The 57,671-nt window shown below is 38.9% G+C and carries 48 protein-coding genes, 2 pseudogenes and 1 riboswitch (1 of these 51 running past the window's edge); of the genes and pseudogenes, 23 read left to right on the forward strand and 27 right to left on the reverse strand.

What is annotated here, in order from left to right; genetic code table 11:
• The 5 genes and pseudogenes from HX129_RS14270 to HX129_RS14290 all read right to left on the reverse strand — a co-directional run.
• Positions 1-76: pseudogene (locus HX129_RS14270) on the reverse strand (hypothetical protein); the annotation flags it as partial.
• A 92-nt stretch (positions 77-168) separates the two neighbouring features.
• Positions 169-2,304, reverse strand: coding sequence for an elongation factor G (gene fusA / locus HX129_RS14275; protein ID WP_180047889.1), 2,136 nt, complete (start codon positions 2,302-2,304; stop codon positions 169-171).
• Positions 2,305-2,493: 189 nt separating this feature from the next.
• Positions 2,494-2,964: a 30S ribosomal protein S7 gene (gene rpsG / locus HX129_RS14280; RefSeq protein ID WP_004901967.1), complete on the reverse strand. Its 471-nt coding sequence runs from the start codon at positions 2,962-2,964 to the stop codon at positions 2,494-2,496.
• Positions 2,965-3,142: 178 nt separating this feature from the next.
• The gene (gene rpsL, locus HX129_RS14285; protein WP_000246374.1) at positions 3,143-3,517 is read right to left on the reverse strand and encodes a 30S ribosomal protein S12; all 375 of its coding nucleotides are present in this window, start codon (positions 3,515-3,517) and stop codon (positions 3,143-3,145) included.
• Between the two features lie 187 nt (positions 3,518-3,704).
• Positions 3,705-5,150 (reverse strand): EcsC family protein, encoded by a 1,446-nt coding sequence (locus HX129_RS14290; protein ID WP_286434591.1) that lies wholly within the window; start codon positions 5,148-5,150, stop codon positions 3,705-3,707.
• A 232-nt stretch (positions 5,151-5,382) separates the two neighbouring features.
• Here HX129_RS14290 and HX129_RS14295 point away from each other — a divergent pair, with 232 nt between their 5' ends.
• The 7 genes from HX129_RS14295 to hemJ all read left to right on the forward strand — a co-directional run bounded on the left by HX129_RS14295 (position 5,383) and on the right by hemJ (position 18,370).
• Positions 5,383-6,474 (forward strand): ATP-binding protein, encoded by a 1,092-nt coding sequence (locus HX129_RS14295; RefSeq protein ID WP_130074242.1) that lies wholly within the window; start codon positions 5,383-5,385, stop codon positions 6,472-6,474.
• Positions 6,475-6,476: 2 nt separating this feature from the next.
• Positions 6,477-9,017, forward strand: coding sequence for a DUF5682 family protein (locus HX129_RS14300; RefSeq protein WP_286434589.1), 2,541 nt, complete (start codon positions 6,477-6,479; stop codon positions 9,015-9,017).
• Positions 9,014-10,192, forward strand: a complete 1,179-nt coding sequence (locus HX129_RS14305; protein ID WP_286434587.1) for a VWA domain-containing protein — start codon at positions 9,014-9,016, stop codon at positions 10,190-10,192. Before HX129_RS14300 ends, HX129_RS14305 begins: the two co-directional genes overlap by 4 nt.
• Complete coding sequence (locus tag HX129_RS14310; protein WP_286434585.1) at positions 10,189-12,321, forward strand: hypothetical protein; 2,133 nt, start codon at positions 10,189-10,191, stop codon at positions 12,319-12,321. The genes HX129_RS14305 and HX129_RS14310 overlap by 4 nt, the downstream gene beginning before the upstream one ends.
• Before the next feature lie 227 nt (positions 12,322-12,548).
• Complete coding sequence (locus tag HX129_RS14315; RefSeq protein ID WP_286434583.1) at positions 12,549-16,352, forward strand: DUF4132 domain-containing protein; 3,804 nt, start codon at positions 12,549-12,551, stop codon at positions 16,350-16,352.
• Positions 16,353-16,612: 260 nt separating this feature from the next.
• Entirely contained in the window at positions 16,613-17,845 is a 1,233-nt protein-coding gene (locus HX129_RS14320) for a beta-ketoacyl synthase N-terminal-like domain-containing protein (RefSeq protein ID WP_130074237.1), read from the forward strand.
• A gap of 72 nt (positions 17,846-17,917) precedes the next feature.
• On the forward strand, positions 17,918-18,370 hold the full coding sequence (gene hemJ / locus HX129_RS14325; protein WP_130074236.1) for a protoporphyrinogen oxidase HemJ: 453 nt from the start codon (positions 17,918-17,920) through the stop codon (positions 18,368-18,370).
• A 122-nt stretch (positions 18,371-18,492) separates the two neighbouring features.
• On the opposite strand, the gene HX129_RS14330 is transcribed toward hemJ, so the two are convergent.
• The 4 genes from HX129_RS14330 to HX129_RS14345 all read right to left on the reverse strand — a co-directional run bounded on the left by HX129_RS14330 (position 18,493) and on the right by HX129_RS14345 (position 24,111).
• Entirely contained in the window at positions 18,493-19,419 is a 927-nt protein-coding gene (locus tag HX129_RS14330; protein ID WP_286434580.1) for an AEC family transporter, read from the reverse strand.
• A 95-nt stretch (positions 19,420-19,514) separates the two neighbouring features.
• The gene (locus HX129_RS14335) at positions 19,515-20,627 is read right to left on the reverse strand and encodes an NADH:flavin oxidoreductase/NADH oxidase (protein WP_286434578.1); all 1,113 of its coding nucleotides are present in this window, start codon (positions 20,625-20,627) and stop codon (positions 19,515-19,517) included.
• An 11-nt stretch (positions 20,628-20,638) separates the two neighbouring features.
• A complete protein-coding gene (locus tag HX129_RS14340) occupies positions 20,639-22,795 on the reverse strand; it encodes a TonB-dependent receptor domain-containing protein (protein WP_286434576.1) in 2,157 nt (718 codons plus the stop codon).
• Between the two features lie 41 nt (positions 22,796-22,836).
• Positions 22,837-24,111, reverse strand: a complete 1,275-nt coding sequence (locus HX129_RS14345) for a carbohydrate porin (RefSeq protein WP_286434574.1) — start codon at positions 24,109-24,111, stop codon at positions 22,837-22,839.
• 401 nt (positions 24,112-24,512) lie between these two features.
• Here HX129_RS14345 and mutM point away from each other — a divergent pair, with 401 nt between their 5' ends.
• On the forward strand, positions 24,513-25,364 hold the full coding sequence (mutM, locus tag HX129_RS14350) for a bifunctional DNA-formamidopyrimidine glycosylase/DNA-(apurinic or apyrimidinic site) lyase (RefSeq protein WP_130074231.1): 852 nt from the start codon (positions 24,513-24,515) through the stop codon (positions 25,362-25,364).
• Complete coding sequence (locus HX129_RS14355; RefSeq protein ID WP_130074230.1) at positions 25,361-25,645, forward strand: peptidylprolyl isomerase; 285 nt, start codon at positions 25,361-25,363, stop codon at positions 25,643-25,645. The genes mutM and HX129_RS14355 overlap by 4 nt, the downstream gene beginning before the upstream one ends.
• A gap of 18 nt (positions 25,646-25,663) precedes the next feature.
• On the opposite strand, the gene HX129_RS14360 is transcribed toward HX129_RS14355, so the two are convergent.
• The 3 genes from HX129_RS14360 to typA all read right to left on the reverse strand — a co-directional run bounded on the left by HX129_RS14360 (position 25,664) and on the right by typA (position 28,995).
• On the reverse strand, positions 25,664-26,311 hold the full coding sequence (locus HX129_RS14360) for a hypothetical protein (protein ID WP_130074229.1): 648 nt from the start codon (positions 26,309-26,311) through the stop codon (positions 25,664-25,666).
• A gap of 102 nt (positions 26,312-26,413) precedes the next feature.
• Complete coding sequence (gene mscL / locus HX129_RS14365; RefSeq protein ID WP_130074228.1) at positions 26,414-26,839, reverse strand: large conductance mechanosensitive channel protein MscL; 426 nt, start codon at positions 26,837-26,839, stop codon at positions 26,414-26,416.
• Between the two features lie 320 nt (positions 26,840-27,159).
• Positions 27,160-28,995 (reverse strand): translational GTPase TypA, encoded by a 1,836-nt coding sequence (typA, locus tag HX129_RS14370; protein ID WP_130074227.1) that lies wholly within the window; start codon positions 28,993-28,995, stop codon positions 27,160-27,162.
• A 174-nt stretch (positions 28,996-29,169) separates the two neighbouring features.
• On the opposite strand from typA, the gene HX129_RS14375 reads away from it, so the two are divergent.
• From HX129_RS14375 to HX129_RS14395, 5 genes are all read left to right on the forward strand, one after another.
• Positions 29,170-30,543 carry a uracil-xanthine permease family protein gene (locus HX129_RS14375; RefSeq protein WP_130074226.1) on the forward strand — a complete coding sequence of 458 codons (1,374 nt, stop codon included), beginning with the start codon at positions 29,170-29,172 and terminating at the stop codon, positions 30,541-30,543.
• 71 nt (positions 30,544-30,614) lie between these two features.
• Entirely contained in the window at positions 30,615-31,649 is a 1,035-nt protein-coding gene (locus HX129_RS14380; RefSeq protein WP_286434570.1) for a methyltransferase, read from the forward strand.
• Positions 31,649-33,112: an amino acid permease gene (locus tag HX129_RS14385; protein WP_130074224.1), complete on the forward strand. Its 1,464-nt coding sequence runs from the start codon at positions 31,649-31,651 to the stop codon at positions 33,110-33,112. The genes HX129_RS14380 and HX129_RS14385 overlap by 1 nt, the downstream gene beginning before the upstream one ends.
• A gap of 437 nt (positions 33,113-33,549) precedes the next feature.
• Positions 33,550-34,755 carry an RtcB family protein gene (locus tag HX129_RS14390; RefSeq protein ID WP_286434567.1) on the forward strand — a complete coding sequence of 402 codons (1,206 nt, stop codon included), beginning with the start codon at positions 33,550-33,552 and terminating at the stop codon, positions 34,753-34,755.
• Positions 34,756-34,773: 18 nt separating this feature from the next.
• Positions 34,774-34,941 carry a hypothetical protein gene (locus HX129_RS14395; RefSeq protein ID WP_165353077.1) on the forward strand — a complete coding sequence of 56 codons (168 nt, stop codon included), beginning with the start codon at positions 34,774-34,776 and terminating at the stop codon, positions 34,939-34,941.
• An 89-nt stretch (positions 34,942-35,030) separates the two neighbouring features.
• On the opposite strand, the gene HX129_RS14400 is transcribed toward HX129_RS14395, so the two are convergent.
• Together HX129_RS14400 and omp38 are read right to left on the reverse strand one after the other, a co-directional pair.
• Positions 35,031-35,552, reverse strand: a complete 522-nt coding sequence (locus HX129_RS14400; protein ID WP_286434599.1) for a peptidase C39 — start codon at positions 35,550-35,552, stop codon at positions 35,031-35,033.
• A gap of 123 nt (positions 35,553-35,675) precedes the next feature.
• A complete protein-coding gene (gene omp38, locus HX129_RS14405; RefSeq protein ID WP_180046908.1) occupies positions 35,676-36,704 on the reverse strand; it encodes an outer membrane protein Omp38 in 1,029 nt (342 codons plus the stop codon).
• Between the two features lie 377 nt (positions 36,705-37,081).
• Here omp38 and HX129_RS14410 point away from each other — a divergent pair, with 377 nt between their 5' ends.
• Complete coding sequence (locus HX129_RS14410; RefSeq protein WP_286434562.1) at positions 37,082-37,612, forward strand: GspH/FimT family protein; 531 nt, start codon at positions 37,082-37,084, stop codon at positions 37,610-37,612.
• A gap of 117 nt (positions 37,613-37,729) precedes the next feature.
• Positions 37,730-38,905: a thiolase family protein gene (locus HX129_RS14415; protein ID WP_286434560.1), complete on the forward strand. Its 1,176-nt coding sequence runs from the start codon at positions 37,730-37,732 to the stop codon at positions 38,903-38,905.
• Between the two features lie 272 nt (positions 38,906-39,177).
• Here the strand turns inward: HX129_RS14415 and HX129_RS14420 are convergent, their stop codons facing one another.
• The 9 genes from HX129_RS14420 to HX129_RS14460 all read right to left on the reverse strand — a co-directional run bounded on the left by HX129_RS14420 (position 39,178) and on the right by HX129_RS14460 (position 46,866).
• Positions 39,178-39,531 (reverse strand): DMT family transporter, encoded by a 354-nt coding sequence (locus HX129_RS14420; RefSeq protein ID WP_130074250.1) that lies wholly within the window; start codon positions 39,529-39,531, stop codon positions 39,178-39,180.
• 137 nt (positions 39,532-39,668) lie between these two features.
• Entirely contained in the window at positions 39,669-40,655 is a 987-nt protein-coding gene (locus HX129_RS14425; protein ID WP_286434558.1) for a diaminopimelate dehydrogenase, read from the reverse strand.
• Between the two features lie 244 nt (positions 40,656-40,899).
• A complete protein-coding gene (locus HX129_RS14430; RefSeq protein ID WP_130074218.1) occupies positions 40,900-41,385 on the reverse strand; it encodes a DUF934 domain-containing protein in 486 nt (161 codons plus the stop codon).
• The gene (locus tag HX129_RS14435; RefSeq protein ID WP_286434555.1) at positions 41,378-43,021 is read right to left on the reverse strand and encodes a nitrite/sulfite reductase; all 1,644 of its coding nucleotides are present in this window, start codon (positions 43,019-43,021) and stop codon (positions 41,378-41,380) included. The genes HX129_RS14430 and HX129_RS14435 overlap by 8 nt, the downstream gene beginning before the upstream one ends.
• A 241-nt stretch (positions 43,022-43,262) precedes the next feature.
• A complete protein-coding gene (locus HX129_RS14440) occupies positions 43,263-43,772 on the reverse strand; it encodes a DUF1543 domain-containing protein (RefSeq protein WP_286434553.1) in 510 nt (169 codons plus the stop codon).
• A gap of 10 nt (positions 43,773-43,782) precedes the next feature.
• A complete protein-coding gene (locus HX129_RS14445) occupies positions 43,783-44,517 on the reverse strand; it encodes a CPBP family intramembrane glutamic endopeptidase (protein ID WP_286434551.1) in 735 nt (244 codons plus the stop codon).
• Positions 44,518-44,671: 154 nt separating this feature from the next.
• Positions 44,672-45,913: a tryptophan synthase subunit beta gene (gene trpB / locus HX129_RS14450; RefSeq protein WP_130074214.1), complete on the reverse strand. Its 1,242-nt coding sequence runs from the start codon at positions 45,911-45,913 to the stop codon at positions 44,672-44,674.
• Complete coding sequence (locus HX129_RS14455) at positions 45,897-46,538, reverse strand: phosphoribosylanthranilate isomerase (RefSeq protein WP_286434548.1); 642 nt, start codon at positions 46,536-46,538, stop codon at positions 45,897-45,899. The genes trpB and HX129_RS14455 overlap by 17 nt, the downstream gene beginning before the upstream one ends.
• Before the next feature lie 106 nt (positions 46,539-46,644).
• Entirely contained in the window at positions 46,645-46,866 is a 222-nt protein-coding gene (locus tag HX129_RS14460) for a hypothetical protein (protein ID WP_286434546.1), read from the reverse strand.
• A 49-nt stretch (positions 46,867-46,915) separates the two neighbouring features.
• Positions 46,916-47,122: riboswitch (cobalamin riboswitch) on the forward strand.
• Between the two features lie 36 nt (positions 47,123-47,158).
• Between HX129_RS14460 and HX129_RS14465 the strand changes: the two genes are divergently transcribed.
• From HX129_RS14465 to HX129_RS14480, 4 genes and pseudogenes are all read left to right on the forward strand, one after another.
• Positions 47,159-49,003 (forward strand): TonB-dependent receptor plug domain-containing protein, encoded by a 1,845-nt coding sequence (locus HX129_RS14465; RefSeq protein ID WP_286434544.1) that lies wholly within the window; start codon positions 47,159-47,161, stop codon positions 49,001-49,003.
• Positions 49,004-49,102: 99 nt separating this feature from the next.
• A pseudogene (locus HX129_RS14470) lies at positions 49,103-49,680 on the forward strand (cob(I)yrinic acid a,c-diamide adenosyltransferase).
• A 200-nt stretch (positions 49,681-49,880) separates the two neighbouring features.
• Positions 49,881-50,603: a glycerophosphodiester phosphodiesterase gene (locus HX129_RS14475; RefSeq protein WP_180045263.1), complete on the forward strand. Its 723-nt coding sequence runs from the start codon at positions 49,881-49,883 to the stop codon at positions 50,601-50,603.
• Between the two features lie 340 nt (positions 50,604-50,943).
• Positions 50,944-52,107: an acyl-CoA desaturase gene (locus HX129_RS14480; protein WP_286434540.1), complete on the forward strand. Its 1,164-nt coding sequence runs from the start codon at positions 50,944-50,946 to the stop codon at positions 52,105-52,107.
• A gap of 93 nt (positions 52,108-52,200) precedes the next feature.
• On the opposite strand, the gene HX129_RS14485 is transcribed toward HX129_RS14480, so the two are convergent.
• Positions 52,201-52,596 carry a hypothetical protein gene (locus HX129_RS14485; protein WP_286434538.1) on the reverse strand — a complete coding sequence of 132 codons (396 nt, stop codon included), beginning with the start codon at positions 52,594-52,596 and terminating at the stop codon, positions 52,201-52,203.
• Positions 52,597-52,650: 54 nt separating this feature from the next.
• Here HX129_RS14485 and HX129_RS14490 point away from each other — a divergent pair, with 54 nt between their 5' ends.
• The 3 genes from HX129_RS14490 to HX129_RS14500 all read left to right on the forward strand — a co-directional run bounded on the left by HX129_RS14490 (position 52,651) and on the right by HX129_RS14500 (position 55,231).
• Entirely contained in the window at positions 52,651-54,093 is a 1,443-nt protein-coding gene (locus tag HX129_RS14490; RefSeq protein ID WP_286434536.1) for a protein adenylyltransferase SelO, read from the forward strand.
• A gap of 132 nt (positions 54,094-54,225) precedes the next feature.
• On the forward strand, positions 54,226-54,822 hold the full coding sequence (locus tag HX129_RS14495) for a L,D-transpeptidase family protein (RefSeq protein ID WP_130074205.1): 597 nt from the start codon (positions 54,226-54,228) through the stop codon (positions 54,820-54,822).
• A 31-nt stretch (positions 54,823-54,853) separates the two neighbouring features.
• The gene (locus tag HX129_RS14500) at positions 54,854-55,231 is read left to right on the forward strand and encodes an MmcQ/YjbR family DNA-binding protein (protein WP_130074204.1); all 378 of its coding nucleotides are present in this window, start codon (positions 54,854-54,856) and stop codon (positions 55,229-55,231) included.
• A gap of 7 nt (positions 55,232-55,238) precedes the next feature.
• Here the strand turns inward: HX129_RS14500 and HX129_RS14505 are convergent, their stop codons facing one another.
• From HX129_RS14505 to baeS, 3 genes are all read right to left on the reverse strand, one after another.
• The gene (locus HX129_RS14505; RefSeq protein WP_286434534.1) at positions 55,239-55,544 is read right to left on the reverse strand and encodes a hypothetical protein; all 306 of its coding nucleotides are present in this window, start codon (positions 55,542-55,544) and stop codon (positions 55,239-55,241) included.
• Positions 55,545-55,776: 232 nt separating this feature from the next.
• On the reverse strand, positions 55,777-56,463 hold the full coding sequence (locus HX129_RS14510) for a response regulator (RefSeq protein ID WP_111861215.1): 687 nt from the start codon (positions 56,461-56,463) through the stop codon (positions 55,777-55,779).
• Between the two features lie 28 nt (positions 56,464-56,491).
• Positions 56,492-57,671, reverse strand: the 3' portion of a protein-coding gene (gene baeS / locus HX129_RS14515) for a sensor histidine kinase efflux regulator BaeS (protein ID WP_174493626.1). 467 nt of this gene lie beyond the right edge of the window; 1,180 of the gene's 1,647 nt are visible here — the last part of the coding sequence; its start codon lies beyond the right edge, outside the window; its stop codon occupies positions 56,492-56,494.

A 57,671-nucleotide genomic window follows, 5' to 3' on the forward strand; every position in this document is an offset into this window, starting at 1 on the left:
TTTTACCATGGTCAACGTGACCGATTGTGCCCACGTTTACGTGTGGCTTATTACGTTCAAACTTAGCCTTAGCCATGAGTTCTTCCTTTTTAAACTACTCATGTAGGGTCACTACATGAGCACTTGGTTTTTAACTATGTATTAGTTGGGCTTATAGTAATCGAAAGATTACTCGTCGTCACCTTTTTTACCACCATTTTGGAATTTAGAAATGATGCCTTCAGCCACGTTACGTGGAGTCTCTGCATATTTAGCAAATTCCATAGAGTATGTCGCACGACCTTGAGACATAGAACGCATTTGAGTTGCGTAACCGAACATCTCAGCAAGTGGAACTTCTGCACGAATCGCTTTAGTACCACCAGGTAAATCGTCCATACCTTGAACCATACCACGGCGACGGTTTAAGTCACCCATGATATCGCCCATGTAGTCTTCTGGAGTTTCTACTTCTACTTTCATGATTGGTTCAAGAAGGATAGGATCCGCTTTCATGAAACCATCACGGAAGGCATAAGAACCTGCCATTTTGAACGATAATTCGTCAGAGTCGACATCGTGGTAAGAACCGTCGAATAATGTCGCTTTGATGCCTACAACTGGGTAACCAGCAAGGACACCATTCTTCATACGTTCTTGAATACCTTTGTCAACCGCACCAAAGAATTCTTTAGGTACTACACCACCAACAACTTCTTCAGCGAACTCGTAATCTTTACCAGCGTCTTCAGCAAGCGGTTCTAAACGTACGTATACGTGACCGAATTTACCTTTACCACCAGTTTGACGTACGAATTTACCTTCTTGTTCAACCGATTTTTTGATCGTTTCACGATAAGAAACCATTGGTTTACCAATGTTTGCTTCTACACCGAATTCACGTTTCATACGGTCAACAATGATGTCAAGGTGAAGCTCACCCATACCCGCAATAATCGTTTGACCAGATTCTTCATCTGTACGAACGCGGAATGATGGATCTTCTTTTGCCAAACGACCTAAAGCAACTGACATTTTTTCTTGGTCAGCTTTAGTTTTAGGTTCAACTGCAAGTGCAATTACTGGCTCAGGGAACTCCATACGCTCTAGTGTAATTACATGATTTTCATCACATAATGTATCACCAGTTGTTGTATCTTTAAGACCTACACACGCTGCGATATCACCCGCACGAATTTCTTCGATGTCGTGACGATCGTTCGCATGCATCTGTACAATACGACCAATACGCTCACGTTTCATTTTCACTGGGTTATAAACAGGGCTACCTGCTTGAAGAACACCAGAGTAAACACGTACGAACGTTAAGTTACCCACGAATTTGTCGTTCATGATTTTGAACGCAAGTGCAGAGAACGGAGCTTCATCAGACGCTTCACGAGAACCTTCAGTTTCGTCTTTGTCGTCAAGAATACCTTTGATCGCTTCAACGTCGGTTGGTGCAGGTAAGAATTCAATTACAGCATCCAACATACGTTGAACACCTTTGTTTTTGAATGCAGAACCACACATCATTGGCTGAATTTCGTTTGCCAAAGTACGTGTACGTAGACCGCCAACAATCTCTTCTTTAGTAAGATCGCCTTCTTCTAGGTATTTATCCATGAGTTCTTCTGATGCTTCCGCAGCAGCTTCAACCATGTTAGTACGCCATTCTTGCGCTAATTCTACCAATTCAGCTGGGATCTCACCGTATTCAAACTTCATACCTTGAGATGCTTCATCCCAGATAATCGCTTTCATTTCGATCAGGTCAACAACACCTTGGAAGTTTTCTTCTGCACCAATTGGAACAACGATCGGCACTGGGTTTGCGCCCAAGCGAGTTTTCATTTGTTCTACAGCACGGAAGAAGTTCGCACCAGTACGGTCCATTTTGTTTACGAACGCAATACGTGGAACTTTATATTTGTTCGCTTGACGCCATACAGTTTCAGACTGAGGTTGAACACCACCTACCGCACAGTAAACCATGCAAGCACCGTCAAGAACACGCATAGAACGTTCAACTTCGATTGTGAAGTCTACGTGCCCCGGTGTGTCAATTACGTTGATACGGTGTTGATCAAACTGGTTACCCATACCTGACCAGAAGCATGTTACAGCTGCTGAAGTAATGGTAATACCACGTTCTTGCTCTTGTTCCATCCAGTCAGTAGTCGCAGAACCTTCGTGAGTTTCACCAAGTTTGTGGCTTTGACCTGTATAGAACAAAATACGTTCTGAAGTTGTTGTTTTACCCGCATCAATGTGTGCAGAGATACCAATGTTACGGTAACGAGAAATTGGGGTTTGACGAGCCATGATTTCTAGCATTCCTAAATTTTGTTGTTTAAAACAGGACGCATCAATAAGTATTGATGCGTACGGATACTTAATACGGATTTAAGCGCAACTTAAATTCCCGCAAATCCCCCACTTTGGTAGAGGGCGATGTTAAATCGTGCTGCAATTCGCATTAGTATTCTCCTGATAAGGGACTGTTTTAGCCGCTTAGAAGCGGTAGTGAGAGAAGGCTTTGTTGGCTTCAGCCATACGATGCACATCTTCACGTTTTTTGATTGCTGCGCCTTTACCTTCAGCTGCATCAAGCAACTCACCAGCAAGACGTAAAGCCATAGTTTTTTCAGAACGCTTAGCAGCAGCATCTACTAACCAACGCATCGCTAAAGCAGTACGACGGGATGGGCGTACTTCCATAGGAACTTGGTATGTAGCACCACCAACACGGCGTGCTTTTACTTCGACCATTGGACGAACTTTTTCAAGCGTAGCTTCAAAAAATTCAACTGGGTCTACTTTGTTTTTTTCTTGAACGCGGTCTAAAGCACCGTAAACGATACTTTCAGCAATAGATTTTTTACCATCTTGCATTACGTGGTTCATGAATTTAGCGATTGTTTGGCTACTGAACTTCGGATCCGGAAGGATTTCACGAGCAGCAACTACGCGACGTCTTGGCATTTTAAACTACCTATAAATATGACACTTCAGGTTTATCCAGCAGCAGTACAAAGTGTCATGTACTTTTCGCTGGCCTTACTACACGTCGCTTGAATTTCACAAAATAAATGCAGAAATCAGACAAGCGAGACGATAAAGGATTGCAGTTCTATAATCTTAAGATTGAATTCTTAAAGAATTATTTCTTAGGACGTTTAGCACCGTATTTAGAACGAGACTGGTTACGATCTTTCACACCAGCACAGTCTAAAGAACCACGAACGGTATGGTAACGTACACCTGGTAAGTCTTTAACACGACCACCACGGATAAGAACAACACTGTGCTCTTGTAGGTTATGACCTTCACCACCGATGTAGCTAGAAACTTCGAAACCTGAAGTTAAACGCACACGGCAAACTTTACGCATTGCTGAGTTAGGTTTTTTAGGTGTAGTTGTATAAACACGTGTACAAACACCACGACGTTGTGGACAAGCCTTCAACGCAGGAACTTTAGATTTTTCAACTAAAGTTGTGCGACCCTTACGGATCAACTGATTTGTTGTTGCCATATGGCAATTCTCCCGTTAATAAAAAGCCTCAAAAAAAATACCGCTTTTTGAGGGCATGCAATTGTAAGTCAAGATGTAAAAATGGTCAACATTCGACACTTATCAAATATTGACCATCTATGTATTTTTTCAATCTTTTTTAGATGTTTTTTCCAACTCACCTAAAATAAATCTTATGTATGTTATTTTAAACTTTTTTATTGCGGTTAGATTTTGCTGTCGCTTCAACATTTTGCGTCACAGCTTCGTTTTCACTCGACTGATCAATGACTGTTTCTACGTCAACATTTGCCTGTGTATCTTGTGCATCTTTTGTTGCATTTTTTTCATCTGCTTGCGATTTTTCGGTCAATTTTGCTGTTTTTACAACCTCACTCGCTTGTGATTCATCAGTAGAAAGCGAATTTTCTGTGGCAACATGCGCTTTGGCTAAATCTGCAATACTGATTTCTTCCTTACTTTTAAGTTGCTGAGCCTCATCTTTTGTCAATACTTGCACATCTTGAATAACGTCATTTTCTACAGTTTCTTCAATCGCAGGAACGGAAGCTGCATCTTCTTGCTCTGGTGCTTGTAACAATAAACTGGCTTGTGTAAGTAAGATTTCTGACTTTTCAAAAGCAGCTAAAGCACTTATATTTTCTTCAGGATGTTGCGCTTGATATTGTTGCGCCCCTTTAAATACAATTTGTGCTTTTTCAGTCGCATCATCAACCAATTTCCAACTATAATTTGCACTAATTCCCATACATGCTAAGGGTGCAAGTTTAGTCACAATTTTAAATTGGGGTAGATTGTCCAACCAAGACCATTTCCATGTACCATCTTGATTACTTAACCAATTTTTCAATACATCAGATGAGGTGCTTGATCCCACTAATTGTTGAAACTGACTGACATCATGGGTTTGTAAAGTGGTGGAAAATGTTCGTACCGCAATTAACAACGCTTGTTTTTCCGCCACAGAACCTAGATCAATTTTTTTGAAAATAAATTCAACAATCTCATGATCCTCAGGCTTCAACTCAAAGCCATGTGCACGTCCTGTTTGGTAAATACTACGCAAAGCTAGTGCAATCGATGTTGGCACATCAATCGCTGAACCAATCACACCTGTTGCACCTGTCAATGCACCTTGAATAGCAGCAAGGATTTTATTTTGATTTGCTAAAGCTTGGCTAATGCGCTGTGAGCGAGCTGGATCTTGGGTGAGTTCTTTTAAATCTTTGGCACCGACTTCTTTGAGCAGCTTATCAACTGAACTACTCTCTGAAACAAAATCATTCAATTTATCAAAAAAATAGTCTGACATTTTGTCATTTAATTGTGGTGAAATAAATGAAGCTACATTATTGATTTTTGTATAATGTCGTCCTAATAACTGACTCGATACTTTGGGTAAATGTTCGCGCATCATCTGTTGCGGGTTATCATATTGTTTTTTTTCAAACATGCTTTGATTACGGGCTTTGCCTTCCACAACTGAATCTTTTGCAGGGCTTTGATTGAGCTTAGTGACAGAATTAGGCGCAACATGATTTAACATATTTAAACCTGTCGCAGTTATTTTTTTAGCGAGTCCAAATGTATTGGATAACATGCGCTTTGTCTGTTTATTATTAGAATCTGCCATTTGCACTCTACTCCACTCATTTTTATGGGTTTAGCCCAATACTAAGGATTGTGCATGATTATCTCAACTCTAATTGTGTACGTTTGACGAAAAATATAAAAAACCATAATACCGTTACACAAAAATATATACATAAGTCACAATTTGTCGCATTCATGCTAACAATGCTGGCGCTCCCTGTCATGCCTCGTTATGATGAATTATATAACTGAATATCAAGATGATTCACAATATGGATAATAATCGACAATACACCTTAAAGCTCAGTGCTGAACAAAAATATGCTAATGAGTTACAACGCTTAAAAGAAAAAGACCAAAAGCGTAAACCACAAGGTTGGCAACTTTCAGCCTATGCCGTACGGGATTTTATCTTGGGCAACGCTCAGCTCAATATTCAAAAGAAATTTTATGGCGATGATGCTTTGGTTGATCGTGCCTTAGTTACCTTAATGGGCAATCAAGGTCTAATGCTGGTTGGGCAACCGGGTACAGCCAAATCTATGCTGTCAGAACTCTTAAGTGCCGCAATCAGTGGCAACTCTCAACTTACGGTACAAGGAACCGCAGGAACCACCGAAGACCATATTAAATATTCGTGGAATTATGCCCTATTGCTCTCTGAAGGTCCTTCGGATCGTTCCTTAATTCCATCCCCTATTTACTTTGCTATGCAACAAGGAAAATTGGCACGCTTTGAGGAAATTACCCGTTGCCCGCCTGAAATTCAGGATGTTTTGGTATCATTATTGTCTGAAAAACAAATGATGATTCCTGAAATGGGACAAGATTTTAGTGTCTGCGCACAACATGGTTTTAACTTAATTGCCACGGCCAACTTACGTGATCGGGGTGTACATGAAATGTCTGCTGCACTGAAACGCCGTTTTAACTTTGAAACTGTGAAACCTATTCAAAACCGTGCCTTTGAGGTGGAGTTGGTACAGTTACAACTCAAACAACAAGTCGGTGATTTATTTTCAGAGTTAACCGTACCACCGCAAGTAATTGAGCTGCTTGTCACTATTTTCAATGAATTACGTACAGGTCAAAGCTTACAAGGTGCCAACTTAAAAACGCCTGATGCAGTCATGTCAACGGCGGAAGCGGTAAATATTGCGCATGCAGCAAGTTTACAGGCAATTTATTTGGGCAATGGCGTACTCCAAGCCGAACATATCGCACAGCAATTGATGGGTGTAGTATTTAAAGACAATCCTGAAGATGCCAAACGTCTACGTTATTATTTGGACAGTGTGGTCAAAGAACGTGCACGCCAAGATCAAGATTGGAAAGCCTTTTTTGATGCTAGCCGTGAGTTTTAACCATGGCAGAATTTCATGCAGCAGCACTGCCTGAACGACTGCAACAGGCATTTCAAGCCAAGCAAACGCTCGCCGCAGCACAACAGGTTTATTTTGCGCCTATACGTCACCATAGCCCTGCTTGTGCCTATGCCTTGCAACATTATATTGAGGCATTACAACCCACACATATTTTAATCGAAGCACCACATCGCTTTCAGTTTTTACTTGAAGCTTTATTAGATGAAAATACCCAACCCCCAATTGCAATTTTTGCACAAGCACAACAAGAAAAAGCCACTCAGGCAAAACAATCGAATCAAAACCAAGATACACAAGGCAATCAAACACCTGCACTGTTTTCAGCCTATTACCCATTTTGTGAATATTCGCCTGAATGGGTGGCATTAAAACAAGGGGCTGTACAACACGCAAAAATTGAATTTATTGATCTGTCTTGGCAAGAACAAAGTGCTTTTAAATTGGCAAATGACTCCTTAGATTGGTCTCAAAAAAATCTGATTTCTGAGCGTTATTTAGCGCATAGCCAATATATTCAAAATCTTGCACAGCAGTTACATTGTCGTAACCATGATGAACTTTGGGATCATTTATTTGAATTACAAAGTATTTCTAAACTCAAGCAAGCTGAAAAATTTTTCGAGGATGTCTTTACATGGTGTTCATTGGCACGTTTGGACTATGAACAGGATGTGCTATTACAAGAAGCATCGTTGCATCGTGAAGACTGCATGTGGCAAAAAATCCAAGCCTGTTTAAGTCCTGAGCATAAAATTTTGGTGGTCACAGGTGGTTTTCACACCTTGGCTTTGATTGAAAATTTAGCAAAAAAAGACACAGCAAAACGCTACCCTATTCAGGTCAATAAAAAAGACAAATGGCAGGAAAATGCATGGTTAATTCGTTATAGTTTTGACCGTTTAGATGCGCTAAATGGTTATGCGTCAGGTATGCCATCTCCCGCATTTTATCAACAGTTCTGGCAAGATTTGAATCAAGGACAAATCGATGATGCTCTCATTCAACAGCAGTTTTTAAAATATCTCACTGAAATTTGTCATCATTTAGAGGATAAAAAAGTTCTAGATGTCACTGCGTATATTGCGCTAAAAAATACGGCTGAACTCGCATTGCAATTGGCACATTTGCGCGGTCATTACCGCCCAAGTCGTTACGATCTTTTAGATGCTTTACAAAGTGCCTTGGTTAAAGGTGAAGTGGACGATGGGCAACAACTGTTATTTCAGGAAATTTATACATATTTAAGCGGGCAACAACTGGGGAATGTCGCTGTACATCAACACAGCCCCGCACTCTTACAAAATATTTTCAAACAAATCGAAAAATATCGTTTTAATGTCAGCGATACAATTCCTCGCCATCGAAAACTTGATATTTACCGCAAGCCTTTACAGCAAGAAATCAGTCAATTTCTCAATTTACTTGAATTTGTCGATTGTGGCTTTGCACATCGCTTATCAGGTCCAGATTTCACCCATGGCGCGGGCATGGATTTGCTATTTGAAGAATGGCGTTATGCGTGGTCACCTTCGGTTGAAGCGCGTTTAATTGAACTTGCAGAATTGGGCGATCAATTACCTCACATCGCTTTAGGAAAAATTCTCGCTTTACAGCAATATCATCAGCAAAATGGGCTCGGACAATCGGCATTTGAAACCTCAAAATTGCTGACTTTAGCCTGTCGTTTGGGCTTAAAAGAACAACTGAATATTTTACAACAACAGTTAGATGATTATTTAGAAACAGATCAAAGCTTACACTCAGTCGTGGCTGCTGCACAGCAATTGTATTATCTATGGAGTGGTCGAAAGTTATTGCAATTACCTGAACACATTTTACAGCACAGTTTAGTGCGTTCAGTGCAACAAGCTTGTTTCTTACTCGAACAACTATATGACACCCATGAAGATAAAATTGAAGAAAATTTAAATAGTTTTAAGACTTTACATCATTTAATTTTGTCAGTTTCTAAACTAAAACTGCAACAAGAAAATGATACATTACTCGACTTATTTTATCAGCATATTGAACGTCAGCAATTTGATCACTTCCATCTCAGTAAATTAAAAGGTGCTTTGGATACCCTAATGTTTCTTGATCATCGGATTGATCAAGAACAATTACAGCAGTATTTAAAAATTGCCTTTGCTGTCGGCTGTGATGCAAATGAAGCTGTGCAATATGTGCAAGGAATGTTTGCAATTGCACCTGAAATTTTTGTGCAATCCCCCATTGCCATCAGTGCTTTATATGATTTGGTTAAACATTGGCGAGAAGAAACCTTTTTACAGATTTTGCCTGATCTACGTTATATTTTCAGTCAACTCAGTCCAAAGCAAAATTCTGCTGTTTCACAAAAAGTCGCCCGTATGGCAGGACTTGCTGAAGATGTGATTCTAGATCAAGCGCACAGTCATATTAGTGAACAAGACATGTTACAGGCTGCTCAGTTAAATCAACAATTACAACAACTTTTACAGCATGATCAACTTGAGCATTGGATTACAGGAGTGGCAAAATGACATCCAACAATACCGCACCATCCGATGTAGACTCAGATGAAAATGTATTGGACAGCCTAGAAGCTGCCCGACGTTGGCGACTCATTTTAGGACGTTATTCCGATCAAAGTTTATCAGCAGCCCATTTGTCAGGTGAACAACTGAGATTAGAACGCAATCTCGATTATTTATATCAAAATGAATATAAACGCCGTGGCGTTCAACAAGGCTCTAAGCGACATGGTGGACTTGAAGGCTCACAATTGACTGCAATCAATTGGCTCAACCAAAGTCGTAAATTATTTCCCAAATCTACCTTTGAACGTATGCAAAAACATGCGCTCGAACGCTATCAACTGCAAGACTTACTTAAAGACCCTCAAAGTATCCGAGCGTTAGCACCTCATCCTGCCACAGCCAAAGCCCTGCTCAGTATGCGTGGACATTTAAGTACTGAAGCCAAAGAGGCGGTACGTGATGTGATTCGCCAAGTGGTTGAGGAATTATTACAAAAAATTCGCACGCAATTTTTGCAGTCACTACAAGGGCGACGCAATCGTTTTCGTCGTACCCATATCAAGCAAGCGCAGAATTTTGATTGGAAACGCACCATTCACACCAACCTGAAAAATTATCAACCTGAACATAAAAAGCTGATCATTCAAAATCCAATTTTTAATGCGCGGGTGCAAAAGCATTTATCTTGGGAAATTGTACTGTGCGTGGATCAGAGTGGCTCAATGCTTGACTCTGTCATGTATGCCGCAATTTGTGCCAGCATTTTGGCAGCATTACCTGCGATAAAAATCAGCTTGGTGCTGTTTGATACACAAATTGTTGACCTCAGTCATTTGGCACATGATCCTGTCGAAGTATTACTTACCGTACAACTCGGTGGCGGAACCAATATTGGTCAAGCCATGCAATATTGTGCTCAAAAAATTACGCAGCCGAATCGTAGCATTTTGATTTTGATCAGTGATTTTGAGGAAGGAGCCTCGGTTCAGCATTTGTTAAATACGACAGCGCAACTGAATGAACAAGGCTGTAAATTGCTTGGACTTGCAGCTTTGGACAGTCAAGCCAATCCTGTTTATGACAGCAACATGGCACAAAAATTACAACAACGTGGTATGCAAATCGCTGCGATGACACCTGAGCATTTAGCCACTTGGTTTGCGGAGGTGATGCAATGATTGGACAAATTTATCTGCATTATGATGAAGAAAGTTTAGCCTTACATAGCAACGCAGGCTTGATTCGTCGTGCCAAAAAGTCACTTGAAGAGGTGCAACTCATTGAAGGCAATACTGCACCTTTGCAATTTAAAGTCGAAGAATTTGAAGTATGTTTACCAGAACAAGGTATTACCGAAGCACAATGCAACTGCCCTGCTCAAAGTTGTTGCAAACATATTCTCAGCAGTATTTTTTGGTTACAGCAAAATCAACATATCACTCAAACGACCATTGAAAGCACTGAACAAAATAATACACATGAGCATCTAGAAACTGCGAAAAGTCCTGCTCGCCTTGCAGAAAATGTCAAAGCAATCGCGACAGAAAGCGTTGTCCAAAATTCAGCGTTAAACACAGTTTTAGCCCTAAAAGACAGCACATTATTTAAAAAAATAGGCAAAGCACAAACCCGTTTAGCTTTTGAAATTTGGGAAAATTTTTGTGAGAATAAAGACTCTTGTTCTCTTGAAATATCAACTGAAAAAATCAGTTTTAAAACCACATTCAGCGAAAATCCAATTTTATTTTTCCCGCCAACAGCTTTTGATGGGATTTTGTCAGATATTAACGACAACAAAAAAAACGCTGTACATTTAGCCTGTATTGCCTATGTATTTCATCTGCATGCGCCTGAACAATGGCAATGGCCAGAGGATTTAAAACAACAACTTCACCTCAATCATCCATACACTTTAACCCCTGAAGACGTTGAATTTATCCAAGAACTACAACAACTTTGCCAACACTTTATTCAGCAAGGTCTCTCTCATATCGCTAAAGAATCTGTCTTGTCATTGCACATTTTAAATATGCAAGCACGTGCGCAAAATTTACCTCGCTTGGCAACACAGTTAAGACAGTTACACGGCATGATGCAACAGTTGCTAGAAGATGACTTTCAAATGGACGAACAACAGATTTTCTCACAACTCGCCTATTTAAACGCTTATTTATTTGCCTTACAAAACAGTCAAAACCAAGCTAAAAATTTCAAGCGTCTCAAAGGCACTATGCAACGTGATTATCAAGAACAGCGTACAGAACGCTTAATTCCTTTGGGCTGTGAATGGTGGCAAACCGACAGCGGTGCACAAGGTCTAACACTTACATTTTGGGATGTAGAACAACAGCATAGCCGTGAAGTCACCCAAGCCCGAGCCAATCGTTTAGACAGCACATTTGACAAAAATAGTGTGGCACAAACAGGCATTTGGGGTACTTCTTTGGATTATTTACTGAGGCATCAGATTCAACTCAATATTTCCAAAGCAAGCTCTGAGGTCAATCTCACTGCGAGTGCAGACACTCGGTTTACTCAACTTGCAAGTTTTCAAGACCTGACGTTAGATGATTTTCAACAGTTGAATATCGGGGTTAGTCGTTGGTCTGATCTCGTTCGATATGTGCAACCTACCTCAAGTTTGGAGCAAAATCTGTATCGTTATGTATTACTACGCCACCAACAGATTGATGCACCTGAACTGAATGAACAGCAACAATGTTTTGAATGTCGTATTCAGGATGATGATGCTTGTCATTTAAAACTCACTTTACCGATTGAAATTGAATATCAAGTTCGGATTAAGCACCTCACAACCCTAATGCAACAAAATGAAAAAATTGTAGCAACACTCGTGCGTTTGGATAGCTCACAACAGAATATTCAACTCATTCCATGTAGTGTCATTTTGCAAAAAAAACAACATTTAGAAATTTTTAGTTTGGATTACCATCATCCATCCTATAAAAAAAGCAGCTTGGCAGAACTGATCACAGGGCGGATTGAAAAATTACTACAACAGAAAAAACAATGGCAAACGCAGCAGCACTATTCGGCTTTGGATATTGCCATCTGGCAAACCCAATCTGTGCTTGAGTTTTATGCCAATACAGGACGTGCTGTACTCGATCCGCAAGACAAGCTTAAATTACAACATGCTGCACAATTATATGAGGACTTGGGCTTGGCAATATTGCAACGTAGTATTCAAACAGGCATCGAAAGTGATAATTTGCCAGCGACTTTACTGAAATGGCGACATTTATTTTTACAAATACAGCGATTGTCTTCTTGCTTACCGCTATAAAATTCAATTTGGAATGATCAACCCGATGTACGACAAAACCAGACCTCTAAAAACCTAAATGAAGACATCAATAAAACACTTTTAATAAGTCAAGTTATGTCGTACAACGCCAAAAGCATGCTTCAATTCTTGTGTTATTTTTCTAAGATAGGAACATATTTTTTTAATCGACTTCACTGATCTACCCTGAAATAAAAAATACATCTTTCAAAATAGGAATTTTTATAATGCTTAATAATTTTATGTCAAAGCTTGAAACTTTATTTTCCAATAAAGTTCATCAACAAAACAATGAAGCAATTCATACACTTAATGAAACACAAAAGAATAATGTAAAAAAAGTTTTATCGGTATTTTTACCACTCAGCGAAATTGAGGAAGGCTTAGAGCAAGCAATTACCTTATTTATTTTTACAGGTGAAAACCCAGAAATATTACTCAAACTGAATCAACTCCCTGATGAAAAAGCCAGTGACTTGATCGGTAGCCCAGGTACTTATGAATGGTATTGGACAAATATCGAGCTCAACAAAGCACAAGAAAAATTAAAAAATCAATCTATTAAATCACGCCAGCAACTCAATGATGATTTATTTGATACCTTAAATAATGAACAGATTATTCGTTTGGGTAAAGTATATGAAAGTATTACCCAACAAAAAAATTATAAAGAACTGTACGCGCCCATTCCTGTGTGGTTTCACTATATTGTGGTTGATGCTTTGGTCACATTACAACAGCGTCATGGTTTTAGTGAACTTGATGCAAAAAAACCGATTAAACAACAATGGACATTGGCTAAATTAGAGCAACTTTTAGCTACAGATGAACCCACTTTGGCACAACATTTACCATTGTTTCTATTCGAACGAGTCGGTTGTAGTAGTTATTATACAGACCGTATGGATTTAATTTTTGAACTGTCTGATACAAATACTTATATCGAACAACATCTTGATATTTTTCAACAAGAGGTTCCAAATCTCAGTGTCGATGGGCAAACTGTATTTTTAGATTATTTAAAAGCTCAACCTGAGATTTTAAAGCAACTTCCTGAATTAATCGTAAAATTAACCATTGGTCGTTCTAAAACCATTCGTGATTTGGCAGTAAGTTTACTCAGCCAACTCAATGCAGAAGACAGTCAACGTTACTTACAGGACTATTTAATCCATGGTTTAAGCAAGGAACGTGGTTTTGCTGCAGAACTTTTAGCACGCTTAGGTGAACATAACCTTGCTGTTTTAGAACAAGCTCTTGAAAGTGAAAAGCAAAAATCTGTACAACAAGTGATTTTAATGGCTGTACAACGCTTAAAAGCAGTACATGAGTCTGCCCACGCTACACATATTGAAATTCCAAGTTTTAGTCCCTTGGTTGCACAGGATATTCCTTCTGATTTCATTGATGTTTTACAAGATAATTTTGATAAAATTCTAAAAAAAGCCGAACAGTCTGCTGCGGCTGAAATCGAAGAAAATAAAAATCGTAGTTATCGTTCAGATTGGGCGCAAAAAAATTTAAAGCGTTTAAAAAACGTGAAAATTAGTAATTTTAAAGTGTTGTTAGATCAGGTAAATGGTCAACCCTCCCGAAAACCCTCTGAACAAGATACTCAGATCATCACCTATCAAAAAAATATACAAAAATATCCTGAATATTCACTGATTCATGCAATGCGCATTCATGTTTCTCGTAGGGCGGATCAAACGATCAGTTGGCGCACCATTTTTGAGGATGTACCACCTTCCCTATATGCGAATGTAGAGTTACGTCAAATCAACCAAGCACTCCAAGATATAGGATGTAGCAATACTGAGCGTCAGATCGCACAAGGTATGTTAATGTCTTATTGGAATAATTTAGATGACTATATCACCGAGCCACAACAGATTTGGCCTTTTTTTGCTGAACATCCTGAGTTTATCAGTGAAGCATTGGGTTTAAGTCCATCTTTAGAAGAAAGTGCCTATTATCAATTTGAAGCCATCAAAGCGATTAAAATTTTAGAATATTTCCCAAGCATTCCACAGCAATTTATTCCCCGTTTACTTGAATATGCTTTAGGGGAAAATAAACGTCTGCGTTTCGACGCACAGCAAGCTTTACAAACGTTGCCAGAAATTCATTTACGTGCCATTGAAGCTTTAGACTCAGGTAAACAGGAAATTCGCATTACTGCCATTGAATGGCTCGCACGTTTACAACGTCAGGAAGCTGTTAAACCACTAAACGCTTTACTGAAAAAAGAGAAAAAGGAAATCGTTCGTGCCGCCCTACTCACTGCTTTGGAAAAATTAGGACAAGACATCAGCCCTTATTTGTCTGAAAAAGTGTTACTTGCTGAGGCTCAACAGGGCTTAAAAGCGAAGATTTCCAGTAGTTTTACTTGGTTTAATGCCAAAACTTTACCTGAATTATCGTGGAAAAATGGTACAACTGTAAAAGCCGAAATTATTCACTGGTGGGTGGTGTTGGCTGAAAAACTTAAAGACCCAAAAGCCAATGCACTTTTTCAACGTTACTTAGATTTACTTGATGAAAAAAGTCAGCAACAGCTTGCCAACCATCTATTACATCTTTTTATTCAACAAGATACTTTATCTCCTACTTTAGAACAAGCGATGGAGGTCGCAACCAAAGAAGCACCACAACGCCTACAAGGCTACCGAGACAGTTATCAACATTATGGACATAAATACCCTGAATATTATGGGCATTATGCAACCATTACACTTGAAGAAGTCATTGAAGAAGTTAAGCGTCAACAACTGTCAATTTATTTAGGTTCAGCGATTAAAAGTAAAGGGATGTTGGCACTCACTTATCCCGCACAAGGTAGTTTTGCAGTCAAACAACTACAAACTTATATGAAGCAGCACTACCCTCGCCGCTCACAAATTGAAGCGATGATTTCAGCATTATCTCTCAGCAATGATCCATTAATCATTCAATTACTATTATCATTATCACGGCGTTATCGCACGACCTCTGTACAAAACTTAGCGACCGATTTAGTCACAGAAATTGCTGAACGCAATCAATGGAGTAATGATGAATTGGCTGACCGCACGATTCCAACAGCAGGATTGGATGAAAATGGTATTTTAACCTTAGAATATGGCACACGCTTATTTACAGCGATCGTCGATGATAAAGACAAATTTGTATTAAAGAATGAAGAAGGTAAAGTGGTCAAAACCTTACCTGCAGCGCGTCAAAATGATGATGAGAGTTTGATTAAAGAAGCAAAAGCATTATTCAGCAGCAGCAAAAAAGAATTTAAACAGGTCGTTGACATGCAAACAGGTCGTTTGTATGAGGCAATGTGTAGTGAACGCCAATGGAATGTTATGGAATGGCAAGAATATCTGTTTCAACATCCAATCATGCAACGTTTAATTCAACGTTTAGTTTGGCTCGAAGTCACTGAATCAGGTGAAAAAATCGCGTTCCGTCCAAGTGATGATGGCTGCTTACTGAATCTAGATGATGATGAAATTGAACTTAGTAACACCAGCAAAATTCAAATTGCACATGCCGTGATTGTCGGTAAAGATCATGCAGATGCATGGATGGCACATTTTAAAGACTACAAAGTCAAATTTTTATTTGAACAAATGAGCCATCATTTACCTGAACTCACCGACCCCAAAGCCAATCAAATCGAAGATCGTAAAGGTTGGATCACAGATACTTTTACTTTACGTGGTGTCGTCAACAAACTCGGTTATCAACGTTCAAGCATTGAAGATGCAGGCTCATTTGACCGTTATAGCAAATCATTTAAACAATTGGGTATTGATGTACAAATCGTATTTAGTGGCAGTTATGTCCCTGAAGAAAATATTCCTGCGGTTCTGTATGACTTAGAGTTTGATCAACTCGGTAGCCGTTCTTGGAACTCAAATCGTCTACCCTTAAGTGAAGTTCCGCCAATTCTACTGGCTGAAAGCTACGCAGATTATTTGAAAGTTGCAGATGCATGTCGTGGTTTTGACCCTGAGTGGGAAAAGAAAACGCCTTGGTAAAACAAGTAAGATTTTCTCAAAGCTGCTCTTTTGTGAGATAAATTTGAGTAGCTTTGTCTTATTTTGCAAATATTTTACTTTTCATATTTATTTTTAAATACGGCAAAAGTAACTTGTAGCCAAGGATTGACCAAAAAGTCAGAGGATCAGGTAAATAAAGTCAATCCTTGTAGAATCTATATCTTTCGCCATTGCGATAGAAAACTAAAAACGCTTAAATGAGCCCATTGTATCGCTTATTTTAAAATAAAGGACTTTGTATGAATCGTCGTGTTGTGATTACGGGTATGGGTATTAACTCATGTATCGGAAATACATTAGAAGATGTGACCCATTCTTTACAAAATGGAATTTCAGGCACACGTCATAACCCGACTTATGAAGAACTCAATTTTAAAAGCCATGTCAGTGCTGCGGCTGAACAAGATTTTGACCATATTGACCGTAAACTTAAACGTTTCATGGGCGTATGTGCAATGTATGCCTATAATTCTGCGGTCGCTGCGGTTGAACATGCAGGTTTAACTCCTGAACAATTGGGTGGCAATCCACGTTATGGTATCGCAGGGGGTTCAGGCGGTAACTCAACTGCCTCTGTTGCTGAAATGATTAAATTACTTGAAGAAAAAGGTGCACGTAAAGTAGGACCTTTCTTCGTTCCACGTAATATGTCAAATACCATTACTGCAAACGTCGGTGTAGCCTTCAAATTACAAGGTGTTGCACACTCAATTACCAGTGCTTGCGCAACTTCTGCAGATGCGATTGGTTATGCATATAACCTGATTCAATTGGGTAAACAAGATTTAATGCTTGCAGGTGGCGGTGAAGAAGATCATTGGTCACAAAGCTTATTATTTGATGCGATGGGCGCACTGTGTTCTAAATATAATGAAACACCTGAAACAGCATCACGCCCTTATTCTGCTGACCGTGATGGTTTCGTGATTGCAGGTGGTGGTGGTTTCGTGGTTCTTGAATCACTGGAACATGCTCAAGCACGTGGTGCAAATATCTTGGCTGAAGTGGTTGCTTATGCTGCAAACTCTGACGGTGCTGACATGGTTGCACCATCAGGCGAAGGTGCGACACGTTGTATCTTGATGGCACTTGATGAAGCAAAGCAACACGGCGTAGAAAGCATTGACTATGTAAATACACATGGTACATCTACACCTGCAGGTGACGTAACTGAGTTAAAAGCCATGGAGCGTGCTTTTGGTGAAGGTCAAGTTCCACCATTGAGTTCAACAAAGTCAATGACAGGTCATAGCTTAGGTGCTGCGGGTGTACAAGAAGCCATTTATTCTGTACTGATGATGCAAAATGACTTTATTGCACCAAACATCAATGTCACAGAATTAGACGAAGGTGCAAAACCATTCGACATCGTACTTGAAAAACGTGATGCAAAATTGAATACTGTCATGAGTAACAGTTTCGGTTTTGGCGGTGTTAATGCATGTCTCATTTTCAAAAAATGGGAAGGCTAATTTGAAAATGGTTGATCTATTACTCCAATAGGTCAACCACTTCCGCACTGCCCTTTACATAAGGGTGATTTGATGGATGCTCCTTCTGATGCTTTCCTCTGGGTAAAAGCATTTCATATTATTGCAGTGGTCTGTTGGTTTGCTGCATTGTTCTACCTCCCACGCCTCTATGTTTATCATGCGATGAGCGAAGATCAGCTTAGCCATCAACGCTTTGAAGTGATGGAACGCAAATTATATCGAGGCATCATGTGGCCTTCGATGATCATCACACTGATCACCGCCCATTTCCTCGTGGATTGGGGGGATGCAACACGTCATTATCACGAAGCACTGTGGTTCTATCTGAAAGTAGGCTTAGTGGGTTTATTGGTCATTTATCATTTTGTTTGTGGTTATTACCGTAAAAAACTCATTGGCAATGCACATTACAAATCACACAAATTTTGGCGTTTTTTTAATGAATTACCCACCTTAATTTTACTTGCTGTGGTTATTTTAGTGGTGGTTAAGCCCACATTTTAAGCCCCCATATTTTAAAAACCTCCACACGGAGGTTTTTTAATTTTTTGGCTTATATAAAATTTCAAATACCCTAAATATCCATTGAGCAACTTATTTTTAACAATCCTTTTTATTGGGAATATTCACCACCACAATGCAATCAGCGCACTAATGATCACGAAACCCAAAAATGTACTGATCATCAACGGTGTTAAGGTTTTTTGATCTTGCAACTGATAGGCTTGTGAGAAAATAATAAAAGCCGCAGGCATCGGTAAAGCCGCAATAATCGTACCTGCATAAAGCATTTCCTGACTGACATTTGGCATCCAAGACAAGCCTGTAAATACTGCTAATGGCATCATGATCATTTTAGCAAACACCAAAAATACACTTTCCATATCAATTTTTTGAATCGATAAACCCACCAAACCACCACCAATAACAAAAAGTGCAATGGGTGAAGCTGTTTTACCTAGCAAATCTAATGCTTGATGCAGTTGAGTGGGTAATTGAATCTGAAAAAATGCAAAACTCAAACCCAAGATCACCGATAAAATCACAGGATTTTTTAATAACTTAAGTAAAGTCTGACGGAGTAATAATCCAAGATTTTGCTGTTGCTGCAAACCCATTTCAGCCAAAGCCAACACCATCGTCACTATGATGACATTTTCCACAATCAAGGTTAACGAGATATAAACGGTCGCCTGATTTCCCATCAGCAAGGTTAAAATTGCAGTCCCAATAAAGCCCGTATTTGACATTGCACCGCCCATCGCAAATACCGCAGCATGGCTAAACCGATGTTTAAAAAAGTAATAAAAAACCAGAAATACAGTCAAATATAAGAGAAAAGACACAGTCGCATAGACAAAGAAATAGCTTGGATACCAAATTTCATGCAAATCTTTAGAAGCCAAAGCCACAAACAATAATGCAGGAAGAGAAATGCGAATCACAAAAGCACTCAGTGCTGAAATTTGTGCTTTATCAATAAGATTGATTTTTACACTCAAATATCCCAAAAAAATGAGGATAAAAATAGGTAAAAGCACTGAAAGTACCATTGGGTAAATCCTTTTTCCGTATGGTAAAAATAAAAAGAGAAATATATCCTAAAATATATTTCTCAAAATCTTAAATACCATTAAGGCATAACTTTTTACTCAAATGGCGTAAAGAGACTTTTCAATGCATGGGGCTGACAACGCAGATATTGTGGTGCAATAGCCACTTGTGCATTCAACACAGCTGCTGCATGCCAAGGCCAACGTGGGTCATACAAAATTGCTCGTGCCAATGCAATCGCATCAGCTTGTTTATTTTGTAAAATATTTTCTGCTTGTTGTGGCTCAGTAATCAAACCCACAGCAATCACAGGAATATTCACATGTTTTTTGATTTCAGTAGCAAAAGGTACTTGATAATTTGCACCGATTTGAATGTTTTGCTGTACATGTAAACCACCTGAAGAGACATGAATATACACCGCACCGCATTGTTCCAATGCTTTAGCAAGGTCAATGCTAGAAGCGACATTCCAACCGCCCTCTTCATCCATCCAATCTGTTGCTGAAATACGTACCCCAATTGGATAATCAGCAGGCACTGCGGCTTTCATCGCTCTCGTCGCTTCTAGAGTCAGGCGAATACGATTTTCAAAACTGCCACCATACTGATCTGTACGGTGATTAGACAATGGTGACATAAATTGATGCAGTAAATAGCCATGTGCAGCATGAATTTCAATTAAATCAAACCCTGCCTCTACTGCACGTTTTGCCGCAGCTGCAAAATCAGCAATGATTTGTTGGATCTCATCAACGGTCAACGTATGTGGTGCAACATCATCTACATTAAATGCAATGTTACTCGCTGAAACTGTTTGCCATCCTAAATCTTGCTCAGGTGCAATCTGTCCCTTGCCCAACCAAGGTTTATCCGTAGAGGCTTTACGTCCTGCATGTGCTAACTGCACAGCAAAAGGCATCGGTGAAAGGGTTTTTACTTTTTGTAGCAACACCTTAATTTTGTCACGCTGTCTATCATTCCATAATCCGACATCGGCATAGCTAATTCGACCTTCTGGCTGTATGGCTGTTGCCTCAATGATACACAACCCCGAACCTGACAATGCGTAATTTGCCCATTGCTGTTCATGCCAATAGGTCACTTCACCTTGCTCAGTGGCAGAATATTGGCACATTGGTGCAATGATGATTTTATTATTGAGTTTCAGTTGTCCAAATTGAATCGGTTGAAATAGCAATGACATGTAAATTTTCCTTAAAATGCTTTTGTAATATGTAATCCTGCGCTCCAATTCACCCCATCCGCAGGTTCAAAGAAACGCCCATTTCCATCATTTACAATCACAGAACCAATATAATTTTTATCAAAAATATTATCTACACGGGCAAAGGTTTTAATTTTCCAATCATGATTTTTCCAAATATACCCCATATTGGCGCTGGTCACGGTATAACTTGGCGCAGCATCACTATTACTATCATTGACATAAATTTTATCCATATAACGAACATCTATGCCCGCATTCAAACCTGTTTCAGGTAACCATCCCAAACTTACATAGGCTTGGTTTTTGGCAATCCCAGGAATGACATTATCTTTTGGAATTTTACCCGCAAGCACTTCATGTTGATCATTTAAAATTTCAGGAACATCTGCATTAAACGTAGCATCTAAATAACTATAAGAGGCTTGTGCCGTAAAATCTCGCCATAATTTTTTATTCCAAGACAGCTCTAGCCCTTCACGTAACGTCTGCTCTGCATTGCGAAAGGTATTTCGTCCATTATTTGACTGCCCTGAGACAATGTCGTCTTGGGTTTTACTTTGAAAAATTGCTGCAGTGAATTGCCCTAAACGATTTTTGGCTTTCAAACCGATTTCATAATTATCACTTGTCGCAGGTTTTAACGCAAAATTAATGCCTGACGTTGCCAAGGTTGGATAAGCCATTTCAGTAAATGTCGGCGTTTCAAAGCCTTTAGAATAACTAAAATAACTCATCAGATGTGGAGAAATATCCCAAGTCAAAGCAGCAGAAGGTAATACTTTGTCATAATCCGTTTTACCACTATCATCGCCATTTACACCTTTTACATAATGATCTTTCGACTCAAAATGGACATTGCTATAGCGTAAACCTGCATCTAATCGCAGTGCAGGAATCAACTGCCAAGAGGCTTGCAGATAGGGATCTAAATTCCATAAAGTATTTTTTTCATCACGACGCAGATCACCCTTTACCCCATAATTCGGCTGATTTTGCGGATTTAAAATAAAGTTTTCATAACCTTGACGATCTTCATTCATTGCATCATAAGCGACACCTACGCTCAAGCGTGTATTCGGCAATAACGCTTTGCCTGTCCAACGCAGATCTGCACCATAGTAATCACGTGCAAAGTCAATTACGCCACCTGCATGACGAGGATTTTTTTGAGCACTATTGGGAATCGATTGATACTGGGTCACTTCACGATGACCAAAATATGCCATTGAATAAAGTTCATTTTGATCATTCAATGGTTTAGTCCAATTGATCCCTGTTTGCGTTTGATTAATTTCTTTTCGGACATCAAATTGTTTTAAAAATGGAACTTGTTGTTTCGGATTGGCTTGCCATTGTTCACGGGTCAATCCTTGTGGATCATCAGCATTGATATCAACATGATTCACGGTCCAATTAATTTTAGAACCATCCTCCAAATCCCAACTGAGCTTGGCATTACTGAGGACTTTTTTCGCATCACTATGTTCACGATAACCATCCGTCGCAAAATACGACGTACTGAGCACATAACTCGGCTCATTGGCTTGATCTGCACCGCCTTGCAAGACAATGTCGGCACGATTTTTATCATGACTCCCTGCCGAATATCCTAATTGTATAGAGTCTTGCCCTTGCCCTTCTTGGGTTGTGGTTAATATCGTTCCACCTGAAGAATTACCATACAAGGCTGAAAATGGTCCTCCAAGAACTTCTATATCTTTTAAGCTACTCAAATCAATATTCGAAGTTTGCCCTTGACCATCAGGCATTGTTGCAGGAATCCCATCCACATATAAGCGAATGCCACGTACGCCAAACGTTGAACGTGCGCCAAAACCACGCATCGACAACTGTAAATCTTGGGCGTAATTTTCACGATTATTCAGTTGTAATCCCGGCACGCCTTGCAATGTTTCAGTCAGATTAACCCCGAAATTATTCGCTTGCTCTTTTTGTTCAATCCGATAAACCGAAGCAGGTGTATGCAACCATGTCGTATCGCTACGCGTTGCGTGTAAAGTCAGTGTATCCAAAAGCTGAACGGGTTCTGATGTCCCCGTTTCAGCATAAAGTTGTTGACTAATACATGCTGTTAAACAAAGTAAGCTAAAATTTAGAGAGATAAATCGTATATTACTTTGCATCAGCATATTCCTTATGTTTGTTTTACATTTTAAAAATAAGACTAGAAAATAACTTTCGAGCCGAATCCAACCACAAAAGCATCATCCACTTTATTTGTTGCACCTGGATGTACAACATACTGAACTAAAGGACGTAACATCAACCATGGGGTTGGATAATAGGAATAATTAAGTTCCATATTATATTCTGCACTTTGATTCAGCACTGCAGCTTTAGGCGCTCGATAGCGCTCATTGACATGCACGCGATTCACAGCAAAACCTAAAATATCATTGGGATGACCATCAAAAAGACCAATATATTTCAAACCGAGCTGCTGAGAATTATCCACTTGTGTGGTTGTTTGATCATGAAAGGTAAAATTACCAAAGCTATGTAAACCACGGCGACCTTCGCCTGTAGATGTCAGTTGTTGTTCAAATGAAAGCCAACCACCATAACTGCGGTCTTTACCGACTGTACCTGCTTTATAAGCAACATCATATTGATTCTTTGCATCATCAGCCGTATTGTACAACAGCCCTGCACGGTAACTACCTGCTAAATTGTTAATTGCTGTTTTCGGAGACCATACGGTTTCAGCTAAAATATTAAACCCATCTGCATTTTGGGTATCTAAATTCCAACCGTGACGTTCTAAAGCATTTTCAGGGTTATATTCAAACACACCCACTTGTGTAAACAACTCAGGTTGTATTTGCCACTTTAAGCGCCCGCCCCATTGTGAAACAGGTGTGTTGTACCATAGCTTACCTTGCCATTTCCCCATCTGCGCAGCACAAAAAGCATTGCTTTGGAAATCGCATGCCATTGTATTAAATTCTGTTCCCAAGCCCATGCGCCCAATACGGACATTCACGCCTTGTGCTTTAAAATTTTTTTCAATATATAATTCACTCAAACGACTCCCTGAGTTACCACGCCCCCAATTGGCTTGAGAATTGGCAAATTGTGGTGCACTTGGGTCTTGAATCCCTTCCAAACTGGTACTTTGCCCCTGACGAGCGGTCACCATAGCACGTACCGTCACCCCATCCCAACCAGCGAGTTGTTCAAGATTTAGCGTTGTTCCTGCGGCAAATTGTGTCCCAAATGTCGGCGATTGATGTGCGTCGTAACCACCGTCCGCCAAATATGAACCATCCATTGCAATATTGGCATCAAATTTAATACCTTGTTCTGCAAGCGCAGTGCGTTTACCGCCCCAGTCTCCTGTTAAAGTTTTTCCATTGGGGTCAAATGCAGATTCTGCATGTGTAGCTGACATTAAAGAAGCAGTTGAAATTGCCAATAAAGAAAGCGCAATAATTTTCATAGCAGAGCCTAATTTAAAACTGTATAAATTTTGTTTGTAGGGTGTTAGATATCTATAATTAAGAGAAACATCACATTTACAACCTACAAATATGCTGCAATGGCATTGCTTACAATGGATGCCATTACAGTTTTATTACAAGAAAATTACACATTTTTATGAACTTCCACTAGGTGATTATTTTTATGAGTAAATAAACTTTTTTTTATATAATATCAGCTCATCTTATTACCAATTGTTTAGTATTATTAAATTTTACTCACTGAATCCTCATTTTGTCTGTACATGTATTAACAATGCACCATCGCAACTGACCTGTATATTTTTAGAAAACTTTCTTGAACTGACAAATTTCACTACAATATTATTCTTATCTTATTATTCTCCTGTTCAACCGCCTTATGCCTGAATTACCAGAAGTTGAAACTACCAAAACCAGTCTTTTTCCATTACTCGAGCAAAAAGTAATCTCTGTACAAGTTCGGGAATCACGCTTACGTTGGGCAATTCCTGATGATCTATCAAAATTAGTTGGGCAAAAACTGATTCAACTAACTCGCCGTTCTAAATATATTTTGGCTGAATTTGAACACAATACCATGCTTTGGCATTTGGGAATGTCTGGCAGTTTTCGTTTATGTGATGCACATGAAGAACTGCGTAAACATGATCATTTAATTATTGATTTTGAAGACATTCAACTCCGTTATCATGACCCACGCCGCTTTGGTTGTATTCTTTGGTTAGATGAACACTCACAAAGCAAACTGATTGACACTTTGGGGCCTGAACCCCTCAGTGCTGAATTTACAGCAGAATATTTGACTGAAAAATTAAAAAATAAACAAACAGCCATAAAAGTTGCCATCATGGACAATCATGTCGTGGTCGGTGTGGGTAATATTTATGCAACCGAAAGTTTATTTAATTTAGGCATTCATCCTGCCCAACCAGCTAAAACACTGAATTCAACCCAAATTGCTAAATTAGTAATTGAAATTAAACGTATTTTAAAGCAAGCCATAGATTTGGGTGGGTCAACCTTACGTGATTACACTAACGCTATGGGTGAAAATGGTTATTTTCAGCAAACCTTACTCGCATATGGTCGTGCAGGTGAAATGTGCGTAAATTGTGAAACAACATTAGAAAATTTAAAACTTGGACAACGTGCGAGTGTATTTTGCCCACAATGCCAACCCTTAAAAAAAATCAAAGTCGTTCAACCCTCATCAAAAGGTAAATCCCAATGAAAACTGCAATTGCTCGTCATATTTTGGTGAAAGATAAGGACTTAGCTCAACAATTAAAACAAAAAATCTTGGATGGCGCTGACTTTGCTAAAATTGCTAAACAGCACTCTACTTGCCCTTCAGCGAAAAAAGGCGGTGAATTGGGGGAAATTAAAAAAGGGGATTTAGTTGCGCCCATCGACAAAGCTGTGTTTAGTTTAGCTGAACGCGAACTTCATGGGCCAATTAAAAGTCAATTTGGCTTTCATTTGTTAGAAATCAAATTCCGTATGGACTTTTAAAATTGAAATAACAATAAATTAAGGACTTTGTTCTAAGCTGTTATAGTTTTCAATAAAGTCCGCATATTCATTGATATAGCTTCTAAACATCTCCGCACGAGTAGCAAAATAAAACACCTCATTGCCATTTCTGACAATATTTTCAGGCGTTTTACCATTGCAAAAACCATGATTAGAAAAGACAGCTGACTTCAATGTACTGTAATGCTGAATGGCTTGTGCCTCACTCTCGAAGCCAAAAACCAACATCGTAAAGTCTGGAAAATACTTTTTCTTTTCACCTATTCCCACTTTACTCTTTGCAGTGTAAATTCGTAATCCTTCGCCTTTAACTTGGAGTACTTTGTTCAGATCACAATCATTTTCTGACCAATTTTTACCACTTTCACTTTCAAATAACTCAAAATTTTGCTTTAACAACTTAACTTGTAAAGCATTCATTAAGACTTCATTTTCATTAATATTATTGGCTTCTATTGTTTCATATTGTGTTTTTTGATTAGGAATGTCTTCAAAAGTCAGTTGTTGATTTAATTCTGATGTATTTTCATTTTTGCTATTGGGCAGCGCAATTTTTTCTAATTCAGGATCTACTTTACTTTTTTGGGGTTCACTACATGCAAATAGACTGAAAATCATTAAACTTATCAGTAGTTGTTTTTGCATGTTCTGTTCCCTTCCCTTAATTTTAAATCCTTTATTCATAGTACACATAAAAAACGGTACCTCAAAGTACCGTTTAATATACATGATAAATACTGAAAAGGGTTATTGACGTTTTTTCAATTCATCACGAATTTCACGTAATAATTCAATATCTTCTGGCGTAGCTGCAGGTGCTGCTTCCACAGGTTTACGGATTTTATTTAAGAATTTAACCAACAAGAAAACCACCCAAGCTAAAATTAGGAAGTTTAAGAAAATTGTAATAAAGTTACCGTAGGTTAAAACGTTAATTCCCGCTTTAGTCAACTCATCTAAAGATTGTAAATTGTTTGGATTATCTCCTAATACGAAGAATTTTTGCGTAAAATCAACACCGCCTCCTGTAATCACAGTGATCAGTGGCATAATGATATCTTTCACAAGAGAGTCAATAATTTTACCGAATGCACCACCGATGATGACACCGATCGCCATGTCCATCATATTGCCTTTGACAGCAAATTCTTTAAATTCTGAAACAATACCCATGTGTATCTCCACGCTTGCTTTTGCGTACTTTTTATGTGACGAAGTATACATTAATTTCTAATATATATTTCCGCCTAATTTACTAGGTTTTAAAGAACTTCCTATATTTTTTTTCATTTTATACAAAAAGTATACTTTTCCACGATTTAATATTAGTCTGAGCCCTTAGGATTACTCAAACTAAAAACTGGCTTTGCAATAAAATATTCGACAAATACCATGATTTTCAAATCATACGCACCATAGCCCAAATCAACCAGACATTTAGTTTAAGCATAAAAAAACCGCCAATATATGACGGTTTTTTTGAAACTGTAAAATTAACCGTTACGGTTACGTTTACGTTCGTTTTCAGTCAACCAGCGTTTACGGATACGGATTGACTTAGGCGTTACTTCAACTAATTCGTCGTCTTCGATAAATTCAAGCGCTTGTTCAAGCGTAAATTCAATGTGCGGAACGAGAGTCAACGCATCATCAGTACCAGAAGCACGTACGTTAGTTAACTGTTTCGCTTTAGTTGGGTTAACAGTCATGTCGTCTGAACGTGAGTTAATACCAACGATCATACCTTCATAAACTTCTAACTGAGGTTTAGCGAATAGACGGCCACGGTCTTGTAAGCTGAATAGTGCATAGCCCAAGCAAGTACCTTGAACCATAGAAATCAACACACCGTTTTGACGTTTCGCAACAGTACCTTGTTTCATTGGACCGTAGTGCGAGAAGCTTGAAGTCATGATACCTGTACCTGAAGTCATAGTTAAGAATTCAGAACGGAAACCAATCAAACCACGTGAAGGAACTGTTGCTTCAATACGGATACGGCCTTTACCGTCAACTTCCATATTGGTCATTTCACCTTTACGGTGACCCATTTGTTCCATTACAGCGCCTTGGTGCTGCTCTTCAACGTCAAACGTTACGTTTTCGTATGGCTCTTGTTTTTCACCATCAATTTCTTTCAAGATTACTTGTGGACGAGATACGCCCATTTCGAAACCTTCACGACGCATGTTTTCAATCAGAACTGAAAGGTGAAGTTCACCACGACCAGACACTTTGAAACGGTCAGGACTGTCAGTATCTTCAACACGTAATGCTACGTTGTGAATCAATTCGCGATCTAGACGTTCACGGATATTACGTGAAGTAACAAACTTACCTTCTTTACCCGCAAACGGTGAATTGTTGACTTGGAAAGTCATCGAAACTGTAGGTTCGTCTACAGAAAGTGCAGGTAAAGCTTCAACTGCTTTCGGATCACAAATCGTGTCAGAAATATGAAGTTCATCAATACCCGTTACACAAACGATGTCACCAGCAGAAGCTGATTCAACATCAATACGCTCTAAACCATGGTAACCCATAATTTTTAAGATACGACCGTTACGTGTTTTACCGTCTTTGTCGATGACAGTTACAGGTGTATTTAATTTCACTGAACCACGTTGAATACGACCAACACCGATAACACCAACGAAGCTATTATAGTCGAGTGAAGACACTTGCATTTGGAATGGACCGTCAACGTCAACTGCTGGTGGCTCAACGATATCTACAATTGTTTCGAACAATGGCGTCATGTCTTCAGCAAGTTCTTCCGGTGATGGACCCGCCACACCACGAAGACCTGAAGCGTAAACGACTGGGAAGTCTAACTGTTCGTCAGTACCACCAAGGTTATCGAATAAGTCGAATACTTGGTCAATTACCCAGTCTGGACGCGCGTTTGGCTTGTCAACTTTGTTAATGATCACGATTGGTTTCAAACCACGTGCGAACGCTTTTTGTGTTACGAAACGCGTTTGTGGCATTGGGCCTTCTTGAGAGTCAACAAGAAGAAGTACGCAGTCAACCATTGACATTACACGTTCAACTTCACCACCGAAGTCGGCGTGTCCCGGGGTGTCGACAATATTAATACGATATTCAGTATCAGTACGTTTATCTAACCATTTAATTGCAGTGTTTTTTGCAAGAATGGTAATACCACGTTCACTTTCAATAGCGCCAGAATCCATGACACGTTCAATCTCGCCCGCACGTTCACCGAGCGCACCTGATTGTTGTAAAAGTTTATCAACTAAAGTTGTCTTCCCGTGGTCGACGTGAGCAATAATAGCAATATTGCGGAGAGTTTTAATATCTGACATGTAAATTCGATACGCCTAAAGTTTGAGGGCAAATTATACAGAAAAATCTTAACTTTTAGTAGTGACAGTTTATGGACTGTTACAAGTTTTTTTCACAATAACGGGCTTTTTATTTTGTAAAAGAGTGTAAAGAGATTAGAATAGCACCATCTTGCCGCTGTTCTCCCAATCCCCATGTCCGATTTAAATACCTCTCAAGAGCAACAACAAGGTCAAATTGATCTTGTTTATGGCTTAAATGATCGTCCAAAACCGTTGATCGCATTTTTTGCAGCTCTACAACATTTACTTGCCATTATTGTCCCAATCGTGACACCAGGTTTGCTCATTTGTTTAGCGCTCGGCGTTTCCACACACGATACCAACATGATTTTATCCATGTCTTTGGTGATTTCAGGGATCGCAACCTTTTTACAATGCAAAAAAGTAGGACCCTTTGGTGCAGGATTATTGATTGTCCAAGGGACCAGTTTTAACTTTATTGGTCCGATTATCGGGATTGGTTCAGCAATGGTTGCTGCAGGCACACCTGTAGAAGCGGTCATGGCTTCGATTTTTGGTGTTGTCATTGCAGGCTCATTTATTGAAATGGGTGTATCACGTATTTTACCTTGGGTGAAAAAACTCATTACCCCATTGGTTACAGGTATTGTCGTACTACTTATTGGTCTGACTTTAATTAAAGAAGGTCTGATCAGTATGGGTGGCGGCTATCAAGCCATGGAAAATAAAACCTTTGCCAGTACTGACAACTTAATTATGTCATGTACCGTATTGGCCATCATCATTTTACTCAACCGTTTTAAAATCGTATGGCTAAAAAGTTCTGCAATCTTGATTGCATTAGTCATTGGTTATGCGCTCGCTGGCTATATGGGTTATCTGAATTTTTCAGGTTTAAAAGATGCACCTTTAATCCAAGTACCAACACCGATGCATTTTGGTCTAAGTTTCTCTTGGAGCTTATTCATACCCATGGCATTTATTTACCTCGTGACTTCTTTAGAAGCAATTGGAGATGTCACTGCAACCTCTAAAATCTCCAACCAACCTGTTGATGGTCCTGTATGGATGCAACGTATTAAAGGTGGTGTACTGGTCAATGGTGCAAACTCATTCCTTGCAGGGATTTTTAATACTTTTCCAAGTTCAGTATTTGCACAAAATAACGGTGTAATTCAGCTTACAGGTGTTGCAAGTCGTTATGTCGGCATCTGGATCGCGATCATGCTGATCGTTCTTGGCCTATTCCCTGCGGTTGCAGGTGTGATCCAAGCTGTTCCACAAGCTGTACTCGGAGGTGCGGTCATGGTGATGTTTGGTGCAGTGGCTGCATCAGGTATTAACATTTTGTCAGGTGTTAGTCTTGATCGTCGTGCATTATTGATTATTGCAATTTCTTTAGCACTCGGTTTAGGGGTTGCTCAAGTTCCTCAAATTTTAGAGCATCTTCCTGAATTACCACGTAATATTTTTAGCTCTGGTGTGGCAACAGGCGGTATTTCAGCTTTGATCTTAAATTTAGTTTTACCTGAAACTAAAAAATAATTGAGTAATTCCTTATAATGCCCAGTTTTGACTGGGCATTATTGTTCAAACTTTTCTAATGGATGGTGATTATGGAGCCAAGCAGTGAAGTTGTCATTCGACAGCATGACTACCTTTCTGGACGTGTATTATTGGTCAATGCGCCAACGGATGATCTACTTTCAAATTTAGCTCATGACATCGAAGCCAGCGTTTGGACATGGAATTTTAATGAATTTCAATATTTCCAAAACTTAAAGGCCAATGTGCATTTTGGTACAGATTTACCTACGCATGATTTTGATCAAGCAATCGTATTTGTGCCAAAATCAAAAGAATTACTCAATTATATTTTGCACAATTTAGTCAGCCGCTTAGCAATAGGTGCGTCTATTTTCCTTGTTGGTGAGAAAAAAGGCGGTGTTGAACGAGCATCAAAACAGTTACAGCCCTTTGGTCAAGCCATCAAATTGGACAGTGCTCGTCATTGTCAAATGTGGCAACTGACAACTGACAAAACGGTACATGTAAAACCTTTAGCAGAATGGGTTCAACATTATCCAGTTGCAACGCCTGCAGGCGAACTGACCATTTGTGCGCTTCCGGGCGTGTTTAGCCAAAATCGTCTTGATGTCGGTACTGCAGTGTTGTTACCGTATTTATCACAAGTGACTTCAGGCAAAATTGCTGATTTTGGTTGCGGTGCGGGTGTGATCAGTGCATATTTATGCAAGCTAAATCCGAAAAATCGTATTTTTGCTTTGGATGTAGATGCTTTTGCTTTAGCATCCACCCAAATGACCTTTGAAAAAAATAATTTACCCTTAGAACAACTCGAAATAAAAGCAGTGACAGGGATTGATGATGCGCCATTGTTTTTGCACGCGATCGTCAGCAATCCTCCATTTCACCAAGGAATTCAAACCGATTACAATGCCAGTGAAACACTGTGCAAAACTGCAAGACGACATTTAAAATCAGGTGGCGAATTATGGATTGTGGCGAACCGCTTCCTCAATTATCCATTACTTATTGAACAAAGTTTTGGTCAATGTGCGACCAAAGCTGATCAACAAGGTTTTAAAGTGTTATTCGCCAACACTCAAAAAAATCTTAAGGAAGCATGATGAGCGGACAAGATCATCCTCAACTCAAGCGTAAGCTCGGCGCTCGACATTTAAATATGATCGCCATTGGTGGTTCAATCGGTACAGGTTTATTCCTAGCATCAGGTCAAACCATTGCCACAGCAGGACCCGGCGGTGCATTACTTGCTTATGCCTTGATTGGTGTCATGATTTATTTCTTGATGACCAGTTTAGGCGAACTCGCAACACATAACCCAACATCAGGTGCATTTTTTACCTATGGTAATAAATATGTCGAAGAAGGTTTTGGCTTTGCACTCGGTTGGAACTACTGGTACAACTGGGCAATTACTGTTGCCTTTGAATTGGTTGCAGTTCAATTCATCATGAAATTTTGGTTCCCTGATATTCCTGGAGTCTGGTGGAGTGCAATCTTCCTTGCCATCATTTTCTTTATCAATGCCTTAACTGTGAAAGGCTTTGGCGAAAGTGAATTTTTATTTTCATTGGTTAAAGTGATTGCAATCATTTTCTTCATTGTGATTGGTTTATTCATGATTGGTAAAATTATGCTTGATCCAACACAGTCTGTGACCAAAAACTGGACCATTGGCGAAGCACCTTTTGTGGGTGGTTTCCAAGCCTTAGTTGGCGTGGCTATGATTGCAGGATTTTCATTCCAAGGGACTGAAATGGTTGGGGTTGCTGCGGGTGAGTCGAAAGATCCAAAGAAAACCATTCCAATTGCCATTAAGCAAATTTTCTGGCGTATTCTATTATTTTACATTTTATGTATTTTCATTATTGGAACATTGGTTGCTTATACCGACCCAAGTCTCAAACTTGCTGCCGAAGGTGATGGTAATATTACCCTTTCACCATTTACCCTGCTCTACGAAAAAGCAGGGTTAGCTTTTGCTGCAGGTTTGATGAATGCCGTGATTTTAACTGCAATCATGTCTGCAGGTAACTCAGGTATGTATTCTTCTACCCGTATGTTATTTGATATGGCACGTCAAGGACGCGCACCGAAATGGTTTGCTAAACTTGATCTACGTGGCGTACCGATGAATGCCTTGTATGCAACAACTGCGATTGCAGCACTGTGTTTCCTGACCACGCTTTTTGGCGAGAATGAAGTCTTTACATGGCTATTAAACATGTCAGGAATGTGTGGCTTTATTGTTTGGTTAGGTATTGCAATTTCGCATTATCGCTTCCGTAAAGGTTATTTGGCGCAAGGTTATAAATTAGAAGATTTGGCATATCGTGCAAAATTCTTCCCATTTGCCCCTTGGTTTGCGTTCATTCTTTGTACCATTGTTGTCCTTGGACAAAACTATGAAGCATTCCTCAACGGTGACTGGATGAGTGTACTATCGACCTATATCAGTCTTCCACTTTTCCTCGCAATTTGGCTGATCTATAAATTTAAAAATGGCTCAAAATTGATTGCCTATAAAGATATGGATGTAAAACCAATGGACGAAGATAAAGCATAACTGTATTAAGCTTCATTTTATTACATGTGCTTAGCCCTATTTTGATAGGGCTTTTTTATTACAAAATGAATATTTCAAATTTTTTTAAATTAAAAATATCAATGAATAAACAATAGGTTAAGCATTTTAAGATTATAAATTTATTTAAAAATGAAATAATAAATCGTAAGCTCTCCTTGACAGTCAACTTTTAATGCTTAAAATAGCGCCAAATTCGATTCATCTTTTCCAAAAGATTTTATAGGAGGACATCATCATGCTGACATTGGAAAACACAACAAACTAATACAGCAATGATGTCGCTCACGGACACTTGCTGTACCAAAGTGTCCGAATGCCACGATTCTAAACCTAGCATTCGCTAGGTTTTTTTATGCCTGAAAAAACAGGTAAATAGAATTATTCGGACAAATATAAAATTGCTTAGAGTAAAGATCATGGGCATAAAAAAAATTCTGAACGCCAAAGCAGATTATGGTGTTCCCGTAAAAATTTATACCAACGACATTGACGAAGAAAGCATGACCCAATTGCGTAAAATGGCGCAATTGCAATTTATTCATTCCCATATTGCGGTCATGCCTGATGTGCATGTCGGCAAAGGCGCAACCGTAGGTAGTGTCATTCCGACCAAAAATGCCATTATTCCTGCCGCGGTGGGCGTAGACATTGGCTGTGGCATGAATGCGATGCGTTTGAGTTTAAAAGCAGATCAACTGCCTGATAATTTAAGTACATTACGTAATGCAATTGAGCGTAAAGTACCTGTTGGGTTTGAAATGCATAAGCAAATTAAAGCCAAAGCTTCAACGCTGATACCACTCGATAAACGTTTAAAATTGATTACCGATAAACACCCTGCGCTTAAACGTATGCTGCGCCATTTCGACTCGACATGGCAAAAGCAAATCGGCACACTCGGTGGTGGTAACCATTTTATCGAGTTGTGTTTAGATGAAAATCATGATGTTTGGATCATGTTGCATTCAGGCAGTCGAGGTCTTGGTAATGTAATTGGCACCTATTTTATTGAACGTGCCAAGAAAGAAGCCCAAAGCCGTTTTGGTCATGTACCTGACAAAGATTTATCTTACTTTGCCGAAGGTTCAAACAGTTTTGATGATTATTTTGAAGCCGTAGAGTGGGCACAAGAATATGCTTATGAAAACCGACGTGAAATGATGCGTTTGATTTTAGAAGCCATTCGTCCACTACTCCCTAGCTTTCAAATGACCAAAGAAGCGATTAATTGTCACCATAATTATGTACAAAAAGAACTGCATTTTGGCGAAGAGGTTTTTGTGACGCGCAAAGGTGCAATTCGTGCAGGTGCAGATGAGTACGGCATTATCCCCGGTTCAATGGGAGCAAAATCTTTTATTGTTAAAGGGAAAGGTAATCCCTATTCATTCTGCTCATGCTCGCATGGTGCAGGTCGAAAAATGAGCCGTAGTAAAGCCAAAAATCTGTTTAATCAGCAAGATTTAATTGCCCAAACTGAAGGAATCGAATGTCGTAAAGACAAAGGCGTGGTGGATGAAATTCCAAGTGCCTACAAAGATATTGATGAAGTGATGGCAAACCAAACCGACTTAATTGAAGTGGTGCATACTCTCAAACAAGTCATGTGTATTAAAGGCTAAAAATAAAAGGTCAATCTAATGAAGCTGAAAAAAATGCCAAAAATTAAAGCCCGTAATCCTGTTGCACTATCCCCGCTTTTACATAAAAGTGGCATGCATGAAGCAGAAAAACCCAAAGCACAACATCGCCGTGACCGTAAACACTCGAAACAGCAGTTACGTAAAACTGATTGGGCACATGCTTAAATGCTCACCTGATCAATGCTAAAACATCAGGTTCAGCAAATTCGTTTGCTGAACCTATCTTTATCTCATATTTATGCTTATTTCTATTTTTAGCTCAATGGTGTAGCAGCTTGATAACAATGAATTACTATGGCTTGTTGGCAAATTCCTTCTGCTAGGCGCTGTTTTTCAAAAACATCTCGTGGCATCGCATCTAAACTATCAAAAAAGCAAATTTCATCTTCATCAATACTATACACCAAAGAATGATTGCCTACGCCCTCTAAATCATCATAAAATACAATCACTAAAGCTTGATTTTCTTCTATTTCATGTTGAATACTTTCATAACTTAGCGCAGGTAAAACCGCAATACCAAGTTGTTCTGCCTCAAAATATGCCACTTGCTCTTTCACATGCTGATCAGGATCAGGGTCGCTATAAAAAGAGACTTCAAATCCCATTTTATACAAAGCAACAGCCAAGCCAATACTAAAAGTACCATCTTCAGCATCATGCCGAGAAAGTTCAATCAATTGTAGCGGCTGAATATCTAAACCATACTGTCGAACCACACACCATAAGGCAAACACCCCACAATTGGAGGGTAAATTTAAAATTTCATCAGGCATGCTCACGGTGTTTAATCCTCTTCTATATCAATGCTGAATATAACATTCTTAAAGTATCAACATAAAAATTGGCATAAAAAAACGACTCCGAAGAGTCGTTTTTTATCACTCAGTGACTCAATATTATTGAGCTGGTTGAGCAAGAACAGTACGGCTACCAGAAATCGCAGCGAATACGCGACGGTTCATAGCACGACCTTCTTTAGTTTTGTTGTCAGCAATCGGTTGATCCCAAGCGAAACCTTGAGTAGACAAACGAGATGCATCAATGTTGAATTCGCTTACAAGTGCAGATTTAACAGAGTTAGCACGAGCTAAAGATAAACGTTCGTTTAACTTACGTGGACCAGTGTTATCTGTGTGACCTTCAATACGAGCAGTCGCATTCGGGAATTCATTTAACTTCTCAGCAACCTTAGCGATTTCTGGTTTGTATTGTGCTTTGATATTTGATTTGTTTGTATCAAAGAATACACGAAGTTCCATGTTAAGTGGTTCAGTGATTTCTTGAGGTGGTGGAGCAACTGGAGTTGGAGCAACTTCAGGTACTGGAGCAACTTCTACTACAGGCGCAGCAGGTTTCAAGTGACCACCAAGAACTACGTTAAGACCAGCAAGTGCTGTGTAGTTCCAGAAATCTTCATCGATGTTATAAGTTGCACGAGCTTCTGTACGAAGAGATAGAGCATCGTTTAAGCGCCAGAATACACCTGCACCAGCGTTACCTAAAGTACCTTCTTCACCATCACGATAGTTTAATGCAGGTGCATCAAAATCGTATTTATAGTGACCAGCACCTAACAATACGTAAGGTTTGATTTTGCTGTCATAATCTTTAGTGATTAAATCAGAAGTAACATAGAAGTTACCGTTGATTTGTTGTTGCTTATATTCACCTGCGTTAGGGTCAACATCACCTTTAACTTGGTTATATTCAGCTTCGAAACCTAACCATGGAGTTAATTCAACACCAAGCGCAGCACCAACAAATAAGTCATCTTGTAATTCATGGCTATCTGTTAAGTTACGGTTGTTGTGCTCTGTGTCTTGGAATGTGTAACCTACTAATAATGGAGTTACAGTTACACCAGCGTTAGCAGCAGCGAATGGCGCAGCAACAAGCATAGCAAGTGCGATACGACTCAATTTCATGGATATCCTCCAGAGATAACAAATTGTTGTTCAAACTCAGCCTAAAATTTTTTGGCTTCCTGAGATAAGCTTTTTATACCCCAGTATTATTTTTAAGCTACTCACGTTGAATCATACAAACACTTGAGAATTTTTCCAAGTGCTTGATAACTTTAATCAAGCTTATTATTGACAAAATTACTTACAATTTCCGTTGTAATTCGGTAAATTTTTACTCGATTATATTTGTGAATACCTTACTCTTTTCACTAACCGTTATTTTAGCAGTAAAACAATACGATAGTAATACATATTTTAAAAACTTATCGCTAACTGCATAAATAATTAGAAAAATATTAAAACTCATAAACTTAATCTATTCAAAAGTAGAATAAATCATGTATTTTTATTGTAAACAACAGGGCGTTTCCCTGATTGAGCTAATCACTTGTATCTGTATTATTGGAATTATTGCATGTATTGCAACTTCACACTTCCTCCACATACTACAAGAAACTGAACAAAAAAATATTTTTCCTTTATTGGATCAACACATCAAATTTGCTAAAAATAGCGCAATATTACATCACAGTGATATTGTCATTTGTTCTTCTGTCGATCTAGATACCTGCCAAAATGATCAATGGAATACAGCGATCATCATTTTTATTGATAGAAATCATAATCAACAACATGATATGAATGAACAATTATTACAACAAACCAAAACAGAATTAAAATATGGTAATCTCAAATGGAACGGCAATAGTACTCATCGTAAATTATTAACATTCAAAGGTGATACAGGTTTACCACGAGGCGCCTATGGAAGTTTTTACTATTGTAGTGATTACGATCCATCCAAACATTTACGCTTCAAGATGGGACAAATGGCAAATTTAAATGTCGCCTCAACAATAACATGTTAAAAACTAGTCTCTAGCGTCTAGAGTTCTATAGACATTCTTCTTTATTCTATATCTTTTTTTTATATACTGCTTAGGCTCTGGAAACAATCAACAACAAGTGAATTGGAGAATACAACAATGACTGACATCGTAATTGTCAATGGTGCACGTACTGCAATGGGCGGATTTCAAGGGAGTCTGGCGAGTGTCACTGCACCTGAACTAGGTGCGACTGTAATTAAAGAAGCTGTGTCTCGTGCGGGTTTAGACACAAACGATGTAGAAGAAGTCATTATGGGCTGTGTGCTTCCAGCAGGTTTAAAACAAGGCCCTGCTCGCCAAGCCATGCGTAAAGCAGGTCTTCCTGACTCAACAGGTGCTGTAACCATCAATAAACTATGTGGTTCAGGAATGAAAGCCGTCATGCAAGCTGCTGATGCGATCAAAGCAGGTTCTGCCAATATCATCGTTGCAGGTGGTATGGAGTCGATGACCAACGCACCGTATTTACTACCGAAAGCACGTGGTGGTTACCGTATGGGGCATGGCGAAGTTAAAGATCATATGTTCTTTGATGGTTTAGAAGATGCTGAAACAGGTCGGCTCATGGGATCTTTTGCACAGGATATGGCAAATACCCGTGGCTATACCCGTGAACAAATGGATGAGTTTGCAATCCGCTCTTTACAGCGCGCGCAAAAAGCCATTACTGAAGGTTATTTCGCTGACGAAATCGTTCCTGTCACTGTTTCAGGTCGTAAAGGCGATGTGGTTGTTGATCAAGATGAACAACCCTTCAATGCCAATATTGAAAAAATTCCGACATTGCGTCCTGCTTTTGCTAAAGACGGTACAATCACTGCTGCCAATGCCAGCTCAATTTCAGATGGAGCTTCAGCTTTAGTTTTAGCTTCTGCTGAACTTGCGGCACAAAAAAGTTTACAGCCTCTTGCTAAAATTGTTGCTTATGCTTCAAACTCACAGCATCCATCTGAATTTACCATTGCGCCTGTAGGTGCGATTCAAAAAGTTTTAGACAAAGCTGGCTGGACTGCTCAAGATGTTGATTTATGGGAAATCAATGAAGCATTTGCTATGGTGACTATGTGCCCAATCGATGATTTCAAATTGGATGCTGAGAAAGTTAATATCAATGGTGGTGCTTGTGCACTAGGACATCCTGTCGGCTCTACTGGTTCACGTATTATCTTGACATTGATTCATGCTTTAAAACGCACGGGCGGTAAAAAAGGTATTGCTGCACTATGTATCGGTGGTGGTGAGGCAACTGCTGTTGCAATTGAGCTTTTATAATTGCTCAATAAATAAGGTCTGATTTTAATAAAAAATCCCTCAACATTGAGGGATTTTTTATACTATGGATTCATTTCAAAATAATCACTCTAACAATGACCAAAATAGAAGAGCGCATGATCTATGCTTACTTAAATGCGTGGTATTTAAAATTAAATTTCAGCTAAAACTGGGGTCACAAGTGAAGCATTCTCTTTATTCATCATTTCTGTAAAAACGTTTTCATTTTTACATTTGTTGTTTACGTACTGAATGTCATCATTCATACAAACTCACACATCAATATTGGAAAACTGAGCAATAATCGTTAAGCCAATCGTAATAAAAGCGATGCCTAACCAACCTGCAAAATCGATATTTTGTCCAAGAAATGCTTTTGCCAAAAGTGCTGTTGCAATTACGCCAATGCCTGACCACAACACATATAGAATGCCTGCCTGCATAAATTTCAATGCATAAGCTGCACATGCAAACGAAATCATATACAAAACCAATGCAATCCCTTGATCAACTTTATTTACCAAACCATCACCCTTTGCCGAATAAAAAGTTGACAATACATCGGTAGCGATTGCGATCAATAGCCAAATGACCCCAGGATTTATTTTTGCAAGCAATAAAGACATGGTTATTTTCATTTTATCATCATGGGCGGATTTTAGCCCAAACGACTTAAAACCACTAGTATGCAAAGATGTTCCAATGTACTTCCAAGAAAAAAGGTGAATATAACATTCACCTTTTTATCAAATACTGAGTTTAATCAAAGTAACTCTTTACGCAATTGTTCAGGTGACTTCATTGACAACAAACCCGGGGCAACATCAAATGCAGTCTTGGCACCATACTGCTGCATTTGGTTTAAGCGATAACATGCACGTGCATATGCAACCAATACACTCGCGGTAAACTCAGGATTACTGTCCAATTTCAGTGAAAATTCAACCACTTGATTTTGTTCAGTGCTGGTATGACCACTACGAATGACAAAACCGCCATGCGGCATTTTTTGATGATCTTTTGCCAAAGTTGCTTCATCAATGAAATTTACAGTCGTATTATAATCTGCAAAATAGTCCGGCATGGTCACAATCGCGTGCTCAACGGCATCTGCATCTGCGCCTTCTGCAAGTACAACATAACATTCACGATGATGTTTTTCTTTGGTACTTAAGGTTGGACGTGCACCACTACGAACTTTTTCAATCGCATCGGTTGATGGAATGGTGTACTGAACACCCGCTTTCACACCATCTACACGGCGAATTGCATCCGAGTGTCCTTGACTCAAACCTTTACCCCAAAAAGTATAGGTTTCACCATCAGGCAATAATGCTTCACCAAATAAACGGTTGATCGAGAACATGCCTGGGTCCCAGCCAATTGAAATCATGGCTGTTTTCTTATTAGCTCTTGCAGGAGCATCCACCGCAGCAAAATATTCTGGAATACGGGCATGCGTATCAAAACTGTCCACGGTATTGAACTGAGCTGCCAGAATTGGGCCTTGCTGTGGCAAATCATCTTTAGAGCCACCACATAAAATCAAGACATCAATTTTATCTTTAAAATCATTTAAAGAATCCATTGCATATACTTGTGTTTCAGCAAAGCATGGAGAAACTGTTGCAGGTTCACGACGGCTAAAAATACCGACCAATTGTAAATCTGGATTTTTTTGAATCGCAGTTTCAACACCACGTCCTAGGTTACCGTAACCGACGATACCAATACGAATTAAATTTTGCATAAGAACGATGTCACTTCTGATGAGAAAGTTAAAATAGCCCAGCACAAAAAAATGTTTCCATTTTTTGACTGTTTATAGGCTGTATAAAGAAGATTACAGATCAGGATAGCTGATATTCAGACACAGACACCTTAACATATTAAATTAAAATTAATAGAAAACATGTAGATATAATTTTTAATTTTCCATTTGTTCAATCATAAAAAAGCCTGCTTAAAGCAGGCCTTTGAAACTTCAAATTGAATCAAGCACCCGTTTGATAATGTGCTTTTGGTACAGCCGTTGACGCTTGGTACGGGTTTTTAAAGTCATTTAAACCCGCAGCCGCTTCAGTAATATCTTTACCTTCTTTAATCACGAAAGTATCAAAACCTGAACGCTTCATGTAGTTTAAAACATCTTTAAATACATCACCTGTTGCACGAAGTTCGCCTTGGTAACCTTGACGGCGTAATAACGCAGCAAATGAATAACCACGACCATCATTAAAACCTGCAAAATCAATAAAAATTGCGTCGAGCTGGTCAAGTGGAAATTGATTCACTTCAGGCGAAGTGTCCACCGTAATGAACAAGGCTTTTTTACCCGTTACATTTGCAATCTGATCTAACTGTTCTACAGTTAAAAGTACGTCACCTTGTGGTAACACCCCATCTTCACCAATGATTTGGTAAGTGTTGTCTGCAATCGTGCCATCTTTAGAGAGGACTTGAAGTGCTGTATTAAGCATATGCACGCTCCTTAAATGGTTGAATGCCAACACGACGATAGGTTTCGATAAACTCTTCACCTTCGTTACGTAGGTCAAGATAAGTATTTAAAATTTCTTCAACCACATCAGGCACTTTTTCCGCTGCAAATGATGGCCCTAAGATGTCACCAATAGACGCATCATGATCTGCATTACCACCTAAAGTAATTTGGTAGAATTCTGCGCCTTTTTTATCAACACCTAAAATACCAATGTTACCCACATGGTGATGACCACAGGCATTCATACAACCTGAAATATTTAAGTCAATATGACCCAAATTGTATACCGTATCTAAGTCATCAAAACGGCGTGAAATGGCTTCTGAAATTGGAATCGATTTTGCATTTGCCAGTGAACAGAAATCACCGCCCGGACAGCAGATAATATCAGTAATAAAACCAATATGTGCACGAGCAAGATTATTCTGTTCAAGCACTTGCCACAATTCAAACAAATCTTTCTGTGGCACATCCACCAATGAAATATTTTGTTCGTGTGTGGTGCGTAATTCACCGAAGGTATATTTGTCTGCAAGATCAGCAATCAAATTCATCTCTTCCGTGGTCATATCACCTGGCGCAATCCCTGCACGTTTCAGTGAAATCGTCACAATACGATAACCTGTTACTTTATGGGCATTGGTGTTGATATTGAACCATTGTTTGAATTTTGGATGTTCTGAAAATTGTGCTGTGAAATCTTCATCTGCATAGTTTTGATAGTTAAATGGTGTGAATTCTTCATCCATTTTCTTCAAAGTTTCAGCATCAATTTTCAAAGTTTTAATGGTTTCAGCAAATTCTGCTTCGACTTTTTCAGCAAATACCGCAGGCGTTAATGCTTTAACCAAAATCTTAATACGCGCTTTATATTTATTGTCACGGCGACCATGTAAGTTATATACACGAAGTACCGCTTCAAGATAAGCGATTAAATCTTCACGTGGCAACCATTCACGGATCATGGAACCGATGATTGGCGTACGTCCTAAACCACCACCTACTTTAATTTTGTAGCCTAATTCGCCAGTTTCATTGCGCGTTAAATACACGCCAATATCATGAAAAGATACTGCTGCACGGTCAATCTCAGTCAAAGCCGATACCGCAATTTTGAACTTACGTGGCAAGAAAGCGAATTCTGGGTGGAATGTTGACCATTGACGGATCAATTCACACGTTGGACGTGGATCTGCAACTTCACCTGCAACCACACCTGCATATTGGTCAGTGGTGGTATTACGAATACAGTTCCCTGAAGTCTGAATCGCATGCATTTGAACCGTCGCAAGTTCAGCAAGCATATCAGGTACATTTTCCAATGCAGGCCAGTTGAACTGAATGTTTTGACGGGTTGAAACATGCGCATAACCACGGTCAAATTCCTGAGCTAATTCAGCAACTTTGCGTAATTGCTTTGAGTTCATCAGACCATATGGCACGGCAATACGTAACATCGGCGCATAACGCTGTACGTATAAACCATTTTGTAGACGTAATGGACGATACTCATCTTCAGTGAGTTTACCCGCTAAATAACGTTCCGTTTGATCACGGAATTGTGCAACACGTTCATTGATCAGTTGCTGATCGAAATCAGTATATAAATACATGGCGTACAGCTAGTAGTTTCATTATAACGATGCACAATATAACGAGATTTAATCTATCAGCGAAATGCTTTTTTTACATATTTCATAGCGGTTTTATTGATAAGCATGCTGCAAAGACATAAACAGCAATGCTTTGAAAACATTTCACTAATGTATTTACACTATTGATATTTTTCTTCATTGCTTATCTATATTTATGATAAGAATCATTCCGCTACCATACGGACTGTTGTATTGTAATTCAAAGTGTTAAATAGGTATTTTCCCAATATTCTTGTTTAAATTCACCTTCACGCAATTGCACATAACGCCCATATACATGGTCTATCGCGATGCAATCATCAACATCCAATACACGGTCAGTATGTTGTTTTTGCCAATGCTGTGCAAAATATGCCTTGCCCTTTTCTTTAGCAGCCTTCGCATTTTGTGCCACCACCAATACATAGCGGTGTAACTCACCAAACTCATGGGCATCGTAACCGCCCAAATTGATCAGCCACAACTTTTGCTCAGATGCATTCGGCTGCGCATTACTCCACTGAATTTGATATTTTTTATTTTCAAACTCAAGACCAGAAACTTTCATCCAAGCATCGATATGTAAACCTTTTTGCTCACCAAACCATGCACTTTTCAATTGCGGATAAATGTCTTCAAGTGAGTCTCCCACAGCAAGCACAACATCATGCACTTCAGTATTGGCACGTGCATGACGACCACCCAACATCACAATAAACAAACTTGGCATTTCCAATCCTTTATACAGCACCAGCCACATGTAAAAATTTGAGTAAAATTAAAGCACCTAATGATAATACGGCATTATTGAAAAAATGAATCAATAACACATGCCAAATATTGCGCGTCCACAAATAAATAAGATTTAAAAACAAACCTGCTGTCATAAAACTGATGGTCGCAATCACATTCCCATCAAAGTTATGATAATGAATCAAACCGAATAAAATAGAGTTGAACAACACTAAAAGCACACGCCACAGCCACGGCGTGATAAAAAGCTTTTGCAATAAAGTATAGCGAAACACAATATCTTCGAGTAAAGCTGTAAATAAAGGTCCAAGGCTAATCATGAATAAACTAAAAAATGGAATAGTTTTAGAATCAATCAGCGCGGTCTGTTCAGTGTTTGTATCTGTAATTATCGGTAAAAATTGTCGAGTGATGGAGACCACCACTTGCAACAAAACAGCCCCAACAATAACCAACACACTCGAACGCCAAAACGCGCGTTTATATTTCTGCCAATGCGCATAGAGCATGTCTTTATATAAATAACATACGATGGCGAATAAAATGCCACGAAAAATTGAATCACCTAACGCAACATTGGCACTCATCCCCCAAAGACGCTCTAAAAATGCCCCATTTAAGAAAATGAGTGGGATAATCAATAAAGCAAAACTATCGCGCCATTGCCATGTAATTTTTTCGGGAAATTCTTCTGCACGTATCAATTGAACAAAATTTGACATTTTAATTTTTAAACATAATGATCTATCGTCGCTATTATCCCGAATTGAACAAGCGTAGGTCTGTGCATCTTCTGTGAATTTTTAGACAAAAAAATCCCCCTTAAATTAGGAGGATTTTTGTTCAAAAGCTATGCAAAAGCATCTTGCTAGATATTTACATATCGACCATTTCTACACCATCAATGCGGGCAACCGTCATCAAGTCTTTATCACCACGACCAGAAACAGTTGCAATGATGATTTGATCTTTATCCATCGTCGGTGCAAGTTTGGTCACGTATGCCATCGCATGTGAGCTTTCTAGTGCAGGAATAATCCCTTCAATTTGAGTTAAATCACGGAAACCTTGCAGTGCTTCAGTGTCATTGATCGGAACATAATCAACACGGTGCATATCTTTTAAGAAACTATGCTCAGGACCTACACCTGGATAATCTAGACCCGCAGAGATTGAATGTGTTTCAATGATTTGACCTTGTTCATCTGACATCAGGTAAGTACGGTTACCATGTAATACCCCCACATGACCTGCATTGAGTGGTGCTGAATGTTTCCCTGTTTCAATGCCATAGCCTGCTGCTTCGACACCATAGATTTTTACATCTTGATCGTTTAAAAATGGATAAAATAAGCCCATCGCATTTGAACCACCACCAACACATGCCACTAAAGCATCAGGTAAACGACCTGCTTGTTCTAGAATTTGCTTACGTGCTTCACGACCAATGATCGATTGGAAATCACGCACCAATTGTGGATATGGATGTGGGCCTGCCACAGTACCAATCACATAATAAGTAGAATCAACATTGGTCACCCAATCACGCATCGCTTCATTTAATGCATCTTTTAATGTTTTAGAACCACTTTCTACAGGCACAACTTTTGCACCTAACAAACGCATACGGTACACATTCATGGCTTGACGTTTAACATCTTCTGCGCCCATGTAAACCACACATTCCATCCCTAAACGTGCTGCAATTGTCGCGGTTGCTACACCATGCTGACCTGCACCCGTTTCAGCGATAATACGTCTTTTGCCTGAAAGTTTAGCCAGTAAAGCTTGTCCAATGGTGTTATTCACTTTATGAGAACCTGTGTGATTAAGGTCTTCACGTTTTAAATAAATTTGTGCACCACCCAACTCTCTCGACCAACGTTCAGCATGATATAAAGGGCTTGGACGACCCACATAATATGCCAAATCACGGTCAAATTCTGCCAAGAACTTTTCATCTGTTTTCATGCGGTTATAAAGATTTTCTAGATCTTCTAACGCCGCCATCAAAGTTTCTGATACAAAACGTCCACCATGGATCCCAAAATGCCCTTTTGCATCAGGAAATTGGGTATAGTCAATCACTTGATCTTGTTGATTACTGTGCTGATCCACGTTGGACTCCTTGCATAAACTGTTGAATAAGTTGTTGGTCTTTTATACCTTTTGCGGACTCTACACCGCCACTGACATCGACTGCATAAGCAGCTGTTATCTTGATCGCATCTTCAATATTTTCGGGTTTTAAACCACCCGCCAAAATTAAAGGCAGATCAAGTTTTGGGAATTTTTCCCAATCAAAACTGTGTCCTGTTCCACCTTTCAGTTCAGGATGCCATGCATCAAGAAGCATAGCACTTGCACCTGCCTGTTGATATTGCTCAATCTCTGCAATCACATCTAAATCTACTTTGACTTGGATGGCTTTATACCAACGGCGTTGATTGTCTTGTGCAATTTTTTGGCACTGTGCAGCTGTTTCATCGCCATGAAATTGTAAAATATCCAATGGAACTTCTGCCAACACCTGTGCGATCTCCTCGCTGCTTGCATTGACAAATAAGCCAACAATACTGACATAAGCAGGAATATGTTGTGCTAGAACTTTCGCTTGTTGAATGCTGACAGCACGTGGACTTGGTGCATAAAACACCAAACCAATCGCATCCACACCTGCATTGATTGCAGCATGAATATCTTCTGTACGGGTGATTCCACAAATTTTGGCACGTGTTCGCATCGTTCTAACTCTAATTCCATTTTATAAAATAGAGGTTGTTTCTATTTTAACACCGTCATTGTAATGCAATTTTTTTAATCCTGTCCGTTTTGTTTTAAGTTTGCTCTTAAAATATTTTTTGGCTATCTCCATACACCGATATCTGACTATTATTACAATAAAAAATAACACCTTTAATAAAATATTCCATTTCAAAATCTAATTCTTCACCTAAATCATCTTTGATTAAAACTTTTACATCGGGTTCGATTTCAAGTTCTATCGCCCACGGTTCAATAATCACTGTAATTTTTTCTTTCGCACTATTTTTAAATCTCAATTCTTTCATTTTTTTCTTACTGTTTTTTAGATTGTTTAATTGAATATCTAACTTTATACTTCGCACAAATATAACAAGCCTATAGCTTTGGCTTTGGGAAGTTGGTGCAAATCCAACACTGCCCCCGCAACGGTAATAAAGAATCTTATTTCATTTAAATGTTTAAATTTAAGCCACTGTACTTCAGTATGGGAAGGTAGAAATAAGAGGAATGTCAAACATTCTATATTTAAGTCCGGATACCAGCTTGTTGTGCCTTTCAACTCAATCATTCACGTGGGGTGAATGTATGGAGCATATCATGTCTACTTTTTTTAAACCTACTGCGCTTGTAGGTGCTGTCGCTGCTGCGATGGGGATTTCTACTACTGTTTTTGCGGCAACACCAACAACTCAAGACATTATTACCTTAGACCCTGTCGTCATTACAGCAACACGTGCTGAAGCAAAAGTGAATGAAGTCCCTGTACGTATTAGTGTCATTGACCAAAAAACGATTCAACAGTCTCCAATTGCAGATTTAGGTCAATTATTGCAACGTGAAGCGGCTCTAAATATTGTACAAAGCGGTGGTATTGGTCAACAAACATCTGCGTTCATTCGTGGTACAAACTCAACACATGTGTTGTTTTTAAAAGATGGTGCAAGTCTAAATACCGCATTAGATGGTGGTGCAAGTATTCCCTATATTGATTTAAGTGATGCGGGTCAAATTGAAGTCTTAAAAGGCCCCGCTTCTGTTCAATATGGTACAGATGCCATCGGTGGTGTGATTAATGTCCGTTCAGCAATTCCAACCAAACCCCAATTTTTCGTCACAGGCGAAATGGCTGAAAATAAGACTTATAAAACTGTAGTTGGTGCAGACTTCGCTCAAGATGGCATCTATGCGCAAGTTCGCAGCCAACGTCTTGAGAGTGATGGAACAACCGTCACCAATAAAGATAAAAATCGTGCATCTTATGACCAAAAAGGCTACAGCGCTAAAGTGGGCTATGAACAAGAACAATATGGTGCTGCTGTCAGCTTAAGTGAGAATAAAGGGACCAATGTTTACTATGGTGGTACTCAAGATTTCTTTAACCGTCTAATTAATGTCAATGGTCGCTTTAATTTCACGCCTGATTTAATTTTAAATGCACGTTATTCTAATTTTAAAGATGAGTTAACAGGGAAATCATACCTCAGTTATTTCAATACAGAACGTAACGAAGCTGATCTCAATTTACGTTGGAAATTTAGCGAACATCAAAATGTATTGATCGGTGCTTCATTAAATAATGCAGATATAGAAAGCTTATCAATCATTGGAAAATCTAAAAGTCTAGACTCAGTCGGCTATTATGTTCAGCATCAATATGATCATGCAGGTGTTCATACCCAAGCTGGGGTGCGTGTAGAAGACAATGATCAATTTGGAACACACACTGTGGGTCAACTTGCTGGGCGAATCCAAATTGCACCATTAACCAGTATTTATGCAAACATTGGCAGTGCATTTAAAGCACCTACAGGGAACCAACTGTATTACATTTACGAAGATACGCAATGGGGCAATACCTATGGCAACCCAGACTTGAAACCTGAAAAAAGTCTTTCTTATGAAATAGGACTTGATCAAAAGCTTGCTTATGGCTTATCAGCTTATACGTCTATTTATCAAACTAAAGTAAAAAACTTGATCGAATACACATATGGATATCCTGATTCAACCTATCAGAATGTCAGCAAAGCCAAAATGACAGGTGGTGAAGTCGGTTTGAAATGGAATCAAGATGATTTATTTTTAACCACTGAATATGCTTATGTGAAAACAGAAAATGAAGACACAGGTTACGAATTAATTCGTCGTCCTCGCCAATCTTTCACGGTAACAGCAGGTTTAGAAAATCAAACCTATGGAATCAGTACATCGGTGATTGCGAAGTCGACATCGAAAATTTCAAATTCAGCCAATTCAGCAACACTACCTGGGCATGCAACTGTAGATTTAAATGCCTATTGGAATATCAGTCCTTACGCTAAACTGTTCACAAATATTAAAAACATGGGTGATGTGAAATATAAAACTGCAAACTATTATGCAGATGAATATTACATTAACTCAGGACGCCAAGCGTCTGTTGGTGTGACATTTAAATACTAAGATGCTTTAAGCTTAGACAAAAACTTTTGAGGATAATGCCATGATGAAGGCATTATCCTTTTTAATGTCATTGAGTTTTAAAACTTTCAAGGAAAAATTATGGGACACCGTTTAAGTAAAATCTATACGCGTACAGGTGATGCAGGCACCACAGGTTTAGGTGATGGCTCTCGTATTGCAAAAGATGACTTACGCATTGCAGCTTTGGGCGATGTCGATGAACTCAACTCCATTGTGGGTGTTTTACGTTCCCAAATTGCACTCAGCACAATTGAGAAAAAAGCAGATTGGGACAAATCTTTAAGCCTGATTCAGCATTGGCTATTTGATTTAGGCGGTGAAGTATGTATTCCAAATTACAACTTACTACAACCGATTTGTGTGGAATTTCTTGAACAAGACATTGACCGTATGAACGAAGACCTGCCAATGTTAAAAGATTTTATTTTACCAGCAGGCACAATTGTATGTAGTTATGCCCATCAAGCACGTGCTGTATGTCGCCGCGCAGAACGCAGTTTGATGACCGTGCATACACGTGATCAAAATATTCAAGCAACCGCTTTACAATTACTGAATCGTTTATCGGACTGGTTCTTTGTCGCATCACGCACTTTACAACGAGCGGAAGGCGGTAGCGAAGTACTATGGCAAAAAATATTAATGAGACGATTTGATCAAAAATTGATATAAATGAGGTGGAATTATTTATAGCAATCCTCTCCCTAGCTCTCTCCTTTTAAAAGGAGAGGGAACCTCCATTATAAATTCAATATAAATGACAACTCGACATACAAGAAATTTAATCATCTCTATTGAATATTTTGGGCAGAACAACAATCATCTTTCTTGTTAGATTGACCAAACAGGGCTCATTATGAAAATTATCGGACATCGTGGCGCACGTGGCGAAGCACCAGAAAATACCTTGGGGGGATTTCAATACATCCATGACTTAGGTATTCGTGCGGTTGAGTTTGATGTACGCCAACTCAAAGACGACGAACTCATCATTATGCATGATGATAATTTTTTGAGGACTACAGGCGTTGAACAAGCACTATATCCCCTAAAAAGTACCGAGTTGGACACCTACAACCAAGCACATATTTGGATGGATTGGGCAAAACAAGTCACGCCTACACTGAAACAATCACTGCAGATCATGCAAGACTTTCAACATATTGAAGTGGAAGTGAAAGCAGTTGAAACAGAAGCACAAGCTGAAAAATTAACTTTAGAATTACAACGCCAATTACAAGGTTTTGAACACAACGCGGTGATCACCAGTTTTGATCTGAAAATTCATCACGCTTTAAAACAACAAGGTACCCAATTTAAACAAGGCTTACTCATTGAAAAGGACATCGGTGAACGTGCAATTGAACAAGCGCTTGATCTTAACTGTGTTCAAATCGGTTGGATGGATCAACTTGCTCATGATGACATCATTAAAAAAACGCAAGCGGCACAACTCAACATCAGTGTATGGACAGTCAATGACATTGAGCGTGCCAAACATTTACGTGAACTAGGCGTTCAAGGTTTAATTACCGATTTTCCTAAAATGATGCAAATAGCCCTACAGCAAAAGCAATAATGCCGCATTAAAATTGTGGATTTTTGTTTTTATTTTATTTAAACCCCACAAATGAAATGTAACTTTATATATAAAATCAAAAACTAAGCGAAGTTTCATGCACATTTCCCACACATAAATTAACTTAAATTTGCACAAACTTCGCTGTTTCTTTTTTCCGATTAATCCCATCAAAATGATGTTTTATTCTGTTACTGTTTCGTACAATACAGTTGTACAATAATGCTAGTGGATAGCTGTTATAGCATGTTAAAATTCACCCATTACAGCCCTATAAAAAGTCGTTGGCTGTATCATATTTTTACCTCATACTTTAAGGTTCTTAGGAGTGCTGTTGGAGATGAATGCTCCCCTACCCAAAGCCCCAATTAACTGGATCGGTGTATTTGCGTTAGTTTTTTTACCTATCGTCGCACTGATCGCCATTCCTTTATATGCTTGGCATCATGATTTCAGTACTGCGGCGTGGATCAGCTTATTCGTACTACTTGGTTTAAGTAGTTTAGGTATTACTGCCGGTTACCATCGTTTATGGGCACATCGTGCTTATGAAGCGACTGTGCCGCTTAAAATTATTTTAATGATCATGGGAACTTTTGCCGTTCAGAACAGTATTTTGTTTTGGGCTTCAGGTCACCGTACTCACCATCGTCATGTCGATGATGTTGACCAAGATCCATATTCGATTAATAACGGTTTTTGGTATGCACATATCGGTTGGATGTTACGTAACTATCCTGCCTCAGAAGCCAATTATAAAAATGCACCAGATTTACTGAATGACAAAATTGTCATGTTCCAAGACAAATATTACATCCCATTGGTCATCATCGTTCATGCTGCGATTTTATTGCCAATTGGTTGGGCTGTTGGTGATATGTGGGGCGTGTTGTTATTAGGCGGTCTATTGCGCTTAATATTTAGCCACCATGTCACCTTCTTCATTAATTCATTGTGTCATATGTGGGGCAAACGTCCTTATACAGACGAAAATACAGCACGTGACAACTTTATTCTTGCCATTGCAACATGGGGGGAGGGTTATCATAACTATCATCACATTTTCCAGTACGACTACCGTAATGGTGTGAAATGGTGGCAATATGATCCAACAAAATGGCTCATCTGGACTTGCTCTAAAGTTGGCTTAGCAAAAAATTTACGCCGTATTCCAAGCTTTAATATTAAAAAAGCAGAATTGGCAATGAAGTTTAAATACGCTGAACAAGACTTGGCTGTGTATGGACATGATGTGAATGCTGATATTTTGGCAATGAAACAAAAAGTGGCGCAAGAATATGAGGCATTTACCCATACGCTCAATGATTGGGCGAAGTTAAAAGAGCAAGAGATTCAAGCGAAAAAAGCCGCTGTTGCTGAAAAAATTCACCAAATGGATGGCAAACTTAAAGTTGATTTTCAGTTGGTTGAACAAAAACTGAGTTACCATCGTTCACGTTTAGAAACTTTAATGCGCGGCATTAAAAAGAACGTCGTTTCTTAATCTGAATTGACTGAAAAGCTCCAAAATGGGGCTTTTCTTTTGGCTTTTTAAAGCCCTTTCTTCGTTTGATAAAGATAACTGATACAATATTTTTTATCGTAGATTAAGTTGGTTTTGAATTGAAATATATTGAATTTCGAAATTTTCATAATGAACTTCCATCTCACTGAAAGATAAGTTTAAAGCTTCGAATAAACTTTGAAATGAGTGTTGTGAAGATTTTAAACTTGTCGTGTAAATTTCAGAAAATTGGATTGATTCTTTATAAACATGAATAAAATAATACTCTCGATCAAGCTTAAATAGAAAAATTTCTGCTTCACCTAAGCCGTCACTTTGTTCAAAAAATGAATGGTAGCCTTTTCCTTTCAACACTTCATCGAGTGCAACATTGACACAGCCTATCTCTGCCACACTATTTTTAGCAAAAATTGGTAACTGCTCTACTTCTACTTGTTCAATCATGTTGTCATTCTTTTTAATTTGCACAGCTTATCCTATAACTTTGCTATAGTTTTCACAAAGCCATTGTGATGATCTGTTATGAAATTTAATCCTCGCTACCCATCCCTCAACCCAAAACTCTACCATGAGCAAATGCCCTCACCACTCAAAGGGGCAAAAGCAGGACATTTCAATGAAGCACTTGCGGATGATCTGCAATGGTCTGCGGATGAAAAAGCGCAGTGGGTTGAAATTTGTAGCGGACAAAAAACCTTTGCTGAATTTCACCCTTTGGCAATGGTCTATGCAGGACATCAATTTGGACAATGGGCAGGACAACTCGGTGATGGACGAGGTTTATTGATTGCCCAAGTTTTAAATAAAAAAGGTCAAACCATCGACTTGCATTTAAAAGGTGCAGGCTCAACACCCTACTCGCGTATGGGCGATGGTCGTGCAGTACTGCGTTCAGTAATTCGTGAATATCTCGCAGGTCATGCGCTGAATTCTCTAGGCGTACCCTCAAGTAATTCCGTCGGATTCACAACTTCTGAACAAGGCGTACAACGTGAAAAACTCGAATTGGGTGCAATGATGCTTCGTACATCTGACTGTCATATTCGTTTGGGACATTTTGAATGGATCAATCAATATCAGCCTGAATTACTCAAAGAATTTACCGAAAAATGCATCAAATGGCATTATCTTGAATGTCTTGATGCTGAACAACCGATTTTGGCCTTTGCCACCAAAGTCATTCAAAATACAGCCGTCATGATTGCAAAATGGCAATTGGTAGGTTTTGCCCACGGTGTGATGAATACCGATAATTTAAACATTACAGGTTCAACTTTAGACTTTGGACCTTATGGTTTTATGGAGCGTTTCCGCCCGAATTGGATCAACAATCACAGTGATTACAATGGTCGTTATACCTACCAAAACCAACCGAGTATTGCGCATTGGAATTTATGGAATTGGCTCAACAATTTAATTCCTTTGGCAACACCTGAAAACAAAGAGCAATTTAAACAAGACCTTGCCGCTTGTTTGGAACATTTTGAGCCAACATTCTTAGAACATTATACCCATGGTTTATGTCAGAAAATGGGGCTACCAAGCTTCCATAAAGATAGTTTTGACTGTGCCATGGCATTTTTAAGAATTCTACAAACAGAGCAACTCGACTATACCGACAGTTTTATTCGGTTACAGAACAAACACTATGAAGCCATTAAAGATGACTGCTTAGACCGTCGTCAGTTTGAAAGTTTCTTAGCACAATATGAAAGTATTCGAACAAACCAAGACACGGAGCAACTCGATGCAGAAATGCTTAAAGCCAATCCTGTGTATATTTTACGAAATCACATGGCACAAAAAGCGATTGAACTGGCGGAACGTAATGATTTTTCAGAAGTAAATCGTCTGTTTAAATTACTCAGTCAACCATTCAGCAAACAAAGTAATCTGGAAAAAGCTGAAGACTTAGCACCTTTACCTAGTGATGTGCCTGAAGTCATGGTGAGTTGTTCCTCATAAATCAATGTTAAATTACCAATGGGTAGCTTGTCCTACCCATTGTCATTCAAGAGAAAATTTAAACAATATCACCACGACATAAGTAACTCATTTTTTATAAAATATTGGTTAAATAAACAAGTTATTTTAACAATGAATAAAAACATTATTTTCTTGATCACCTTGATTATTCTTGCAATTGCAGGGGCTTTTGCTTATCAAAAATATAATCAATATTTACCGACCGCATCACAAGAGATACAGGTTGAAAATTTTTCTACCGCACAAATTCAACAGATTCGCCAAAATACCCCCATAACCGAAGTTAAAGTGTATAAAGCTAAACGCCTAATTAAACTCATGCATCGTGATCAAATCATTCAAAGCTATCCCATGCGTTTGGGCTTTAATCCCATTGGACATAAAGTTCAAGAAGGCGATGGTAAAACCCCTGAAGGACAATATATTTTAGATTGGCGTAATCCGAAAAGTGCATTTTATAAGTCGTTACATGTATCGTATCCCAATGCACAAGACCAAGCCAAAGCCAAAAAACTTGGTGTTTCTGCGGGTGGTGATATTATGATTCATGGTTCTGCAACCACTACACAAGTCAATAAACTCCCCAAACTCATGACCTATTTGCCACAAAAAGATTGGACATGGGGCTGTGTTGCTGTTCGCAATGTCGACATGGATGAAATCTGGAAATTGGTGGATGATGGAACCATAATCACGATTTATCCATAAATAATCTGTGCTTGATATAGGAAATAAAAACATGCATGAAGATGAGATTCAGACATTGGCGATACAGATCGCAGCACAGCTTCCCTTGGCTGAACTCAGCTATCCTTTTGGTGAAGATGTTCGTGTTTTTAAAGTCATGAATAAAATTTTTATGATGAGTTTTAAACATGCAACTCAGAAAATTATTAATCTCAAATGTACGCCTGAACAATCTGAAATTTTACGGGATTTATATCCCTCTATTCATACAGGCTATCACATGAATAAACAACACTGGATTTCAATCTATGCGGGTGAAAAAATTGATGCACAGTTGATTGAAGATTTAGTCGAGACCTCTTATCAATTGGTGACAGAGCAATTGACTAAAAAACAAAAACAAGTACTCGCGATACATTCAGCCATTTAATAATTGTTTAATTTACAAGGTGTCGAATGAAAGAAATCACAGTACGCATTAAAAAAACAAAAATATGAAAAAAACCTTCAATAAACCACTGATCAAGCATAAACTCTTGTGCTACATCCGACTTCCAGCTTCGTCTTCCTTGTGAATATGGTGCAATAAAATAAGTCAAAATAAACAAAATAACCATAACAACAAGCAAAATATAATGCTGCAAACCTGTACTCAAAAATGCGATTAGACAGCCAAAAGCAGAAAGAAAAAACAGCACTGCAAAAAATCGACGAAGATGGTAATAATCAGAGGTGTTAGACATGTCATTTTTCTATAGATGTTATTCGATTGTGTTACGTTCACAAAAGATCAAGATCAAAACGAGTTCAAAGAGTGAAGTATCATTTTTATAAAATACATGATTCAACGTCGTTTTCATCATATAAATATGAAATTGATTGTCTGTTTTTTAATTGCTGTTATCAACACTTATACCCAATATCTGTGGATAAACCTGTGTTTATCCACAAATTATGTTTCAAATTGTAACTTTTTTAATCTTCTGGATATTCAAAACGGTAGCCTACACCATAAACCGCTTGTACCCATTCATGACGATTGCCTGTTTCCGCCGCTTCTGAAATTTTACGACGTAAGTTCTTGATATGACTATCAATAACACGGTCAGCAACATCAAAGCTGTCTGGATTAATATGGTCTAAAAGCTGTGCACGTGAATACACTTGCCCCACATGCTCTAAGAATAACTCCAATAAGCGGAACTCAGTTGGTGTTAAATTCAACGATTTTTGTTGATACCAAATGCGTTGTTGTGCTTTATCCATGCGGAATAAATTATTTTCCTCAGGCTCTGCTTTACGTTCTAAACGGCGTAACACAGCTTGGACACGTGCCACCAATTCTTTAGGGCTAAACGGTTTACAGACATAATCATCCGCGCCCATATTTAAGCCCAAAACACGGTCAATTTCTTCTGTACGTGCAGTGACCATAATAATAGGTAAATCAGACTGTTCACGCACTTTACGGCAAATGGTTAAGCCATCCATACGCGGTACCATCAAGTCTAAAATCATTAAACTCGGTTTACGTTGCAAGAAGCTATCGTAAGCTTCTTGTCCATCATGAAACATACTGACTTCTAAGCCTGCTGCTTCTAGATAATCTCGCACCAATTGCGCAAGTTCCACTTCATCTTCGACAAGCATAATATGCTTCATGTTGTATTTTCCTCTTTTAACACTTTGTTTATTTTGGGAAAGTTAATTTACAACGCAAACCACCCAATGGAGAATGCTCAAAACTCAACTTACCACCTAAGGCTTGGGCAATTTTACCTGATAATGCCAAACCTAGACCTGTACCACCTGTACTACGTGTCCGAGAATCATCCACTCGATAAAAACGCTCACCAAGTTTTGCCAATTGCTCATCACTTAAACCCAATGGACTATCATCAACATAGATCGTCCAACTTTGTGTATCTTGTACGGTATGAATCTGTACTTCACCACCTGCTTCAGTATAGCGAATACTATTGCCCAACAAGTTCACCATAATTTGTTTAAAACGATCTATATCTAATTGTAATTTTGTACCTTCACCACTAACTTGAATTGATAAATTGGCTTGTTCAAATTTCGGTCTAAAGTTTTCAACTTCTTGCAAAACTACATCCCACGGATCTACGTCAGCAAAATAGCATGTCAGTTGCTGTGCTTCAGCTTGCGCTAAATCTGCCAAATCTTGGGTCAATTTCTTCAAACTGGTAACTTGACGCAACATCGAATCAAAATGTTCTGGTGTTGGTTTTCTAATCCCATCTTGCATGGCTTCGATTTGCGCCTGCAACACCGCTAAAGGTGTTTTCAGTTCATGTGATGTATCTGCGACCCATTGACGACGTGAATGTTCATGCTGATCCAAGATAACTGCCAACTGATTAATTTCTTTAGATAAATCACCCAACTCATCATTTCGCTTAACGACAACTTGATGTTGATAATTCCCTTGGGTTAACTCACGTGTTGCATGTAATAAGCGTTGAATCGGCTTTTTAAAATAAGTTGCTAATAATAATGCTGCAACTAAACTTGCAATCACAGATAAAATATAAATGAGCAGTAAAAAGCGCTTTTGATTACTAAAAAAATTAATACTTAAAGCATCATCCTGATCTAAAACAGGTTTTAAGCCCAAATAACCCACGACTTGATCTTTGACAATAATCGGACGAAATGAGACTTGATCTTCTGATGGCTCACCAATAATGAATTGATGTTTCGCATCATATAAAGATAAACGAGAACTCAAACCTAAACGGTCAGGCATTGAAATAAAACGTTTTTTACCTTCTTGCTTCAAAGAAGATACCGCTGTTTGACTCTTATTATTTTTTTCAACTGGTTTAAAAAAGTTTTGATTAGCA

Source organism: Acinetobacter sp. 251-1 (assembly GCF_030329305.1).
Classification (GTDB): domain Bacteria; phylum Pseudomonadota; class Gammaproteobacteria; order Pseudomonadales; family Moraxellaceae; genus Acinetobacter; species Acinetobacter piscicola_A.

Excerpts from the sequence above, each read along its gene's own strand:
- HX129_RS14395 (WP_165353077.1), top strand. The coding sequence starts at position 34,774 with ATGAAGCTGAAAAAAATGCCAAAAATTAAAGCCCGTAATCCTGTTGCA.
- HX129_RS14295 (WP_130074242.1), top strand. The coding sequence starts at position 5,383 with ATGGATAATAATCGACAATACACCTTAAAGCTCAGTGCTGAACAAAAA.
- HX129_RS14455 (WP_286434548.1), bottom strand. The coding sequence starts at position 46,538 with ATGCGAACACGTGCCAAAATTTGTGGAATCACCCGTACAGAAGATATT.
- HX129_RS14310 (WP_286434585.1), top strand. The coding sequence starts at position 10,189 with ATGATTGGACAAATTTATCTGCATTATGATGAAGAAAGTTTAGCCTTA.
- HX129_RS14500 (WP_130074204.1), top strand. The coding sequence starts at position 54,854 with ATGCATGAAGATGAGATTCAGACATTGGCGATACAGATCGCAGCACAG.
- rpsL (WP_000246374.1), bottom strand. The coding sequence starts at position 3,517 with ATGGCAACAACAAATCAGTTGATCCGTAAGGGTCGCACAACTTTAGTT.
- HX129_RS14315 (WP_286434583.1), top strand. The coding sequence starts at position 12,549 with ATGCTTAATAATTTTATGTCAAAGCTTGAAACTTTATTTTCCAATAAA.
- HX129_RS14480 (WP_286434540.1), top strand. The coding sequence starts at position 50,944 with ATGAATGCTCCCCTACCCAAAGCCCCAATTAACTGGATCGGTGTATTT.
- HX129_RS14410 (WP_286434562.1), top strand. The coding sequence starts at position 37,082 with ATGTATTTTTATTGTAAACAACAGGGCGTTTCCCTGATTGAGCTAATC.
- HX129_RS14345 (WP_286434574.1), bottom strand. The coding sequence starts at position 24,111 with ATGAAAATTATTGCGCTTTCTTTATTGGCAATTTCAACTGCTTCTTTA.
- mscL (WP_130074228.1), bottom strand. The coding sequence starts at position 26,839 with ATGGGTATTGTTTCAGAATTTAAAGAATTTGCTGTCAAAGGCAATATG.
- HX129_RS14425 (WP_286434558.1), bottom strand. The coding sequence starts at position 40,655 with ATGCAAAATTTAATTCGTATTGGTATCGTCGGTTACGGTAACCTAGGA.
- HX129_RS14300 (WP_286434589.1), top strand. The coding sequence starts at position 6,477 with ATGGCAGAATTTCATGCAGCAGCACTGCCTGAACGACTGCAACAGGCA.
- HX129_RS14440 (WP_286434553.1), bottom strand. The coding sequence starts at position 43,772 with ATGCCAAGTTTGTTTATTGTGATGTTGGGTGGTCGTCATGCACGTGCC.
- HX129_RS14335 (WP_286434578.1), bottom strand. The coding sequence starts at position 20,627 with ATGTCATTGCTATTTCAACCGATTCAATTTGGACAACTGAAACTCAAT.
- HX129_RS14505 (WP_286434534.1), bottom strand. The coding sequence starts at position 55,544 with ATGTCTAACACCTCTGATTATTACCATCTTCGTCGATTTTTTGCAGTG.
- HX129_RS14420 (WP_130074250.1), bottom strand. The coding sequence starts at position 39,531 with ATGTCTTTATTGCTTGCAAAAATAAATCCTGGGGTCATTTGGCTATTG.
- HX129_RS14360 (WP_130074229.1), bottom strand. The coding sequence starts at position 26,311 with ATGCAAAAACAACTACTGATAAGTTTAATGATTTTCAGTCTATTTGCA.
- HX129_RS14435 (WP_286434555.1), bottom strand. The coding sequence starts at position 43,021 with ATGTATTTATATACTGATTTCGATCAGCAACTGATCAATGAACGTGTT.
- HX129_RS14400 (WP_286434599.1), bottom strand. The coding sequence starts at position 35,552 with ATGCCTGATGAAATTTTAAATTTACCCTCCAATTGTGGGGTGTTTGCC.
- HX129_RS14430 (WP_130074218.1), bottom strand. The coding sequence starts at position 41,385 with ATGCTTAATACAGCACTTCAAGTCCTCTCTAAAGATGGCACGATTGCA.
- omp38 (WP_180046908.1), bottom strand. The coding sequence starts at position 36,704 with ATGAAATTGAGTCGTATCGCACTTGCTATGCTTGTTGCTGCGCCATTC.
- HX129_RS14510 (WP_111861215.1), bottom strand. The coding sequence starts at position 56,463 with ATGAAGCATATTATGCTTGTCGAAGATGAAGTGGAACTTGCGCAATTG.
- typA (WP_130074227.1), bottom strand. The coding sequence starts at position 28,995 with ATGTCAGATATTAAAACTCTCCGCAATATTGCTATTATTGCTCACGTC.
- hemJ (WP_130074236.1), top strand. The coding sequence starts at position 17,918 with ATGGATGCTCCTTCTGATGCTTTCCTCTGGGTAAAAGCATTTCATATT.
- HX129_RS14495 (WP_130074205.1), top strand. The coding sequence starts at position 54,226 with ATGAATAAAAACATTATTTTCTTGATCACCTTGATTATTCTTGCAATT.
- HX129_RS14445 (WP_286434551.1), bottom strand. The coding sequence starts at position 44,517 with ATGTCAAATTTTGTTCAATTGATACGTGCAGAAGAATTTCCCGAAAAA.
- HX129_RS14490 (WP_286434536.1), top strand. The coding sequence starts at position 52,651 with ATGAAATTTAATCCTCGCTACCCATCCCTCAACCCAAAACTCTACCAT.
- HX129_RS14390 (WP_286434567.1), top strand. The coding sequence starts at position 33,550 with ATGGGCATAAAAAAAATTCTGAACGCCAAAGCAGATTATGGTGTTCCC.
- fusA (WP_180047889.1), bottom strand. The coding sequence starts at position 2,304 with ATGGCTCGTCAAACCCCAATTTCTCGTTACCGTAACATTGGTATCTCT.
- HX129_RS14320 (WP_130074237.1), top strand. The coding sequence starts at position 16,613 with ATGAATCGTCGTGTTGTGATTACGGGTATGGGTATTAACTCATGTATC.
- HX129_RS14385 (WP_130074224.1), top strand. The coding sequence starts at position 31,649 with ATGAGCGGACAAGATCATCCTCAACTCAAGCGTAAGCTCGGCGCTCGA.
- HX129_RS14375 (WP_130074226.1), top strand. The coding sequence starts at position 29,170 with ATGTCCGATTTAAATACCTCTCAAGAGCAACAACAAGGTCAAATTGAT.
- HX129_RS14415 (WP_286434560.1), top strand. The coding sequence starts at position 37,730 with ATGACTGACATCGTAATTGTCAATGGTGCACGTACTGCAATGGGCGGA.
- HX129_RS14330 (WP_286434580.1), bottom strand. The coding sequence starts at position 19,419 with ATGGTACTTTCAGTGCTTTTACCTATTTTTATCCTCATTTTTTTGGGA.
- HX129_RS14460 (WP_286434546.1), bottom strand. The coding sequence starts at position 46,866 with ATGAAAGAATTGAGATTTAAAAATAGTGCGAAAGAAAAAATTACAGTG.
- HX129_RS14305 (WP_286434587.1), top strand. The coding sequence starts at position 9,014 with ATGACATCCAACAATACCGCACCATCCGATGTAGACTCAGATGAAAAT.
- HX129_RS14465 (WP_286434544.1), top strand. The coding sequence starts at position 47,159 with ATGTCTACTTTTTTTAAACCTACTGCGCTTGTAGGTGCTGTCGCTGCT.
- HX129_RS14290 (WP_286434591.1), bottom strand. The coding sequence starts at position 5,150 with ATGGCAGATTCTAATAATAAACAGACAAAGCGCATGTTATCCAATACA.
- HX129_RS14380 (WP_286434570.1), top strand. The coding sequence starts at position 30,615 with ATGGAGCCAAGCAGTGAAGTTGTCATTCGACAGCATGACTACCTTTCT.
- rpsG (WP_004901967.1), bottom strand. The coding sequence starts at position 2,964 with ATGCCAAGACGTCGCGTAGTTGCTGCTCGTGAAATCCTTCCGGATCCG.
- HX129_RS14475 (WP_180045263.1), top strand. The coding sequence starts at position 49,881 with ATGAAAATTATCGGACATCGTGGCGCACGTGGCGAAGCACCAGAAAAT.
- HX129_RS14355 (WP_130074230.1), top strand. The coding sequence starts at position 25,361 with ATGAAAACTGCAATTGCTCGTCATATTTTGGTGAAAGATAAGGACTTA.
- mutM (WP_130074231.1), top strand. The coding sequence starts at position 24,513 with ATGCCTGAATTACCAGAAGTTGAAACTACCAAAACCAGTCTTTTTCCA.
- HX129_RS14340 (WP_286434576.1), bottom strand. The coding sequence starts at position 22,795 with ATGCAAAGTAATATACGATTTATCTCTCTAAATTTTAGCTTACTTTGT.